We start from the raw sequence: 57,671 nt of genomic DNA, 5'->3' as shown, positions 1-57,671 counted from the left end.
TCCTTTTCTTCTTTTCTTTTTGAAAACGATAACTTTATCTCCTTTTAAGTGTTGTAACACTTTAGCTTCTACTGAAGCACCTTCTATAGCTGGGGCGCCTAAAGTTACATTTCCGTTATCATCTAATAAAAGAACTTTGTCAAAAGAAACTTTTGAACCTTCTTCGTTAGTCAAACGGTTAACATAAACCTTTAAGTCTTTGCTTACTTTAAATTGTTGCCCTGCTATCTCTACGATTGCATACATACCAAATTGATTTATTGATTTTTAAGGTTGCAAATATACAATTAATAATTTACTGTGCAATCTCTTATTTCAAAAATATTTTTTTCTGTTTAAAGTCTGTTTTTCAAGGTATTTAAACTCTTTTAAAAAGAGATTTAGATGTAAAAGATTGTTAAAGTATCATGAAAATAAATAAGGAAACTTTAATTGATAATTAAAAAAAGTTATTTTTGATGTAACTATAATCAACTCTTGGCTACCTACTGTAATTAGGTAAATAAAAATTATTAATCTTTATGAAAAATTCAATAATGATGTTAAGTGCTGCATTAATGCTCGGCGGAGTGGCTCATGCTCAAAAAGTAGCTTTTGAAGAATACAATTTAGATAACGGCATGCACGTTATTTTGCACAACGACCCTTCTGCCCCTGTTGTCATTACATCTGTAATGTATCACGTAGGGTCTAAAGACGAACGCCCGGACAGGACAGGTTTCGCACATTTCTTTGAACATTTATTATTTGAAGGAACTGAGAACATAAAAAGAGGTGAATGGATGAAAATTGTTACTGCAAATGGCGGTGTCAACAACGCCAATACCTCAGACGACAGAACCTATTATTACGAAGTTTTCCCTTCTAACAGCTTAGAACTTGGCTTGTGGATGGAATCTGAAAGACTAATGCATCCAATTATCAATAAAATTGGAGTTGATACACAAAATGAAGTCGTAAAAGAAGAAAAAAGAATGCGTTACGACAATCAGCCTTACGGAAACATTTTGCCGGTTGTAAAAGAAAACATGTTCAAAAACCATCCGTATCGCTGGACTACAATTGGTTCCATGAAAGATCTGGATGCTGCAACTCTTGAAGAATTCCAAGCTTTTAATAAAAAATTCTATACTCCGAATAACTCCGTTTTAGTTGTTGCCGGTGATTTTGATAAAGCCAAAACCAAAGAATGGATTCAGAAATACTTTGGCCCAATTCCAAAAGGAGAAGAAATAAAAAAACAAACTTTTACCGAAGAGCCTATTACTCAAACTATAAAAGCAACTTACGAAGATCCTAATATCCAAATTCCGATGGTGGTAGCTTCGTATAGAACTCCATCAATGAAATCAAGAGATGCGAGAGTTTTAGATTTAATCTCTTCTTATTTAAGTGATGGAAAAAGTTCAAAATTGTACAAAAAAATAGTTGACGATAAAAAAATGGCGCTTCAAATTGGGGCTGTAGGATTTAGTCAGGAAGACTACGGAATGTACATTTTATATGGTCTGCCGATGGGTAATTTCACTATGACTGACATTTTAAAAGAAATGGATGAGGAAATTGTAAAAATTCAAACAGATTTGATTTCTGAAAAAGATTATGAAAAATTGCAGAATAAATTTGACAACAACTTCGTAAACGCAAATTCTACAGTTGAAGGAATTGCTGAAAATTTAGCTTCCTATTATTTACTTTACGGAGATATAAACCTGATCAATACTGAAATTGACCTTTATCATTCTATTACGAGAGAAGAAATCAGAGAAGTTGCCAAAAAGTATCTAAACCCTAATCAACGTCTGATTTTAGAGTACGTTCCTTCAAAAAAAGCTCAAAACTAAGCCCTGAATCATGAAAAATATACATACATTTTTAATCTTTTTATTCCTAACCGGAATTATGCAAGCACAAAATCGTCCACAACCAAAACCCGGTAATTCACCAGTAGTCAACATAAAAAAACCACAAACTTTTGTCATGGAAAATGGCATGAAGGTTTTGGTAGTTGAAAATCATAAATTACCAAGAGTAAGTTTCAATCTTACTTTAGACAACGCTCCTTTTACGGAAGGCAATAAAAAAGGTGTTGACGAATTAACCAGTAGTTTAATCGGAAACGGTTCTAAAAAAACAACCAAAGAAGCTTTTAACGAAGAAATTGATTTTTACGGAGCAAATATTAACTTTTCATCACAAGGTGCATCAGCAAGTTCTCTGTCAAAATATTCAGGACGTGTTTTAGAACTTTTGGCCGAAGGTGCTTTACAGCCAAATTTCACACAATCAGAATTTGACAAAGAAAAAGCAAAATTACTTGAAGGTCTTAAAGCTGATGAAAAGAGTGTCCCTGCAATTGCCGGCCGTGTAGTGGATGTTTTAGCTTTTGGAAGAAACCATCCTTCGGGAGAATACATCTCTGAAGAAACATTAAAAAATGTTACATTAGAAGATGTTCAAACCAATTACAGTACTTACTTTGTACCTGAAAATGCTTATTTAGTTATAATCGGAGATATAAAATTTAAAGACACAAAGAAGGCTGTAGAAAAACTTTTTGGCGCATGGAAAAAACAAGCTGCCCCAAAAAATACGTATCCAAATCCGGAAAATGTCTCTAAACTTCAAATTGATTTTGTTGATGTCCCAAATGCGGTTCAATCTGAAATTTCATTGGTAAATACTGTTAATTTAAAAATGAGCGATCCTGATTTTTTCCCTGCAGTAATCGCAAATCAAATTTTAGGAGGAGATTTCAATAGTTACCTGAATATGAATTTAAGAGAGCAGCACGCCTGGACTTACGGAGCAAGTTCTAATATTGGAAGCGGAAAATACGTAACCAAATTCAAGGCTTCGTCTGCAGTTCGAAATAGTGTTACTGATAGCGCTGTTGTTGAATTTGTAAAAGAAATCAAAAGAATCCGAACTGAAAAAGTTTCTGAAGATGTATTAAAAAATGTAAAAGCCGGTTATATCGGAAGATTTGTAATGCAGGTTGAAAAACCTCAAACTGTTGCCCGCTACGCATTGAATATTGAAACAGAAAAACTTCCGGCTGATTTCTATGAAAAATACATTCAAACCATAAATAATGTTTCTGCTGACGATATTTATCGCGTAGCAAACAAATATTTCCTAATTGATAATTTACGAATTGTAATTGCCGGAAAAGGCTCTGAAGTAATTGCCGGTTTAGAAAAACTTAAAATTCCTATTTTCTATTTTGATAAATACGGAAATCCTACTGAAAAACCGAGTTCGAAAAAAGAAGCACCTGCGGGAATTACAGCCAAAACTGTTTTTGACAATTATATTAAAGCAATTGGCGGAGAAAAAGCAGTTTCTGCCGTAAAAACGCTTGTCATGAATGGTACTACAACAATTCCGCAAGCTCCAACTTCTCTAAGTTTTACTTCAAAATTAGATTCAAAAGGAAAAATGATGGTTTCACTTTCCATGGGAAGTATGGCTTTAATGAAACAAGTAGTCAATGATAAAGGTGCCTATATTGAACAACAGGGACAACGTAAAGATCTGAAAGGTGATGATTTAGCCGAAATGAAGGCAAGCGCAACTCCTTTTGAGGAATTAAGACTGAGCAAGAGATCAGATCTGAAAGTAGAAGGAATAGAATCTATAAATGGCAATGATGCCTATTTGATAAAAGACGGTAAAACCGTTTACTATTATGATGTAAAATCAGGTTTAAAAGTTGCCAAATTAAAAGTAAAAGAACAAAGCGGACAATCAACAACACTGACAACTTACTTTAATGATTATAAAGAAGTAAAAGGCGTAAAAGTTCCTTTTAATATTGTTCAGAATGTAGGTTTTGAATTAGACATCAAAATGTCAGACATCAAAATTAACGAAGGAGTTTCTGAAGCGGATTTTCTTTAAAAAGGTTCTGATATTCTAAGATTATTTTTAAGAAGGCTGTCATAATTGACAGCCTTTCTTGTTTTAATGAAGCTTTTACCTTTATCAAAGCTTTTTACGTATTATTTTTGTTCGGTTGAGCGAAGTCGAAACCCAGCACAGAAAGCCCTTCGACTTCGCTCAGGGTGACATCTCACAAAAAACTATTTCTTAGCAGATAAATAAACTCCAATCAAGATAACAAATGCTCCAAAAAACTGAATTGGTGTCAGCATTTCATTATCTAATAATCCCCAGAAAAATGCTACTATTGGAATTAAATATGTTACCGATGTTGCAAACACTGGCGAAGACATCTGTATTAGTTTAAAAAACAGAACATTTGCAATTCCGGTTCCCAGAACACCTAAAATCATTACAAACATAATAGAATGCTGTGTTTCTTCCAGATTTATTTTTTGTGTAAAATCAGTTGTACTTAAAATAATCAAAGCCGGCAAAAGTAAAACAGCAAAATTTCCTGTCGTAATACTTAATGAATTTAAATCGGATAAATATTTTTTGATCAGATTTACATTAATGGCATAACAAAGAGTTGCAATCACTACTAAAATCAAGTAATAATAATTTTGCCCGGAATGATTTGAAGCGCCATTTAAAACCAGCAATAAGCAACCAATTAATCCAATAAAAACACCTAAAACCTGACGTTTTTGAAACTGGATCCCAAAAGCAATTATTCCTAAAACTAATGTATTTAAAGGTGTAAGCGAATTTAAAATAGCCACAATAGAACTATCAACCTGAGTTTCGGCAATTGCAAAAAAGAAAGCAGGAATAAAGGTTCCGAAAACAGAAGTTAAAGCAATAAATTTCCATTGACGTCCTGAGATTTTCTTCAGACTTGAAAACCCAACAATAAGCAAAAATAAAGCTGCAAAAATAATTCGGAATGAGCCTACCTGAATAGCTGTTAAACCAACTAAGCCTCTTTTAATTAAAATAAAAGAACTTCCCCAAATTAGCGAAAGCAAGAATAAATAAAACCACTTTAATTGTTTAGCATCCATAAATCGTATTTTGTTACAAAATTGTACTATTTTTATGAATTGACCTTCTGTTTTTTATTAATTTTGCAAGGAAATTCAATAACAAACTTAAAATATATTTATAATGAAATTTACAAAAATCATTACATCTTTAGCGATAGCAGGTTTAGTATTAACGGGGTGCAAAAAAACTGAAACTGAAACTTTAACTGCAGCAACATCTGAAATAAAAGTACCTAAAGAACATGTTGCAATAGCTCCTGAAAATGTACAAACAGCAAGTTTCACTATCGAAGGAATGACATGTGCAGTTGGATGTGCAAAAACCATCGAACAGGAATTATCAGATCTTGACGGAGTAGAAAAAGCTACAGTTGATTTTGATAAAAAAACAGCTACTGTCACATTTGACAAAACGATTCAAAATCCTGAAAATTTAACTAAAACTGTTCAGGAAACCGGAGACGGAAAAACATATAAAGTTTCGAATATGAAATCATAATCGAAACTATTTTACATAAAAAAAGCGTTCAATTGAACGCTTTTTTTATGTCTTTTATTTCCACTTCAATGTTTCCATAAGCCGCTGCATATCATTTTTGATATAACTGGCCGCCGGCATAATTGAATCGAAGTTTGGTTTTGCATAAAAATAAACAGATCCTGTTATAAAATGTTTTGTACTATCGGTCACATAAAACTGTGAGTTGGTGGCCGCATTCCCATCAACCTGATAAAACATTCCATAAACCTTTTTTTGCGGGTTCAAATAGGGCTGCTCTAATATATCATCAGCTTTTATAACGTGCTCATAAGTTAATTTCTGGGCATCTTTTAATAACTTTTCGATATTATTATTTACTGGTTTATAAGTCAGATAAATGGTGGCTTTCATTTTTGGATACGTAATTGCAAATCCACAATCTTTCTCGCCTTTAATTACCGCTGCCTCATTCATTTCAAAAGAAAAAGGGCAGGTATTTTGAAAGTTTACATATTTTGCTTCAGGATAATCCAATCGCAAAAAACTTTCCGGCTTAGGCACGACATCATCTTTACAGCTCAAAACAGTTAATGTCAGTAATATGGTTACTATCGGAATTATTCTTTTTAACATTGTTATTCTATTGTTACTTTTATTTGTTTCACACGTTTTTTATCAACTGTTTCAATGGTAAAAACACAATTTTCAAAAACTATTTTCTGGTCTTTTTTAGGGAAATTTCCAAGAATTTCTAAAATAAAACCTGCTAATGTTTCGGCTTCCCCTTTGTGCGATTCAAAAATATCTTCATTGACATCAATAATCCTGTAAAAGTCTTTCATGTTTATTTTCCCTTCAAAAAGATAATTTTTATCATCAATTTGAGAGAAATTTAAATATTCATCATCAAACTCATCACTAATATCGCCAACGATTTCTTCTATTACATCTTCTAAGGAAACCAAACCTGATGTTCCTCCGTATTCATCAACCACAATCGCTAAATGACTTTTTAAATTCTGAAAATCTTTGAGCAAATTGTCTAATTTTTTATTCTCAGGAACAAAAAAAGCTTCCCTGATTAAAGTTGTCCAGTCAAATTCGACTTTGTCAATATGAGGCAGTAAATCCTTAACAAACAAAACGCCTTCTATCTGATCGATATTGTCCCTGTAAACCGGAATTCTTGAAAAACCTTTTTCGATTATTTTTGGATAAATAGCCTCAAAAGATTCAGATATTTCCAATGCAAAAATATCAATTCTTGGGCTCATTACCTGTTTAGTATCTGTATTTCCGAAAGAAACAATTCCTTCCAATATTTTTTGTTCCTCACTTGATGTTCCTTCAGAATCCGTAAGTTCTAATGCTTGTGATAACTGATCTACCGAAAAACTGGTTTTTTGTTTACCTAATTTATTATGCAAATATAAAGTAACAGCACGCATTGGCAAGCTTACAGGAGAAAGTAATTTGTCTAAAAAAGCAATTGGATACACAACCCTTTTTGCAAATTTTATATTATTACGGCTGGCATATACTTTAGGCAAAACTTCTCCAAAAAACAAAATCAGGAAAGTAACTGTAATAACTTCTAAAATAAACTTAAGCAACGGGGAGTCAATGTTAGTAAAAATGTTTCTGCTTAGAAAAGAGAATAAAATAACTACACCTATATTGATAAAATTATTAGCTACCAATAATGTAGCCAAAAGCTTTTTAGGTTTATCTAAAAGTTCCGAGATTATTTTCCCTTTGGAACTATTTTCCTGTAATGCATCTTCAATATCTTTTACGGATAAGGAAAAAAATGCTACTTCTGCTCCTGAGACAATTGCCGATAGAAAGAGTAAAATAAATATTGCGACAAAACCAATAATTAAATTGGTGTCTAATATTGTTAAGAAAAATAAACTGGGCTCCGGGTCCAAATCAAAAAGAATTAGTTAAACAATCAAAAAGGCAAATCATTTATGGGCAAGCCTTCATTAGGAGCTTCAAAGTTAGTGTTTTTTGGTGATTCTGAAGTATGCTGTTTATGGCTATCCGTTTCTTTTTTGGTTGTCAAAAAGGTAAACTCTGTTACCTGAATTTCGGTAGTATATTTTGTAGTTCCGTCTTCAGCCTGCCATTGTCTTGATTTTATACGGCCTTCAATATATATTTTATCCCCTTTTGATAAGTATTTTTCGCAAATCTCAGCAGCTTTATTACGTACTACTAAATTATGCCACTCTGTAGAAGTAATTTTTTCGTTTGTAGTTTTATTGATGTAAACTTCGTTTGTTGCCAATTGAAAACGACCGATGCAGTTTCCTCCATCAAAATAATGCATTTTAACATCATCGCCCAAATGGCCTATCAACATCACTTTATTTAATGTCCCGTTCATGATATAAACATTTGTAGTTATATCAAAGATACATTTTTCTTAACACTTATTTTCGTCCTTTTTGATAAAATTACTACCCATAATCTGAAAAGAAATATATTTTAAAAAGTATAAAACCTTCCTTTTAAAAAATAAAACAAAAAAACACTTAAAGTAAAGTCTTATAAAATTTTTGTTAATTTAAATAATAATGTATTTTTGATTTATGAAAAGAATAGAATTTGTTAGCTGCCATAAGCTACCTGAAAGATCATTTTTTTATAAAGGAAAACAATTTCCTGTATGTGCCCGATGTACAGGGATTTATGTTGGCTATTTTATTTTTATACCGCTTTTATCATTCATTAAAATAGATATTTACTGGGCACTATTATCTATTTTACCAACATTAATCGATGGTCTTACACAAGCTTATTACAATAGAGAAAGCAATAATTTCCTTCGCTTTTTTTCAGGGATTCTTGCAGGTTACGGTCTAGCAGGTTTATCTGATTTCATTGCTTATTGGATTGTATTTTCTTTCAAGTATATCTTTTTCAATTAATAACTAAAATTAAATATTATGTCAGAGGAAAACTCAAAATTTGATGAATTTGAAAACAAAAATAACAAATCTAATGAAGATTTAAGCACTGGGCTAAAAGTATTATCATTTTGCATTCCATTGGCTGGAGCTATCATTTATTTTGTAAAAAAGAATGAAGAACCTGTTGCTGCAAAATCAGCCTGTAATATGGCTTTAATTGGTTTTGCTGTAGGTGTAGTTGTCAGAATCATTCAATATGCTGCTCTTGGCTCATAAAACTAAAAAAGACTTCTAAAATAAAGAAGTCTTTTTTATAATTTTTCGATGAAATTGTAGATTACAATAGGAAATGGAAATGTTTTTAATGTCTTAAAATCCAATCCATTATCTATCACTTGGTTTGTTTTAATTTTCCAAAATTGAATATGCAAATGCTGATGTGAAAGTTTATGAATTACAGTTGCATAAGAACATTCCTCTATACCTATAACATTATAAGACGAAAAAAAGCCATCCTGAACTGTTTTTGAAATAAAATCAAAATCGACAATTTCACCCGTTTCAAGTAAAGGAAATTCATATAAATTATGCCAGATGCCTTTCGAAGTACGCTTTTGAATTAAAGTATTCCCCAGGACATCTTCTAAAATCAGATAATTAAAAAACCGATTTGTGACTTTTAACTTCTTAGATTTCACAGGCAAAACCGTCACTTTCTTTTTTTGCAAAGCCATACAGCTCTCATTAAATACACAAACAGAACAGTCAGGGTTTTTAGGCACACATTGCAAAGCACCAAATTCCATAATTGCCTGATTAAAAATTGCCGGATTATCTTTTGGCATCAATTCGTAAGCAAGTTCCGTAAATTCTTTTTTAGTAGCCGGCAAAGCTATATCTGATTCAATATCAAAATAACGTGAAAGCACCCTGAATACATTCCCATCAACTACCGGAACAGTTTCATTATAAGAGAAAGAAGCAATTGCCGCAGCCGTATATTCACCCACTCCTTTTAATTTTAACAGTTCCTTATAAGCAGGCGGAAAAACTCCATTTAGTTCATTTGCGACATATTGTGCTGTTTTATGTAAATTTCGTGCACGGGAATAATATCCTAATCCCTGCCAAAGTTTCAAAACTTTCTCTTCTTCGGCATTTGCCAAATCAAATACCGTAGGAAATTCCTTTGTAAAAGCAAAAAAATAAGGCATTCCCTGCGCTACCCGAGTCTGCTGTAACATAATTTCTGAAAGCCAAATCAGGTACGGATTAGTCGTATTCCTCCATGGCAAATCGCGTTTGTTTTGTAAATACCATTTTATCAATATGTTATGAAAATTCATTGTAAAATACTTAGAATACAAAAGTAAATGTTTATGTAATTAAAATTTAACGAATTAGCTTGATTAATTATTTTTTTAATTCCTATATTTGCAACCTCAAAAAAATAGTACATCATTTATAAAATAAAAATAGGAAAGAAAATGACGAAAGCAGATATCGTAGCGAAAATTTCAGAGAAACTAGGTCTTGAAAAAGGAGATGTTCAAGCAACAGTAGAAACTTTTATGGAAGAAGTGAAAACTTCTTTAGAAACCGGAGATAATGTTTATCTAAGAGGTTTTGGAAGTTTCATAGTAAAAACAAGAGCTGAAAAAACAGGAAGAAACATTTCTAAAAATACCACAATCAAAATTCCTGCACACAACATTCCTGCTTTTAAACCTGCAAAAGTTTTTGTAGAGGGGGTAAAAACAAATAACGAAGCAAAATAATACTATTAATTAATCATAAAATCGATACGATATGCCAAGTGGTAAAAAAAGAAAGAGACATAAGGTAGCTACTCACAAAAGAAAAAAAAGAGCGAGAGCTAACCGTCACAAAAAGAAAAAGTAGTTTTAAACTACTTTTTTCTTTTTAAACGTTCATTGAAATTGAGAATTAGTATTCAGTCATCAGTTTTTAGTGTTCAGTCAACTGATTACTTAAAACTGCAAACTGCCAGCTAATTTTCCCCGGGTTCAATACCTGTTAAAAATATTGTTTAATCCATCCCTACTAAAGTTGATGGTTGATAGTTGAGGGAGATTTCCAACAGCCAACAACCAACAACTCCATTGTTCGGATAAAAATTTACAAATGAATAAAGAATTAATCATTCGATCAAGTTCAGATTTCGTAGATTTTGCCTTATTAAAAGATGGAAAACTAATTGAATTACACAAAGAAGAAGAGAAAAGCAACTTTCAGGTTGGTGATATTTTTATTGCCAAAATACGAAAACCAGTTGCCGGACTTAATGCTGCTTTTGTAAATGTAGGCTTCGAAAAAGATGCTTTTTTACATTATCATGATTTAGGGCCAAACTTAGCTTCCCAACTGAAATTCATAAAACTTGTAAGCGCAGGTAAACTAAAAGATTTCTCCCTAAAAACCTTTCAGTTTGAAAAAGAGATTGACAAAGATGGCATCATTACTGATATTTTAAGTGCCAATCAATCTGTTTTAGTACAGGTCGTTAAAGAACCTATATCTACCAAAGGTCCAAGAATTAGCGCTGAGCTATCATTGGCAGGAAGATTTATTGTTCTCGTTCCGTTTTCTGACCGCGTTTCTATTTCACAGAAAATAGAAGACAAAAAGGAAAAGGATCGTCTAAAAAGACTTGTATTATCTATCAAACCAAAAGGATTTGGTGTTATTGTTCGCACAGTAGCCGAAGGCAAAAATACAGCCGAATTAGAAAAAGATTTGCAGAACCTGCTTGGCAGATGGACTGCAATGTGTAAAAAATTACCAACTGCTCATCATCCATCAAAAGTATTGGGAGAGCTCAACAGAGCTTCTTCAATATTAAGAGATGTATTTAATGATACCTTCAGCGGTATTCAGATAGATGATGAAGAGTTGTTCCATCAAACGAAGGATTATTTGCAAGAGATTGCACCTTCAAAACAATCAATTGTGAAGTTTTATCAATCAAATGACACACCGATTTTTGAGAAATACAATATAGAGAGACAAATCAAAACTTCTTTTGGAAGAACGGTTTCCATGAGTAAAGGCGCTTATCTTATTATAGAACACACTGAAGCTTTGCACGTTATAGACGTAAACAGCGGAAATCGTTCGAATAAAGCAACCAATCAGGAAGATACGGCCATGGAAGTTAATATGATTGCCGCCGCTGAAATTGCCAGACAACTTCGTTTGCGTGATATGGGCGGAATCATAGTAGTCGATTTTATCGATATGTCTAATCCTGAAAATCGCAAAGTCCTATTCGACTTCTTGAGAGAAGAAATGAGTGACGATAAAGCCAAACACAAAATCTTGCCTCCAAGTAAATTTGGGCTAGTCCAAATTACAAGACAAAGGGTAAGACCAGAAGTTAACATTAAGACCAGAGAAGAAGATCCAAACAATGAAAATGGCGAAATTGAAGCGCCTATTCAAATCATTGATAAAATCGCTCTGGATTTAGAAAGACTTTTAAAAACCCACAATAAAGTTGTGCTTAATACACATCCGTTTGTGGCTGCATACCTCAGTAAAGGTTTTCCATCATTGCGTTCAAAATGGTTTTTTGAACACAAAAAATGGGTGAAAATCATACCTCGTGACGCTTACACGTACTTAGAATATCATTTCTACGATAAAAAAGGAAATGTTATTTCAGAATAAAACAAAAACCGCCTCTCGAAAGATTGGCGGTTTTTTTATACGTTATTGTGAGGTAAATCTCGTCTTCAAAGTTTGGAATTTGGAATTTAGAATTGGAATTTGTTCTATTAGGAGCAATTTCCAGCTATCCACTTGTATCTTTTCCTTGCTAAAGGAGCCAGAAAAAGGATACCGCTCCTATCTGGGCTAGGCACTCATTTTCACAAGAAATTTTAAATGATTCTTATTTTATAACTCTGATGTCACCCTGAGCGGAGTCGAAGGCTTGAGTAATACAAAAGGGCTTCGACTCCGCTCAGCCTGACACAGTAGTTTACTCCTTCACAATCTCTATTTTTCTTCTAATTTCATTGCCAAATGCATCCACAACCGTGATATAATGAAATCCTGAAGCAGGCATGATTGGCAATTCATGAAACGTTTTTGTAGTCGCCTTATAAACATTATCAACATACCAAAATAGTTCTTTATCTCTTTCAGAATAAGCGACCTTCAGAATCACGGGCTGTACTTCACTATTGAAATTTTTAGTCAAATAAATTTTACTGTTTGTTTTAGGATAAATAAAATCCATTGTTGTTGTCTGTGTTCCTTGACAATCTTCTTTAAATGCTGGCAAAGGTAAATACTCAATATGCTGGCTTTTGTAATACCAGGCCATAACCGGAGGCAAAACAAACCAGTTTTTAAGTACCATATTATCAACGCTTTCACAACTGCTGTTTACCTGATATTTTTCGGTTATATCTAAATGAATCATTTTATGGTACGGACAAACCGCCGTTGATTTTCCTTTCAAGGGAATCCATTGTTTTATTTTCGGGCATCCTTCTTTAGCCAGATAACCGCTTAATTTACAAACACCTGCTTCTTCTAAATCTTTATATGGTGTATCAAACCATCTTTGTCTTGGCAATAAATTAAAAACATCAAACAAAATAGGTGCAGCACTTGTTACACCTGTCAATGACGGCCTTCCCTCGCCTGTGGCATTTCCAACCCAAATTCCCACTACATATTTTGAATTCGTTCCTATTGCCCATGCATCTCTGTTACCAAAACTAGTTCCCGTTTTCCAGGCTATTTTAAGCGAACTGTCGTAAAATTTCCAGGCTTCATCTCCTTCCGGCCTGTTCACTTGTTCCATCGCATTGTAGGTTAGCCAAATTGATCCGGCCCCTAATATGTTTTTCTGGTCACTTTCATCTCCAAAATCAACTTCAAAATCATTTTTATAATTTAATTCTGTAAATTCTTTGGTTCGATATTTTCCCTGATTTCGATTAAAATAATTCACCGTAGATGACATACCCGCATATGTTCTGCACAAATCCCACAAATTACTTTCGGCACCTCCTAAAATCAAGGATAGTCCGTAATGATCCGGAGTTTTATTGATATCTCTCAATTTGAATTTCTGTAATTCTTCATAAAACTTGTTTACACCAAACTCCTGCAACATCAAAACCGCAGGAATATTCAATGATCTTGACAAAGCTCTGTGTGCAGGAACAGCTCCGTCAAAAGTTAAATTGAAATTTTGCGGGGTATAACCTGCTATTTGAGTCGGTACATCGGCTACTAAAGTATTGGGTAATAACTCTCCATCGTCTAACATCGCTCCGTACAATAACGGCTTCAAAATACTTCCTGTACTTCTGGGTGCATCAATAATATCCACATCTTTTTGATGATCATTGTCTGTTGGAGAATTTCCCACGTAACTCATTACATTCCGATTTGAAACATCGATTACTAAAATCGCCAAATTATGTACTTCATTTTGTTTGTACTGGTTATAGTAATATTTCGCAATTTGATTTACCCTGTTTTGCAAAGCGTAATCAATTGTCGTTTTTACACGCGTACCTTCTTTCTCTTTCGCAGCCCGTTCTAGTAAATGAGGTGCGATCTGCGGTAAATCATATGGTTTTTGAGGCAGAGGTTCGTCGATTGAAAGCTCATAAGTCTGCTGATCAATAATTCTTTCTTCATACAATTTTAACAAAAGACGATTCCGCTTATTCAGTAATTTAATCTGATTTTTACCTGGATAAATCAAACTTGGTGCGTTTGGTAAAACAGCTAGTGTTGCGTTTTCTGCCCACGACAATTGATTCGATTGTACTCCAAAATAGCGCCACGAAGCCATTTCCAAGCCAACAACATTTCCTCCAAATGGAGCATGAGCAGCATACAATTCCAGAATTTCATCTTTAGAATAACCCAGTTCCAATCGTGTTGCTAAAATAACTTCAATTATTTTCTCAAAATAAGTTCTTCCTTTTCCTTTTCGGGACAATCTGATGACCTGTTGAGTCAATGTACTTCCACCCCTAACAACTTTTCCCGCTTTCCTGTTTTGTTTGATTGCATTTACCATTGCAACCGGATTAAAACCGGGATGTTTGTAAAAGTATTCATCTTCAAAATAAACAATGCATTTTTTAAATTTATCCGGTACACTATCCTGAGCAGGAAAACGCCATTGTCCGTCACTCGCAATTTTTGCACCCAACAATTCTCCTTCTTTACTTTCAATAACTGTTGAATAAGGTTCCTGAAACAAAGTTCCGGGCAATGAAAAATAATAAATCAGCAAAAGCAAAAATGCAACTGCTGATTTTATTTTATTCTTTTTAATCCAATTAAAAATGCGCTGTATAAACGCTTTCAGCTTATTTTTCAAAGTAATTTTTATATTTTTTTATCCTAACAGGTTTTAGAAACCTGTTAGGTATTCCCTTTAATTCTAACTAAAACGAATATTTATTTTGTCTCAAAAACATACCTAACAGGTTTTGGAAACCTGTTAGGATACTTCTTCTTCAGAGTTTACTTCACAACCTCAACCCAAAATCCTTTTGTTCTGGCCAGGAATGTATTATCGTACATTGCTTCACATTGCAATCCCGGCAAATAATAATTCCCTAAATAAGAAGCATTCAGCAGAATTCTGAAGACTTTTGTTTCTCCGGCTTTCATTCCGAAATAAAAATTAGTTCTGTCATCACGAATGTCAATGTAATCGGCAATATTGTTCGTTGCATCACCATAATCAGTAAAACGGGTATTCACAATTTCGAATCCGGAAGGTAAAATCTGAGACAAGGCTACATTTTCTACATGCTCATTTTTCTGATTTTTAATCGTAACCTCAGCGATAAATTCTGTTCCCTGATTAATTTTTGTGACGTTAAGAATACCACCTTTTCTGTTTTTGAAAACAATTGCTGCCGATACATTACTCTGAATGGTTTTTTCCTGACCTATCGGAAGTATTCCGGTATTAAGTATACGGACATAAATCGTATTCTTTTTATTATTCTTCAAAGTGATGCTATTGGCTCCGGTTTTAACCGATAAACTTCTGTCAGCAATGGTCTTCTGAGTATTGATAGCCTGACTTTTTCCGTCTTTAGAAAAACTAATATCTATTCCTTTCGGGCCATTATTTGTTGCAAATTTGGACATTGCATACAAACAGTAAGCAGTTGTCTGCGTACTCATCCATTGATTATTTGACATTTCTTTGGCTAATTTTGAAGCCATCACAAATGCTTTTTGTTTCTGTCCTAATAACAACATGGTTTCTAAAGCCATTGCTCTGTTTCTTTCACTTGAACCATAATAGTAATAATTATAATCACTCGATTCGTTTTCAATTTTACTATGCAATAACAAATTTAAACCCGCAGATTTTTGTCCGGCCAAAACATAAGCGGCAGCTAAACGTAACATGCTTTCGTTCGAAATACCTTTTGTTTCCCTCAATCTATTCATTGAAGACAAATCGGCGTTTCCTGCTAAAGCTAACGTGTATAATCGATAGGATTGCGCTAAATCATTTCCATATCTTGGTTCAAAACGCCACTGTTTTGATTCTTTTTGTTGATATGAAATCCATTTTGATTTGAAATTGATTGGTAAAACATACCCCTTTTTCTCAGCTTCAATCAAAAAGTGCCCTGCATATGAACTGCCCCAGTCATCAGCGATCGTATTTCCCTGCCAATACGAAAATCCGCCATTTGATAATTGAAAACTTCCCAGTCTGGTAATTCCTGCTGTGATATTTTTTTGAATAAGCTGTTTACGGGCTGCATCTAAATCTGCCACATCATTCAAAAACAACTGAGGAAAAACAGAAGAAGTCGTTTGTTCTACACACCCATGAGGGTATTGAATAAGGTATTGTAATCTTCCATTTAAATTAATTGTTGGTATTGACGAAACCTCTAATCCTGCCTTATTACTTCCTGAAACCCCAAACGTTTTCCATGAAATGGTTTTGGTGCTATTTGGCGTTAAAATAATATCTGTAAAAGTATTCGTAACCGGATTTGGATTAGTCATATCAATCTCAACATCATAAACCGATTTTTGATTACCCGATGTTGCGATAATCTGTACTTTACCAATTCCGGTAGCTGAACCAACTACCAGATTAAAATACGCCATTTTTTCATCAGGCTGAGCAAAAGTCAATCTTTGAGTTGTGCTGCCTATTACTTTTAATCCGTTATTGGTTTTAATTTGAATACTAACATTTTTGATGTTCTTTTCTGTTGCAAAAACAGTTACAGGAATCGTAACTTTTTCTGAAGGAGAAATTTTTCTCGGCAACGAAGCCAGCACCATCAAAGGACTGCGGACAGGTGTTGCTTTTTCTACACTTCCGTAAGCACTTGTTGCAGCATCACCTGCAACGACCATAGTCCGTACAGAACCAATATATTTTGGCAATTTTAACTGATGGGATTTCGTTTGTCCTTTTTCCAGTTTAAAAGGACCAAAATACAGTACAACCGGTTTAAAACGATTGGCTTTTTTAGCTTTTCCTCCGCCTAAATCCTGATCCCCGCCAATACTGAAAATCTGATTTATTTTTCCTCCATATGCTCCAATTACATCATCATAAATATCCCATGTTTTTACTCCTAAAGCTTCACGGACATAAAAACTATCCCAGGCATTTGGCGTTTTAAAACGGGTTAAATCCAACAAACCTTCATCTACGACGGCAATCGTATACGTCATTTCCTTTCCGGTTTTTTCTCCAACTTTCACTGTAAATGTTTGCTCTGGTTTTAAAATATCCGGCATTAAAAGTGTTGGAGCCAAAATAGTATTTTTATCTACAACTTCTATCGGAACGATTCCATACATACGAATTGGCGAATCATTTTTGGTTGATGCATGCGGCTGTAAAAGTGTGATGTTAAAATACACATTGGGCGCCATTGCAGCTGTAATTGGAATTTCAACTTTTGTTTCCCCCTTTTGGGTTTTTGCCCAAAGTGTCTGCACTACTTTTGAACCGTTTTCTATCGAAATAAAAGCGCGTCCCCCTTCACTTGACGGGAAAGAAACCTGAGCTTTTTCACCAACGGAATAATTTTTCTTATCTGTTGAAAAAACAAGCATATTAGCAGTCGAAGCATCTCTGTTTCGTGTTTTCCCTGACCAGATTGGCCAATCAATATTAACCGTTAATGCAGTTGCATGGCCACCGGTATTATCTGAAACCCGAATCAGGTAACGTCCCCATTCTTCATCGGTTAAAGAAAACTGAAGATTTCCTCTTCCGCTTGCATCTGTATTAATTCTGTATGTTTTATATGAAGTTGTAGCATTCGATGAATTATAATTCGACAAATTATCACTGGCAGCATCCCACCACCATCGCCATTCGATTTTATACACTTTTACTTCAAGGTCTTTTACTGCTTTTGGTCTTCCATTTTCATCGACTGTAACAATATCAAACCGGTTCATGGTTCTGGTCTCAAGCATACCATATTTGTTAGGTTCAGGCGATTTTATACCCACATAGGTTTTATAAGGTGAATAGGTAGCCGAAATAACATCGGCACTAAAATCACCACCTTCTTCAAATACTTTGGTCATAAAAGAAGCGCGAAGCATTCCCGGAGCCTGTCCTTGCAATTCAGGTTTAATATTGACAGAGGCTTTTCCGTTTGCATCTAATTTCCCTGAATAAACATTAATTTCTTCTGTGCTGAACTGACGCACTGCATCATCAAAAGTAAATTTTTCATACCCTTTAAACGTAGTTGTCTGCTGCGAAAACTTAGCCTGCATTTCTACATTCAGATTTTTCGCAATAGCACCATGCAGCCAGGTAACTTCCAGATTACAGATATTTGGATAAGATGAGGAAAGAATGGCTTTATTGAAACTGTTTTTTATTTTTAAACGATTTGGTTTAATTGTTTCAATCTTAATGCTTTTATAAAATTTAGCACCACCAACACTTACCATTGCTTCCCAATTTCCCGTGGGCGCATCTGCACTGGTAGGAACTGTAAAAGCGTAATGATTTAGTTCATTTATTTTTTGAATGGTTTGATATGTAATTTTACCATTCGGATCTGTCAATCTAAATTTTATCGGATGTGCATTGGGTAATTTATTCGCAGCATCATTTAAAATAAAAGACAAATACAGATTATCTCCCGGACGCCAAACACCGCGTTCTCCATACAAAAATCCTTTTAATCCTTTTTGCAGTGTTTCTCCGGCAACATCAAAATTACTGACAGAAAGAGAAGTTCCGTCATCTAATTTTACATATGTAGATTGCGTGCCTAAAGTAACAATTGCAAAATAGGCAAATTTATCTAATTGAAAAGAAGCTATCCCTTCACTGCTTGTTGTACCTGTTGTTATTTTTTGCTGTTGAAAAGTATACAAATCTACTCTTGCATTTGAAACCGGTTCTGTGGTCACAATATTATTTACAGCAAATATGTACGATTTATTTCCTCCTCTTTTAGCAATTACGCCTAGATCCGTAGCCAGGATATTTGTTGCTATTCTGGCATTATAAAAATAAGAACCTGAACATGGGTCCTGACTTTCTCTCCATTCATAGTTATCATAATAGTAATCGTCATATGAATTCTCACTGTAATTCACATCATTTTCATTTATTTCTTCCTCCTCTTCCGATTCTTCTTCTTCTGATTTTTCACATTTATATAATGAATATGCTTTTTTATAAGACATCTCAACTCTATAAATCGCGCCCGGTTCCGGATTTATTATTTTAGATAAATCTAAAGCAAATGTGTTCCACTTACCAAGATTCAAAAGTGTGTTCTCTTTTAAATTAAGGGTCGTTTTAGCAACTGGCTGTCCTACCTTCTTAAGATTTTGAGTACCATTCAGTTCATTATACTGAAGAAACTGAAGGATGTTATTCTTGTATATTTTATACACTTTTACATCAACAGAACTTAGGTTTACCGCTTCAAAATTTAGTTTTAAATTATTTGAACTTGGCAAAATAGTTCCATTTTTAATAAAACGAATACTTGGTTTTATTTCATCAAAAGAAATTTTCTGAGCAAAATTGTGTCCTAATTTTTGCCCATACTGGCTTTCAATTCCCTGAAAAATTTCCAATAGCAATTCACCACTCAAAATTTGCTCTGCAACAGGTTCTGCTTCCTGAACAGGAGCTGCGACATCAACAACTGCTGCACTATCAACTTCAACCGCCGAAGTATCAATGGCAACCCCAACAGTATCAACTGTCGAGACAACACTTTCTACCTCGGTAATAACAGGTTTGGAGGTTTGTTTTTCATTACTGAAATAAACCTTCAGTACATTTCCCTGAGTCGAAAATTTTAAATTATTTGCATTTTGAAGAGAAACAAGGCCTTTAAAATCCTGTCCTTTTTCTAATGGTTCCGAAAAATTTACCGAAATTGATTGATTGTCCTCTTTTGAAACTTCAACTTGTATAATTTTAAATTCATTGATACTGGTAACAGGATAAATAATTTTTCCTTTCTGATCAATGTCAAAATCGTCTCCATCATATGCTATCTCAACACTTGATGGCTCTGAAAATCGCTGGATGCTATCAATCTTAAAATTAAATTCTTTGGCGGAACCTGAAGTTTTTTCAAATTTAATCTTTAGATTATTTCCTTTTTGGTTCGCTAAAATCAATTTTTTAGCCGTCTCAACATCAATATTATCAGCAGTTTTTAGAACACAGTTCAAATATTGGTATTCTTTATTGTAGGATTGAATGTCTGCAGTATTTATAATAAAATCCTGCTTAATGGTTTTTGCAGTAAAATTGAATTTTGATAATTCTTTTTCCTTTTCTTTAGGTAATGTGATGAGCTTGTCCAGATTTAAAGTCACCTGATATTCTGTACCTGCTTTTAACTTTTCTTCAGGAATAAAAGCAATTGTATTACTTGAAAGCGCAACCACTTTACCATCAACACTTGGCGAAATATCAAATAAATCACTGTCTAAAATCTGGTTTACTTTCCACTCTTTTTTATCGAAAGCCAAAACCACCCGAATATCGGATTCCGAAGAGATTATCCCTCCCGTGAAACTGACTATATACTCTTTAAATAATGAAAAATCAGAATTGAAATCTGCGGATGACTTCTTATTACACGCCTGAAAAATAAAAAACATACAAAACACGAGAACCAATCCTTTTGCTTTCACTTTTATTTAGAGTTTATGGGTTACGAATTCAAATAATAGACAGAACATTTAACATTTCACAGTTAAGAGCATAACTAATGAAGCATCAATTATATTGTAGTAAAAGTATACTATTTTTTAAAATATTTTAAGAGGAAAATTCGTGTGCTGTAAAATTATTTTTTGGAGCATTTTTCTATGTACTTATTTTCTTTTCGAAGCAAAAAAACGCTTCATTAAATCGGCAGCTTCACTGGCCATGACTCCGGAAACAACGTTAGTTTTGGGATGTAATTTTGTTCCCATAGTTATAAAACCCCGCTGCTCATCACGGGCTCCAAAAACAATTTTAGAAATCTGGCTCCAATACAAAGCACCTGCACACATCTGACAAGGTTCGAGCGTAACATACAATGTGCATCCTGTTAAATATTTTCCACCCAAGAAATTGGCAGCGGCTGTTATGGTCTGCATCTCGGCATGAGCCGTAACATCATTTAATAATTCGGTTAAATTATGACTTCTTGCTATAACTTTATCGGCAACGACGATTATAGCTCCAACAGGTATTTCGCCTTTTTCAAAAGCCATTTCAGCTTCCTGCAAAGCTTTCTTCATAAAATATTCGTCGGTGAAAGGATTTATCATAAAACAAAAGTACATTTTTACTTATTATTTTTATTACATTTATTTTTTGATATTCTAAATTATGGACAAAAAACACAAAGTCTCTATTCCGGAACCCTGCCATGAAAATTGGAACAAAATGACTCCAAAAGACAATGGGAGATTTTGTTTAAGCTGTACTAAAACTGTGGTTGATTTTACAAAAATGTCAACGGATGAAATTCAGAACTATTTTATTTCAAACCAAAATAATAAAATTTGCGGAAGATTTAGAAAATCACAATTAGATTCTGTTACAATTCAAATTCCTAGTCGGGTTTTATATACGCAAACTAATTATTACAAAATGTTTTTGTTAGCATTATTTGTGGCTATGGGAACAACTTTATTTAGCTGTCAGAGCAAAGAAGGAAAGAAACAGAAAATTGACAAAGTCGAAGTTGTAACAGATACTATTACAAAAGAACGAATTATGGTTGGAGACGTTCCAATTAATCCAAATGACTCTGTTCAAAACCATTTGCCACCACCACCGCCGCCAAAAGTTGATCAGGTTAAATTTGTAAAACCAAAAGGAAATGATAATCTAAAATCTGAGAAAACAAACAATAGCTCTGCAAAAGCAGCAATTAACGCTACTGCTTCTGGCGAAGTTGTATCTGAAACCAATGCAGAATTTCCGGGCGGAATCGAACAGTTCTATAATTATTTTGCAAAGGAATTTAAAAAACCTGAAAATATAAATACCAAAAACCTCAAGCTCAATCTCTCATTTGCAGTAGAAAAAAACGGATCTGTATCGTATCTACAATGCATCCCTGCAATTGATAATGCAATAGAACAAGAAATTATTAGAGTTTTAAGTGCATGCCCTAAATGGCAGCCGGGAGAAATTAATGGTAAAAAAATAAAGAAACAATATTCTTTACCAATTGTATTGCAATAGATCTCACTTATAAAATTAAATTTAAAACCGTAAATTTGCTTTTTACTTTACAATGAAAAGCAATTTACTCTCAAACATAAAAAATCCAGCCGATTTACGTTTACTCGACGAAACTCAATTACCGCAATTGGCAAAGGAATTGCGTGACTTTATTATCGATATTGTTTCGGTAAAAGAAGGACATTTAGGCGCCAGTTTAGGAGTTGTAGAACTTACAATTGCCCTACATTATGTTTTTAATACCCCTGAAGATTTATTGGTTTGGGACGTTGGACATCAGGCTTACGGACACAAAATCCTAACCGAAAGAAGAGAAAATTTTGATACCAACAGACAACTTGGCGGTATTTCCGGTTTCCCCAGAAGAAGTGAAAGCGTTTATGATACTTTTGGCGTAGGCCATTCGTCTACATCAATTTCTGCTGCACTTGGAATGGCGATTGCCTCTCAGTTAAAAGGTGAAATCAACAAACAACATATAGCAGTTATTGGCGATGCTTCAATTGCTTCAGGAATGGCTTTTGAAGGTTTAAATCATGCCGGCGTAACAGATGCTAATTTATTGGTAATCTTAAATGATAATGCTATCGGAATTGACCCCAGTGTTGGCGCTCTCAAAAAATATCTTACAGCCGTTAAGGAAGGAAAAAACCCGAAGAAAAATAACATGATCAAATCTTTGAATTTCGATTATTCGGGCCCGGTTGATGGTCATGATTTAATTGGTTTGATAAAAGAATTAAACAGATTAAAAAATATAAAAGGCCCAAAATTCCTTCACATTGTAACTACAAAAGGAAAAGGCCTTCAACAAGCCGAAGAGAACCAGGTAAAATATCATGCTCCCGGAAAATTTGATGCTTCGACAGGGGAAATTCATTTAAAATCTGAAGAAAATTTACCTCCTAAATATCAGGATGTTTTTGGTCTGACTATTTTGGATTTGGCCAAAAAGAACGAAAAAATCATCGGAATTACTCCTGCTATGCCATCAGGAAGTTCCTTAAAATTTATGATGGATGAAATTCCGGAACGCGCTTTCGATGTTGGAATTGCAGAGCAGCATGCAGTAACCCTTTCCGCAGGAATGGCAACTCAGGGTATGATTGTCTATTGCAATATTTACTCTACATTTTTACAGCGTGCTTACGATCAGCTAATTCATGATGTGGCACTGCAAAATTTACCGGTTATTTTTTGTTTAGACAGGGCCGGTTTGGTTGGTGAAGATGGTGCAACACATCACGGAGTTTTTGATATTGCATATTTGAGAGCTATTCCAAACATGATAATTTATGCTCCAATTAATGAAATTGCATTGCAAAACATTTTATATACTGCCCAATTAGGCTTAAAAAATCCAATTGCGATTCGATATCCAAGAGGGCGGGGTGTTATATCCAACTGGCAGGTAAAAAATTTCGGACATTATGAAACTATTGAAATTGGAAAGGCAAATTGTTTAAAAAAGGGAATTAAAACTGCAGTTATTTCAACAGGAGCTATTGGAAATAATGTGATTGAAGCTTTTAACGAATGCACTAATGCCGAAACTATTGCACATTATGACTTTCCATTTATAAAACCATTAGACTACAACACTTTACATCATGTTTTATCTAATTTCAACAGTATAATTACTATTGAAGACGGGACCATAAAAGGTGGTTTTGGGAGTGCTGTTTTGGAATTTGCTGCAGCAAATAATTTCACAAACAGAATAGAAATATTAGGTATCCCGGATATATTTATTGAGCATGGAACTGTAAACGAATTACAACAATTGTGTAAAATTGACGTTAAAAGTTTAGTAAATCTTTTTTCAAACCGTTGAAAATAATTATTTTGCACAACCAAAAAAAATCAAAAATCACCATAATGAAATTATTACGATCGACATTTTTATTATTTCTTTTTTTATTTACCTCAACCATTTTTGCCCAGAGTATAATTCAAACTACTTTGGATCCAAATCAACTGCCTCCACCACCTTCAAATTGGGCTAAAAAGAATAAACTTGGTTTTGACATCTCAGAAGTTGCTTTCGTAAATTGGAGTGCCGGGGGAACCAGCTCAGTTTCAGGATTATTTAGAGGTGAATTTCTAAGAACATATACCAAAGAAAATCATAAATGGGTAAATGAACTTATTGTAAAATATGGTTTAAATAAACAAGATGGTACTGAAGTGAGAAAAACTGATGACGCAATCCAGTTTAACTCTACATATGGATTTAGAAAAGACACACTTTCAAATTGGTATTATTCAGCTAAATTTAATTTCAATACACAATTCACAAACGGATATAATTATCCAAACAGGGATATTGCCATTTCTAAGCCATTTGCACCAGCTTATATCTTTTTAGGAGCAGGAGCTGAGAACTCAAATAAGCAAAAAAACAGAACTTTCTATTTCTCTCCTATCACTTTAAAAACTACTTTGGTATTAGATCAATATTTAGCAAATCAGGGATCTTTTGGTGTTAAAAAAGCTGTTTACGCACCTGACCCTCTTGATCCGAATAATCAGATTTTAATTGAAGAAGGACAAAAAGTAAAAGCCGAATTCGGTATTTTATTTACCGGATACATGAAAAGTGAGATTTATAAAAACGTTTTTTACGAAAACAGGTTAAGTTTATATACCGATTATTTAAACAGATTCGGAAACGTCGATGTTGATTATGACACCCGTTTAGATCTTGTTGTTAATGCTTATGTAAAAGCAAATATTGGTGTACACCTGGTTTATGACGATGATATTAAAACTAAAAAAGATGTTGTTGACCCAACAACAGGAACAACATCTCAGGTCAATGACGGACCAAGAACTCAGTTAAGACAAGTTCTCGGCGTTGGACTTGTATACGCTTTTTAGTAATTAATTATTTTTTCTTCCATTAATAGTTTCGAATAACTCCAGGGCATTCCCATCGGTTAAAAGAGATACATAATGACAAATATGAAGCAAACGTTCATATAAATTAGTTTTCTCCAAATGATGTTTTTCAGGAAGCATCTTCAGAAGTAATTTATCATAATTGGATGCTTTTCCTTCATATTTGTTATTAAAAGCGGTAATGAATTTATCCAGCAAGGTTTGAATAATCTGATACCCAACAATTTCTTTTTCGATAACTTCACGGCTTTGGTAGATTTTTTCAACACTTAGCTTGATAATATCATCCATTTGGGCTTTATATTTACTTTTATCTGTTAAAGCAAAAGGAAATTTACCTGCCAGAATAGCTTCTTCATTTTCAATAAAAACATCTACAGCATCGTTAATTAGGGCGCCAATTGCAAGTGCGCGCAAATAACTAATTCGGTCTTCTTTGGTTTCTAACAATTTATATTTAGAAACTCCAATATTATCTTTCACCAATTTAATTAAATATTCCAATGCATAATCTTCAGAAACTAAACCTAAATTTATTCCATCTTCAAAATCGATAATTGTGTAGCAAATATCATCTGCCGCTTCAACCAAATAGGCTAATGGATGTCTTTCAAAACCAATATTATCTCCTGATTTATTAGCAATCATCCCCATATCTTTGGCAACTTCTTCAAAAAATGGTTTATCGGTCTGGAAGAAACCATATTTTTTATCGGCAATATCCTGAGTTGGTTTTTTAGGTAAACTTTCTTTCGGATATTTCATAAAAGCACCCAAAGTAGCATATGAAATCCTGAGTCCGCCCTCAATTCCGGGACGGCTTGCTGTAAGAACTGAAAAACCATTTGCATTCCCTTCAAAATCAATCAAATCCTGCCATTGCTTATCAGTCAGTTGTTCTTTATATTTTTTTCCGTTTCCTATCGAAAAATATTCACCAATCGCTTTTTCCCCGGAATGCCCAAAAGGCGGATTTCCGATATCGTGAGCCAATGATGCTGCAGCTACAATTGCGCCAAAATCATTCATATGATAGCCATGAACTTCTTTTAAGTATGGATATTTTTCGATAATTTTTTTTCCAACCAAACGGCCCAGAGAGCGGCCAACAACCGAAACTTCCAAACTATGTGTAAGCCTTGTATGTACGAAATCTGTTTTTGAAAGCGGAATTACCTGAGTTTTGTCCTGCAATGATCTAAATGCTGCCGAAAAAATAATTCGGTCATAATCAACCTCAAATCCTAATCGGGTATCATCTTGTTCTACACGTAATCTTTTGCTTGTGTCGCCTTGACGTTTTAGTGATAAAAGTTGTTCCCAGTTCATTTTAATATTAGATTGTAGATTAGTGATTTTAGATTGATGATTTAGAAGAATCAAAAATACATTTTATTTTTAGGCTTTTTTTAAAGTTATTAACTCCAAGTGTTCTTTCTTTAGCTTTTCGAGTTTATATTTTACAACAACAAAAGTTTTAGAATTTTTATCATGCAAACCCAAATCACGTCCTTTTAAAAAACTAAATGGTTCAAAGGGAAGAATACGTAATAAAGTACGAGCCAATATGGTCATTACGGTAGGTTTTGAACCATCTTCCATCACAACAATTGTTTTAGTGAAATATTTGGCTGGGGACTGAGCAAGAAATAATTCTGTTGTTCCATAATACACAAAACTAATAACACTCCAAAACAAGTAACGCTCAATCATATCTAAAGAATTTATTTCTTTGGCAATCTCCGAAATATCTAAAAAAGTTATTGTCAACCTAACGATAATTAGCTTTATTATACCATCAATAATAAAGTTTAAAAATCGCTTTTGTTTTGATGCCAATAAATAATTTGAGATTTCAAAACCTTCATTTTTCATTTTATTTCTGATTAAAAACCAAAAATACATTTTTATTTATGACTTTATAATGATTAAAATTCTAATGCCGTACTGTGTTTTATCTCTCCCATTACAAAAATACTATTCGTGTTACCAATATTTTCAATTGTAGACAATTTATTCATTACAAAATCCTGATAACTGGACATATCCTGAACCAAAATCTTCAGCATAAAATCATAATCCCCTGCAATATTATAACATTCTATAATTTCCGGAAGCGCCACAATATCTTTCACAAAATTACTCCCCACATTCTTTGCATGTTCTTTTAACCGGACATTACAAAAAACAGTCATCCCGCGATTCATTTTTTTCTTGTCCAGTAAAGCCACATATTTCGTAATGTATCCTTCACGTTCTAACTTTTTTATACGCTCATAAACTGGCGTAACCGTCAGAAATAATTTACTCGCAAGGTCTTTTGTATTGATATTTGAGTTTTCCTGAAGGTGTTTCAGTATCAATAAATCGGTTTTGTCTAAATTTTCCATAGTATTTTTTACGGCTAAAGAGCGTTTTAAAAGTTTTTATCAGTAATATAATCTTTAAAAAAGTCTTTTTAAAACACTATTCACTTAAATAAAAGCCAAATATAAGTATTATAATCTAATACAATAAATTTGTACAGTAAAAAATACTGAAATACAAATGAAAACAAATAATTTAGGTTATCCAAGAATTGGCAGTAACAGAGAATTAAAAAAAGCCAGCGAATTGTATTGGGCAGGAAAAATTTCGGTCGATGAACTTATTGATGCCGGAAAAGAAATCCGTATTAAAAACTGGAAATTACAATTCGAAGCCGGAGTTGATCTGATTCCGTCCAACGATTTTTCCTTTTATGATCAGGTACTTGATTTGACTCTGGCTGTAGGTGCAATTCCGGAACGTTATAATGATTTTGCAAAATCAAATTCTTCTATCGATTTGTACTTTGCAATGGCAAGAGGTGCACAAAAAAACGGACAGGATGTTGTGGCTATGGAAATGACAAAATGGTTCGATACAAACTATCATTATATTGTTCCTGAATTTACAAAAAACCAAAAATTCGCTTTGTTTTCAGAAAAAATAATTACTGAATTTAAAGAGGCAAATGACTTGGGAATTGCAACAAAGCCGGTTTTAATTGGGCCAATTTCTTATTTGCTTTTAGGAAAAGAAAAAGAAGAAGGTTTTCACCGAATTGATCTTATCGATGCATTACTTCCTGTTTATTTTGAAATTTTCGAAAAACTACAATCAGAAAATGTTGAATATATCCAGTTAGACGAGCCGTTTTTAGCTTTAAATTTAACTGATAAAGAAAGAAATACTTATACAAAAGTATATAACGAAATCAACAAAAAATTCCCAAATATTAAAATCATTCTTGCTAATTATTTTGATTGTTTTGGAGAAAATTTAGCGACGGCATTGGCTTTACCTGTTGATACTTTTCACTTAGATTTAGTACGTTGTCCTTCGCAATTAGATGACATTTTAGATTCCGGAAAATTATCGCCGAATGTAAATCTTTCTTTGGGAGTTGTTGACGGAAGGAATATCTGGAAAAATGACTTTAAAAATTCATTAAATCTTATCCAAAAAGCAACAGCTGCTTTGGGTGAAAACAGAGTTTTGGTTAGCCCATCCTGTTCTTTAATTCACAGCCCTTGTGATTTGGATTTAGAAACAAATGATACAACCCTTACACCGGAAATTAAACAATGGCTGGCTTTCGCAAAACAAAAAATCAACGAAATTGTATTATTGAAACAATTTGCATCTAATGAAGTGAATGTGAATAATTCAATTGCATTTGAACAAAATACTGTTGCCAATGAAAACCGAAAAACTTCAAAATTAATTCATAATAACGAAGTTAAAACACGTGTTGCTAGCATTACAGTTTCTGATGACAAGCGTAAAAGTACTTTTGCAACAAGAAGAAAAAGCCAGATTGACGCTTTAAACCTTCCTTTATTTCCAACTACAACAATTGGTTCTTTCCCACAGACTGCTGAGGTAAGAAGCTGGAGAGCAAAGTTCAAAAAAGGAGAATTAACGGCTGAACAATATAACGATTTAATCGAAAAAGAAACCGAAGCTACGATTCGTTTTCAGGAAGAAACCGGCATTGATGTCTTAGTTCATGGTGAGTTTGAACGCAACGATATGGTGGAATATTTTGGAGAACAATTGGCCGGATTTACGTTTACAAAAAATGGCTGGGTACAAAGTTACGGCAGTCGTTGCGTAAAGCCTCCGGTTATTTATGGTGATGTTTCGAGACCAATCCCAATGACGGTTAAATGGTCTAAATATGCACAATCCCTGACTCCAAAATGGGTAAAAGGAATGCTTACAGGTCCTGTAACTATTTTGCAATGGTCGTTTGTTCGTAACGATCAGCCACGTTCTGAAACATGTACTCAGATCGCTTTGGCAATTCGTGATGAGGTGACAGATTTAGAAAAAGCGGGAATCAAAATCATTCAGATTGATGAACCTGCAATTCGCGAAGGATTGCCTTTAAGAAAAGAAGAATGGGCTGCTTATTTGGATTGGGCTGTAAAAGCGTTCCGTATTTCTGCAAGTGGTGTAAATGATGACACACAAATTCACACGCACATGTGTTACAGCGAGTTTAACGATATCATTCAGAATATTGCCGATATGGATGCTGATGTTATTACAATTGAATGTTCCCGTTCGCAAATGGAGCTTTTAGATGCTTTTGCAGATTTTAAATATCCAAACGAAATTGGACCGGGAGTTTATGATATTCACTCCCCTCGCGTGCCTTCAAGCGAAGAAATGGTGAAATTATTAGAAAAAGCTTCAGCAGTTATTCCAGTTGATCAATTATGGGTAAATCCTGATTGTGGTTTAAAAACACGTCACTGGGACGAAACAAAAAAAGCTTTAATTGAGATGGTAGCTGCTGCTCAGGAAATGAGAGCTGCCGTTGAAAACACTGTGAGTTTTTAAGTTTTAATTAGATAATTTTGTTTTTTTATTGTCAACGAGTGGAGTCGAAAATCTTGTAGTTATGATTTATTTCGACTTCACTTAAGTTGGCATTATTTTTTTAAAACATCTCTATTTCAGCTAAAATTTTATTTCTCAAAATACAAAAAAGCACCCAAATATGAGTGCTTTTCCGAAATTGAAATATATTTCAGATTAGAAATTCTTTGAAATTCCTACAGAAAATGCTTGTCCAAAAGAGATATCAAATCTTTTTACATTGTCTCCGTTTCCGTTATTCCCATCATAATTTAAAGTGTTGTACCCTAAACCTCCAATGTTGAAGTTTAAACCAAAACCTTTATTAACATTGATAAAAATTGCCGGAGTTACACGAGCATAAAATCCGTCACCTTCATTAATATTTCTACCCACATTATTTGTGAAAGTATCTTTTTGATTTTGGAAACCAACTCCTAAATCAGCGTAAGCAGAAAAAGTTTGATTTAATGGCTTAGAGTATCTCAAAAAACCACCTAAAGAGAAGTTATTACTTTTATACTCATTATTAACATTTTCTTGTTTTGAGTTTGAAACTCCAGCTTCAATACCAGCTGTCCAGTTTTGGTGAAATTGGTAACCTACTTTTGGTGAAAAACCAAAATTATTATTTTTGGTTTCTGAACCAGAATTTGATACGTTTTCAGATTGGTAATTAAAACTTCCCATAACTAAAATTGAACCTTTTTTTTGAGCATTTGCAAAACTAAACATCGCTAATGCAGCGATAACAAGCATTTTTTTCATTTTATAATATTTTAAATTTAATACTCCCTTAGCAACAACGATGCCGTCATTACTCCTAATTTTATATTTAATTTAAGTTCTTTAAAAGATAAAATTTAGCAATCAACAGTATTTCTGTTTACTTTTGTAGCAAATAAAAAGTCTATGTCGATAGAAGTAAACAGCATATCAAAAAGTTACGGAGAGCAAAAAGCTTTAGATGCTATTTCGTTCTCTATTCAAAAAGGAGAAATCGTTGGATTTCTTGGTCCAAACGGAGCAGGAAAATCTACTTTAATGAAAATTTTGACCACTTATTTACTTGCCGATAGCGGCTCAGCCCTTGTAAATGGTCATGATGTCATGACAGATACAAAAGCAGTACAGCATTCTATTGGTTATTTACCAGAGCATAATCCGTTGTATCTGGATTTGTATGTTCGTGAGTATTTGGCTTTTAATGCCGATGTTTATCATGTTGCAAAATCAAGAATTGAAGAGGTAATTCAACTGACAGGACTGTCATCTGAAAGTCATAAAAAAATAGGACAATTATCTAAAGGATATCGTCAGCGTGTGGGACTTGCCAATGCTTTATTGCACAATCCGGATGTTTTGATTCTGGATGAGCCAACTACCGGACTGGATCCTAATCAATTAATGGAAATACGAAATGTGATTAAAAATGTCGGGAAAGATAAAACTGTTTTTTTATCGACTCACATTATGCAGGAAGTTGAAGCAATTTGCGACAGAGTAATTATTATTGACAAAGGGAAAATTGTTGCCGATAAAAAACTGGATAATTTAATATCTGCAGATAAGGAACAAGTCATCGAAGTTGAATTTGATTATAAAATTGAAGAACAAGTAATTGCTACAATTCCTCATTTAAAATCATTTAAGAATATCCATGATTGTTTATGGGAATTAACTTTTTTATCAGACAAAGACATGCGGCCTGCTGTTTTTGATTTTGCCCACGATAATGGATTGAAAACATTACAACTCAATCAGAAAAATAAAAATCTGGAAGCTGTTTTTAGAGAGATTACGAAGTAAATTTCAGTCGCAGTTTTCAATTTACAGATAAAGAAGCGAGCTTAATTATTTAAGCTCGCTTCTTTTTTTATTTCATTAAAGTCTTTAAATATATTGTAAATAATAATGACAATACAATTGCCGAAAGCCGAAGTATATTTTTTAGAATAGAACTTCTAAAGTTTGGTGAAGGCAAATTCGATTTTGTTTTCAGAAAAAAAGCTATAAGCCTGTCATAATCCAACAATATCAAAAATAAAACACCAATAGTTAACAGCACTGATTGCATTAAAGCACCGGCATTCATTTGATAAAAAATATTAATCAAAGTCAGATTAAGAAGTAAGGAAAACAAAATTATTGCACCAATTAGCAATGTCTTTCGAAACAATAACAAATATCCTCCCACGATTTGTATTACTGCAATTATGATTCCGAAAGCATGAGAATATCCAAAATAGAACCAGGTTAACCATTCTCCTGTTTGTTGATTCATTGGCATACTTGAAATCTCTGTTGGCACTATAAACTGAAGTCCATAAAATTTCTTCCAGCCAAAAGCAATAATATTAAAAGCGATGCAATATCGAATCCCGCCATATAGAAAACCATATGTTTTTGTTGAATTATTTTTTTGCTTACGTTCTGAATAATGCCATAAAAAAGGAAACAACAGACCACTTGACAAGGAAAATCCAACTAAAGAAAAAACTAACACTGGAGGCAACCACGAAATATTTCCTCCATTGCCAAGTAGTAATAATAAAGCGGAAAGCTCAAGCCCAAAAATTAAACATGCACTGATTTTTTTTCCAATTGAATTTGAAATCTCTGAATTTAATTGTTCTAACATCATATTTTTATTTGAATTAATATTCGACAAATTTGAATATTAATCAAACAATGAACGTTCCGATGTATGCATCCGAACGTAATTAAAATCCTTTTTCTTCAATAATTTTATGCCGTTTCACAAACTCGGTTGGAGAATAACCGGTGTGTTTTTTGAAAGTAGTATTAAAAGTGGTTTTGGAATTAAATCCGGATTCGTAAGCAATTCCCAGAATATTTAATTGATTATATTTTTCCGACAACAACAGATTCTTAGCTTCCTCAATTCGATATTTATTTATAAAATTATAGAAATTATCCCCATACAATTCATTAATCACAAATGAAGTTTCATTACAGCTTGAATTCAGGTGTTTTGCCAGTTTTGGCAAACTCAGATCGTTATCCAAATACAATTTTTCAGAATTCATGAGTAACTTTAATTTCTCATCTATCTCAATTAATCTGGTATCAGAAACTCTTTTCGGGCTTTCTTTTTTATATTCTTTAATAGCTGATAAATCATTTAATTCGCTTTTGCTGAAATCAAAAATTTCTTTTTGCTGCAAAGAAAAATAGGCCAGAAAAAAGATACTCAGCAAATATATGAAAGGTGTACATTCAATTAAATCAGTTAAATTAAAAAAGATAAGATTAAACCACGCTATCACAATAAATAACAAAACCAATAAAAAATATTTTAACCAGAAAAGATTAATTTCTTCAGTTGAAGATGAAAATTCACGGATGTTTTTCAAATGATTTTGCAATCTTCTAAATGATAAATACCAATAAATGATAGCCTGAAGCGGCAATGCTGTTTTCAGAATAAAAAACACAACCCTGCCTGTTTCATAACTAAATTCAATATTTTTCCCTGTAATAAAAAAAGGAAATCTGAAAATCAAAAAAATAAGAAAGGGTAAAAAATGCCATAAATTTTTCTTTTCAATTTTTTTGTGGAATGATGTAAAATATAAAATGCTGATATAAAGAAATGGAGCTGTCAGGAATCTTATCAATCCTATCATTTCAAACAAATTTGGATGTTTTAAATGATAGGATTGATAAAACAAAGGTATTTCAAGCATTGCCAATCCAAGTGTAATAACAAATAAGCCTAAGTATATGTTGGCAATTAAATTTACCTTTCGAGAATGGGCAAGAAGTAAAAACCCCAGCAAAAATGCAGCACCTGAAGTAATACCCATTATCATTGGAAAATTCATCATCTAAAAATATCGGTTTATGTTATTGCAGAACAAATGGGTCAATTTTATTTTTTTTATATATCCAATTCTAAAACGACAGTTTTCATTTCCTCTATCACAATTCTGATATCGTTTTCAGTTGTTCGCCAATTTACAAATGATGCCCTGATTCCTTTACGGTTTTGATACACTGTTGGTGTCATAAAAACTTTTCCTGTATCGTTCAGGTGAGTCAGAAACTGAGATACTTTTTCCTGATTGTGATCTCCTTTTAAAGTAAAGCAGACATTATTCAGACGAATTGGGGCAAGAAGTTCAAAATTGCCTGTTTCTGTAAGTTGTTCACCAAAACTCAAAGCCAGTACTACACTATTTTCTACAATATCCCGGAAACCATTTTTACCGTATGCCAATAAAGAAAACCAAACCGGTAAAGCTCTTAAACGTCTTGAATTTTCAGGCAAAACATTTAGATAATTGAAATTCTCCAATGGATTTCCTAAATAAGGTGCGTTTGAGTTTTGAAAAGTTTCAATTTGTAAAGCTGTGTGCTGTTCTTTTATCAAATAAAAAGCACTTTCGTAAGGTACATTCAACCATTTATGACAATCGATTGTAATACTATCAGCTCCTTCCCAGCCTTTTACAAAATGCTTATTTTTCTCCGAAACGGCTGCAAAACCACCAAAAGCTGCATCAATATGCCACCAAAAACTATATTTCTCTCTAAGTTTTGAAATGGCTTCAAAATCATCAAAATCAGCTGTATTGACGGTTCCTGCGCTTGAAATTAAAATAAAAGGTTTTCCGCTTAAACTTCTGATATTTTTTTCCAGATCATCTATATCAATTGCTTCACGGTTTCCTTCAATGGTTTTAATAACCGTATAATTTTGACTCCCAATCCCTAACATTGCTAATGTTTTTATTGAAGAAGAATGTGGTGTTGCTGCTAAGACAGGAATTGTTTCTGAAATTCCATTTTTGGCAAAATCCTTTCCAAGCTGACTTCCGAACCATTGTCTGGCAACTCCCAAACAGGTAAAATTTGACATGGTAGCACCCGTTACAAAGCCACCTAAAAATGTTTTTGGAAGTTCCAACAACTGCAATAACAAGTTAATAGTTTCAAATTCAATCAATGCCGAAACTCCGCCTTGTGCTTTTACTGCCTGTGTATTCTGATCGTAAACAGAAGCCAGCCAGTCTCCAACAATAGAAGCCGGAGTTGATCCTCCTGTTACAAATCCCCAATATCTAGGCCCCGGTGAAGCAACCATCAAGGGTGCCAGTCTTTCATTAAATTCGTTTAACACTTCTAAAGATCCTAAACCTAATTCGTTTAAATGACAGTTTGTGTCGATTGATTCTTTATTTGAAGTTGGAATATTTTCGAGATTATTCAAAAAACCTATTCCTTGTTGTTTTGCTTTTTCAAGTATATTTTCAATATCGTTTAAATCATGCTGAAGAACTGAATTCATATTTCTTAAATTAAAATGATTTTTCATCGAATTTAAGGAATTACAATTGTTTGGCTTACAAAACCCAAAAGAATATTTTATCTTTTCATTGCAAAATGCCCTTTATAAACTTTACCGTTTGCTCTGGTTACAACAAACCAATAATCTGTTGCGGGCAATTCATGACTATTAAAAGTTCCATCCCAGGCAGATGTCGCATTTAACTCTTTAATAAATTTTCCGTATCTGTCGAAAATTTTGGTGTTTATAGTAGGTTCGGTTTCTGAAAACGTTACTTTCCACGTATCATTATACCCATCTCCGTTTGGTGTAAAAAACTTGGGATAATTTAATAGAAAAACTTCCTGATGCACGGTTCCACATCCGTTTTTATCACGTACATAAATAACATAATCACCCGTTTCCAATCCCGAAAAAGTATTGCTGTCCTGATACGCGATTCCGTCTATTGAATACTCATAATTCCCTAAACTGCTGTCGGTTAGTTCTACAACAATTACATTCTCGGTGTCTGACCAATCCTGAGTATCTATTTTTAAAATAGTGGCACTATTAGATAATTTAACCTGAAAATTTTTGGTTGATGAACAAATCGTATTTCCATGATTTTGAGTTACTGTAACCGAGTAGGAACCTGCATCAGACACCATTATGGATTCTGAATTTGCTCCTGTAGACCACAAATAACTGTCAAAACCTGAACCTGCATTTATAGTAACATCTTCATTTTGACATAATGAAACGGTATCTGCAATAGAAATTACGGGTTCACCAACTAACGTCAGACTCAACTGAATTACCTGGTAACATTTATCATTAGATTCAATTCTAACATAAATTATCGTTGTTCCCTGAGACAAATTATAACTGGCCGCCGTAGAAATTTGTTCGGATGTGGTTTGATTTTCTGCTCCCGCCAATGTTGTAAAATAAGTAAAAACACAACTGCCACAGGTCGTTATTTTAGAATTATAACTTGTTAAATCGATTACTTCTGCACCATCGTTCGATGCATCACAAATAATGTCAGAAACATCATTTACGGCTAAACTTGGTGATACTACAGAAACCAGAACCGGGAACCGGGAAACACTTTCACAACCGTTTAGGGTTTGCGAAGCATAATAAGTCACTCCGTTTGCAAGAGCTGTTGTAGTTGGCAAAACGTTTCCGTTTGTTGCATTATCATACCAAATAACATTGGTTCCCGTAATTGTTAAACTGGCAATAGTTGCCTTTTGCGTCGTACAAAAATCCTGTTGAGAAGTCCCGGTCGGAGCAGCCGTATTTTGAATGGTTATCGTTACGGGGATTCTTAAACTTTCGCAAATAGTAACTGTCTGAGAAGCATAATACGTTTGACTTTGTAAAATAGCTGAACCTGTTAAAAGATTTCCGTTTACAGCAGCATCGTACCATTTAATGTTTGTTCCGGTTATGGCAATGTTATTGAGAGTTGCATTTTGCTGAACACAAAAAGTCTGGGGAGTTATTGCTGTAGGAAGCGGTTCTGTATTGATGTATGCCTTTATTTCGACCTCATTTGCAACAAGAGAAACACAGCCTAATGTGTTTTTTATAAGTATTTGATAGGTAGCCGGAGTTAAATTATTTTTCGAATTTGAGGTTATCCAGGATAGCCCATTATCAAAACTATAAGATGCTGCATTGTCTGAGACTGTTATCGTTCCTGTCGCTATTAAGCAATCCGGCTGCGTAACCGAAACCGTTGGCGTTGGCGGATAACCGGGTGGAACCTCTATGGTTACAGAAACCGCTGTCGTTTCACAATTCGAACTGTTTCGTGTTTTAATCAGATAATCTCCTGCAATGAGTCCCGATTTAGAATTACTGGTTGACCAGGAAACCCCATTATCAAAACTATATTCATAATCTAAGCTTGTAATCATAATAGTTCCATAAGGGTTTGTACATATTACTGGCTGGATAACCGAAAATGCTGGTGTAGCATTAGATGTAGCCACACTATTAATATGTGCTGTTATCGGATTAGAAGCACAACCCGTGTTCAATTTTGCAGTAACGTTGTAATCTCCGCCTGCCAAACCCGAAAAAATACCTGATACCTGATAATTGGTTCCATCAATACTATATGTCGTATTAGCGGAGACAGTAATATTTATAGTTCCGGTTGGCACATCGCATGTAGGCTGCACTGTCGTGAAAGTTGGAGCAACGGTACTTTCATTTACTTTAAAACTTATATTATTTGATACAACCCTACAAGAAGCCGAAGAAATATTAGTGCTTTGTGCCACCGCCATGCGATATAAATAGGTGCCAACTGTTGAACTTGGAAGAAAAGTATACGTAATTGCATTTGCTCCCGGAATATCAGACCAGGTTGTTCCGTTATCTGAACTTAACTGCCATTGATATGCCGGATTTGAATATCCGGAAGAAACTGTTCCTGTCAGTGTATAACTTTTAGTATCGTTCTGACAAATTTCTAAATTAGTATTGGTATCATTTTGAATAGTTGAAGTAACCGTTGGACCACAAGCCCTGAAAGTGATATCGTCTAAAGCAATATCATTACCGGGAGCTGCACCAGCTTTGTTATTCCGCATCCTGATCACAACAGTCGAAACACCTGTTGGAGTTGTAAAAAACAAACCATATTGTTTCCAGACTGCACTTGAATTTAAGGCAATGTCACCCGTATTGTAGGTTCCTAAAATGGTTCCGGTTGTTGATTCGATGGTAAACGTAATATTGGGTGGGCTGGTATCATTTGACCTTAACAAATTCATAATCCAGGCAGCAAACTCATAAGTCGTTTCCGGGCAAAGTCCTGTGACCGTATTTTTATAAAAATAATCGGTGGTAGAAAGACTGGCGTTCACTACCATCATATAACCTCCGCCTGTATGATCAGTGGTTGTCCACCAGACATTTGCTGAATTTGTTCTGCTTTCAACTGTATAAGAACCATCCCCAGGAAAATCTGCTGTGGTCCAGTTATAACTTGTAATACCTGTTCCTAAAGCACTTCCGTGTGTAGCAGTACCCGAACCAAAATCAATTTTTACCACAGGATCTCCCAAACTGCCGGTACATAACTGAGCCTGTAATTTTGATACAAAAAAAAGTATACTTACTACTAAATAAAAGATGATACGATTCAAAATAAGGTCATTTTATTTCAGTAAAACTACTTGATAATAAAATCAATTGTTAAACTTTTAGACCAATTCATATAAATCATCGATGAATCTTAAACTCCTGTCTATTACTGCTTTATTCTTTGTTTAAATTATTAATAAAGACTCCGAAAGAACTGACATAACTTACTGATAATTATTGTTTTTTTACCATTTTGTCTTCTCGGAAAACCGTGAAATCATCATTGAACAAATTAAATCTCCATTGACATTTAATAAAGTAGCTATTGGGTCAACAAGAGTTCCCAAAATCATGGCCACTGGTAAAGCCTGCTCCATTGGGAAACCGTAAACGGTAATGGCCAGCACTTCTCCAATATAACCTCCATTTGGAATTCCGCCTTCGACAATAGAAACAATTACAGTAATTCCTAATGCTAAAAGTATTGTTGAAGGTTCTGTAAAATCTTTTCCAAACATGGCAAAAAGAACCGTTATTTTTAAAATTGATGACATACTTGAGCCATCTTTATGTAATGGCGCTCCAAGCGGGATAACCAGATTTTTGACATGATTTGGAATATTCATTTTTTCTGCCGCTTCGAGATTTGCCGGAATTGTCGCAATGCTGCTGCAGGTTCCTACCGCTGTTAAAGCTGGTGTAATATTGTGGCTCCAGAACACTCCAAAAGCTCTTTTCCCTCCGGCAATGAAAGCATACAAACTAAAAAACACAAAGAAATAAAAAATACAGGCTCCATAATAAATTCCCAAAGGTTTGGCATAAACACCAAATAATTGTGGCCCGAAAACGCCAACCTGATAGGCAAAATATGCTCCTAAACCAATTGGTGCCATTTTCATAATTATGGTCAAAAGCTGTTTCATAACTTCGTTACCCGAATCCAGAAAACTTCTAAAACTGCTTCCCTTTTCTCCGGATTGTAAACTGGCAAAACCTATTAAAAAAGAAAAAATAATAAGTGCCAGCATACTTTTTCGGGATAATAATTCGAAGAAATCATTAACCGTAAGCAATTGTGCGATTTGATCTCCGATACTCCCGGATTGAATATTTTCGATTGGAATTTTAGAAATTATAATATCCTGATGAATTGGAAAAATATAAACTGCCAAAATCATTACAATAGCTGATATTAGAACTGTTGCCAAAAAAACAACAATCATAATAATGAAAAGCTTTCCTAATTTTTCTGTTCTTTCTAAATTAGCAATGGAAGAAGCAATTGTGAAGAAAATAAGCGGAATGATTGCAGTAAAAAGTAAGTTCAGAAATATATCTCCAAGTGGTTTTATAATTTCAACATCTTTACCAAAAAACAATCCTAAAATACTGCCAAGCGTGATTCCGCCCAAAAGCAAAAGAATACTACTGTAACTTTTGAGAAAATTGATTTTTTTAATCTCCATAATTTTAAAAAGCATTTAGGATTCGTAAACAAAACATCGATAAAAATCAATTAAATTACTCAAAAAAAGAGTTCAAAAACCAAAATTCTAACTTTTTGTTACTTTTCTAAAACTAAAGTGGTAAAAGTTCTGTCAATCAATTCTCCTGTTTTGCTTTTTATTTTCTCCTTTAATGTCTCTGAATATTTTATCTTAAAAAGTGTTTTTTCAATTAATCTCTCTGCTTTTTCGGTAGTATAGAGTTCAAATTCATATTTTGTAAAAGGAAGCTGTTTCATAAAACTTTCCTGTGCAAATGTTATGCACAAGATTCCTTTTTTATTAAGCACCCTGTAGATTTCCAAAATCATTTTTTCCGGATTTTGCCAAAAATATATTGTGTTTACTGTAAAAACTTTATCAAAAAAACAGTCTTGGAACGGAATTTCATTTCCGTCGTAAAGCGAGAAATGAGCCTTTTTTTTAACTACAAAATGGTGATTCGTTTGTTGTGCTTCCTGAAACATAAGTTCAGACATTTCGAGACCGTAATAATTTAAGTTAGTTCCTTTTTTGAGAAGGTATTCTAAATGCCCTGCGTTTCCATGACCAAGTTCCAGTATCTTGTTTCCTTCAGTAATATTGAGATTTTGAATAGCATTTCGGGTCATATTGATGTTAGTCTCATGCATCATATTTGCCATTTCTATTCCTTTTTCTCCGGATGGGTGTTTTAGCTGAGAGGCAATTGCCTGTAACTCTTCTTTTTCCATAATGTTTAAATTTATCACAAATTGAAATTAGAATTCCTAATGCCCTAGCCCGGATGGAAGCGGCATCCTTTTGTGGCGGGGTTCGCCATAAAAGATATAGTGGACAGCTGGAAATAGCTGCTTAAAATTAACGAAAACTCACATTATTCGCAAAGTTTTGTCATTTCAACGAAAGGAGAAATCACATCCAATACTCACCAATAGTGCGTTCTCAGCTTGTGTGATTTCTCCTTTCGTTGAAATGACAAAAATATAAACCTTTTAAAAAATCTGGCTCGCTATTTGGCGGATATTTTCAGATTTTCCCATTGAATAATAATGCAAAAACGGTACTCCGGCAGCTTTAAGTTCAAGTGATTGCTGAATTGCCCACTCAATTCCAACTTGTCTGATTTCTGCATTGTTCTTGCATTTATCAACTGCGTGAATCAAATCTTCAGGTAAATCGATACGGAAAATCTGCGGTAAAATCTGCATGTGTTTTTGAACTGCAATTGGCTTAATTCCCGGAATAATTGGTACCGTAATACCCATTTCTCTAGCTTTGGCAACGAATTCAAAATATTTTGTATTATCAAAAAACATTTGCGTAACGACATAATCTGCGCCGGCATCTACCTTTTCTTTTAATCTTCTTAAGTCAGATTGTAACGATGGTGATTCTAAATGTTTTTCCGGGTAACCGGCAACACCAATACAAAAATCGGCTTTATTGTCAACATCCATTACTTCGTGTAAATATTTCCCACAATTTAATTGATTGATTTGCTTTACCAAATCGATGGCAAAATTATTTCCCCCAACTTTAGGCACGAAAGATTGTTCATCTTTCATGGCGTCACCGCGAAGTGCCATTACGTTGTTGATTCCCAGATAGTGACAATCTACCAGCATGTACTCTGTTTCTTCCTGTGTAAAACCTCCACAAAGCAGGTGTGGCACAGTGTCAACATTATATTTGTGTTTTATGGAAGCACAAATTCCAAGCGTTCCCGGACGCATACGAGTTAGTTTTTTGTCTAATAGCCCATTGCCTTTATCAATATAAATGTATTCTTCGCGTGAAGTCGTTACATCAATAAATGGCGGTTTAAATTCCATTAACGGATCGATATTGTCGTATAATTCCTGAATACTTTTCCCTTTTTGAGGCGGAATAATTTCAAATGAGAATAATGTTTTTCCTTTGGCGTTTTCTATATGTTCTGTTACTTTCATTTTTATTTTTGTTTCAAGTTTTTTAAGTTTCAGATTTCAAGTTCTGTGCGAACCTGAAACCTGAAACTTGAAACTTTTTTTAGTCTGCTATATTAGGATTCAACCATTTCATGGCATAATCGGTTGGTACATTTCTACGTTTGGCATAATCTACCACCTGGTCTTCTTTTATTTTTCCCAGTCCGAAATATTTACTTTCCGGATTTCCGAAATAGTATCCCGAAACAGATGAAGCCGGCCACATTGCCATACTTTCCGTCAGGGTAACTCCGATTTCTTTTTCTACATTTAAAAGCTTCCAGATTGTTGGTTTTTCCAAATGGTCAGGACAAGCCGGATAACCCGGGGCCGGACGAATTCCTTTGTAATCTTCAGAAATCATTTCTTCGGTGCTTAGGTTTTCATCTGATGAATAACCCCAGATTTCCTTACGCACTTTTTCGTGTAAATATTCGGCGAAAGCCTCAGCAAAACGATCTGCTAATGCTTTAACCATAATCGAATTGTAATCGTCAAGATCTTTCTCAAATTCAGCAGCCCATTCATCAACACCAAAACCTGTTGTTACGCAAAATGCACCCATATAATCGATTTTACCGCTTTCTTTTGGTGCGATAAAATCAGCTAATGCGATATTTGGTGCTCCTTTTGTCTTTTGTGATTGTTGGCGAAGCGTTAGAAATATCTGCAAAGGTTTTCCATTTTCATCCGTCAATTCAATATCGTCATCGTTGATTTGATTCGCAGGGAAAATACCGTAAATTCCTTTTGCTTGTAATTTCTTTTCTGCCAAAATTACTTTCAACATCTCCTGAGCATCTGCAAAAACAGAAGTTGCCTGTTCCCCAACAACCTCATCGGTTAAGATTGCCGGATATTTTCCGAACAATTCCCAAGTTCTGAAAAACGGTGTCCAGTCGATATACGGAACCAAAACATCCAAATCAACTTCGATAACCTGTTCTCCAATTATATTTGGTTTCACCGGAGTAAAATTCTCCCAATCCAATTGCAGCTTATTTTTACGTGCCTGCTCAATCGTCAGGAAGTTTTTATCTCGCGAACGATTTAAAAACGTTTCCCTAAACGCATCGTATTCTGCACGAATATCGCTTGCATATATTTTTCGGTTATGATCTAATAAATTTCCTGCAACGGTAACGGCGCGCGAAGCATCGTTTACGTGAATTACAGTTTCTCTGTATTGTGGAGCGATTTTCACGGCAGTATGTGCACGCGAAGTAGTGGCTCCACCAATCATAATCGGAATTTTAATTCCTTGTTTGTCTAATTCTTTAGCCAGATACACCATTTCGTCAAGCGAAGGTGTGATCAATCCGCTTAAACCGATGATGTCAACATTATGTTCAATGGCTGCCGCAATAATTTTTTCCGGAGGCACCATTACACCAAGATCTACAATCTCGTAATTGTTACAGGCTAAAACCACCGAAACGATGTTTTTACCAATATCGTGTACGTCACCTTTTACAGTTGCCATCAATATTTTTCCGTTTCCTTGTTTGTCTCCGGCTTGTTTACTTGCTTCAATAAAAGGTAACAAATACGCAACCGCTTTTTTCATTACACGTGCCGATTTTACAACCTGAGGCAGGAACATTTTTCCGCTTCCGAATAAATCTCCAACTACGTTCATTCCCGTCATCAAATTGATTTCGATAACTTCAATTGGTTTTGTCGCTGCTAAACGTGCTTCTTCAACATCTATTTCTATAAAAGCATCAACCCCTTTTACCAATGAATGTGTAATACGTTCCTGAACGGTTCCTAAACGCCATTCCTGGATTGCTTTTTCATCTGATTTTACTTCGCCTTTTACGTTTTCAGCAAAATCTAGAAGTCGTTCTGTCGCATCGTCTCGTCTGTTAAGAATTACGTCTTCAACATGTTCTAATAAATCTTTTGGAATATCATCATAAATCGAAAGCATTTCCGGATTCACGATTCCCATTGTCATTCCGTTCTGGATAGCGTGGTATAAAAACACCGAGTGCATCGCTTCACGAACATGATCGTTGCCTCTAAAAGAAAACGAAACGTTACTCACTCCTCCGCTGATATGTGCATGAGGCAGGTTTTCGCGAACCCATTTAGTCCCCCTAAAAAAGTCCAAAGCATTTAAGCGATGTTCTTCCATTCCGGTTGCAACGGGGAAAATATTCAAATCGAAAATAATATCCTGTGGAGGAAAACCAACTTTATTAACCAAAATATCATACGAACGCTGACAGATTTCCACTCTTCGGTCAAAATTATCAGCCTGACCTACTTCGTCAAAAGCCATGATAATTGCTGCAGCTCCGTAACGTTTAATTAATTTGGCGTGATGAATAAAGGCTTCCTCACCTTCTTTCAACGAAATTGAGTTTACAACGCTTTTTCCTTGTACTACTTTAAGCCCCGCTTCGATGATTTCCCATTTCGAGCTGTCGATCATAATCGGCACTCTCGAAATATCCGGTTCTGATGCAATTAAGTTCAAAAACTTAGTCATTGCCTGAACACCATCAAGCATTCCTTCATCCATATTAATATCGATGATCTGCGCTCCACCTTCAACTTGTTGTCTTGCAATATCAAGCGCCTCGTCATATTTCTCTTCCTTGATTAAACGCAGGAATTTTCTAGAACCTGTTACATTCGTACGCTCGCCAATGTTTACAAAAACACTTTCGGGCGTAATAATTAACGGTTCTAATCCTGCTAATACAAGGTCTCTTCTTTTTTCTGCCATTTCTTTTTTCAATTTTCAACGGAATAAATTCCGTTGCTACAATATGTTTTGTTCCTCTGGAACTTTTATTTCAACGTTTTGCTTGTCTTTGCGAGGAACGAAGCAATCTCATTCTAATATTTCAAATCCTAAAAGTTTTTCAAGATTTCCTTTGGGCGTGTCCCAAGGGCCGGGCTATCCGCTATTAGTCCTCGCTCTTCCTTCGTCAGGCTGTGGGCTAGCCGCTTCTATCCCTCACGCGGCACTCGGTTTCATAAGATATTTTATGTTTCCGAGATTTCAATTTTATTTTTGACGAAATAAATTCTTTAAATTATATGTGTCGTTCCTACGGAACTCTTGCCGTGAATCATTTCCATCATCAACGGAATAAATTCCGTTGCTATAAAATATCTCGTCCCTACGGAACTTTCTTTTTTTGCTGGTGCGAGCGTCACGCTCGTGCACATTCCAATTGTAAATTTTAAAATCTTATAATAATCTTTCTTTGCGGGCACGAGCTAGAAGCTCGCGTTAGCAGGGGGCAACCACAAAACCAAAATGGTAATATTAACTAACTTCTCTAATGTTAAAAGCAATTAGTGCTAACAATACAGTTATATCCCCAAAAATTAACTTGACTTTGAACTTCTGCTAATTCCGAAACATCACAACAAATAGAGGTAAGCTTAGGGTTGTTTCCAAAATAGTAATTATTCAAATTACTTGCGTTTTTTAACACCATCGTTTGTAAATTACTCATATTATATACTGTTAAATATTCCAGAATCGGACAATAACGAATATCTAAACTAGTTAAAAGGTTATTCGATATATCTAAATTTTGTAATGCTGTCAAACCATTTAAATCGATTGTAACTAATTTATTACTATAGCATCTTAAAGCATTTAACTTACCACAATTACTTAATTTTAAATCCGTTAAAAGGTTGTTATCACAAGATATATCCATTAAATTAATGCAATTTGAAGTATTCAAAGAGGTCATATTATTATTTGAACAATTCAATGTGGTTAAATTCTGTAGATCTTTAACATCTAGAGAAGTCAATAAATTATTATCTATATATAATTGATTCAAATTCTTTAAATGACTTACTGATATACTAGTCAATTTGTTATAATAGCCTCGTATAGCAGTAATGTTTTTTGAATTACTGATATTCAAAGTGCTAATTTTATTATTTTCAAAAAACAAAGATTCTAATAAAGGTGAAGAACTTAAATCAAGTATTGTTAATTGATTTTGATAGCACCAAAGTATTTTTAGTTTGCTTAAACCTTTTATATTCAAATTCGTAAGATTATTATTATCACAGTATATGGAGTGTAGTTGTTTAAAACTCGAAAGATCTAATGTGCTAATTTTATTTCCTCTACAAGAAATACTTCTAAGATTACGAAAGGAAAGTAAGCCATCCAATGAAGAGATATTTGAGTTATCAACAATTAACTCTGTAATGTTTTCGGCTTCACAAACTTGAATAATTCCATCTCCATTAGTATCAATTTTAGTCACAAAACCTTCCAAATTTACAGCGACAACATTATTAAGTGAAGCTGTTGAAGATAATAATTTAGCGTTAAAATTGGCATCTGGAATATTTACATTCTGTGTGCAATTCTTATCAGTTTTAATGATAGCAAAACCATTATCAGAACTATCATCAGAATTAGAACAACTCAAAAAAAGCAAACTTAAACAAGTTAAAAATCCAATAAAAACAACTTTAATATGCATAATATTTTTTATTTTTTTTACACCATTTAATACACAGGAAATCAAACTACCTTATCACTCGAAAGCACTTATTTAATACAGTTACAAATCCTTTAATTTATATCACTGCACTCGGAACTCTAGGCTTATAATCCTTCGCAACTTCAGCAATTAATCGAATATGATCCGGCGTTGTTCCACAACAACCACCTATTATATTGATTAAATTATCATCTAAATATTCTTTGATGAATGCCTGAGTCTGCTCCGGTGTTTCATCGTATTGTCCGAATGCGTTTGGCAAACCTGCATTGGGGTGTGCCGAAACATTAAAACTTGTATGTTGTGCTAATGTTTTTAAATACGGTTTCAGCAAATCGGCTCCTAAAGCGCAATTGAATCCTACACTTAATAACGGAATATGTGATACTGAAATCAAAAACGCTTCAACCGTTTGTCCAGAAAGCGTTCTTCCTGAAGCATCGGTAATTGTTCCTGAAACCATAATTGGAATATCCAGATTACGTTCGTCTTTTACTTCTTCAATGGCAAAAAGTGCCGCTTTCGCATTTAAAGTATCAAAAATAGTTTCTACCAAAAGCAAATCGCAACCTCCGTCCATTAAAGCTTCAACTTGTTGTTTGTACGCAATTCTTAAATCATCAAAAGTTACGGCTCTGTAACCCGGATCATTTACGTCCGGCGACATACTTGCAGTTCTGTTTGTCGGTCCGATGGAACCGGCTACAAAACGTGGTTTGTCCGGATTTTTGGCTGTAAACTCATCGGCTACTTCACGGGCAATTTTAGCCGATTCGTAGTTTAATTCGTAAACCAGATCCTCCAGGAAATAATCGGCCATACCGATTGTGGTTCCTGAAAAGGTGTTGGTTTCTACAATGTCTGCACCGGCTTCATAATAAGCGGCATGCACATCGCGGATTGCTTTTGGCTGTGTTAACGATAGTAAATCGTTGTTTCCTTTTAACGGATGCGGAAAATCTTTGAAACGCTCTCCGCGAAAATCTTCTTCAGAGAAATTGTAGCGCTGCAGCATGGTTCCCATTGCTCCATCAAGGATTAGGATATTTTTTTTGATTGCTTCCTGAATTGTTATTGACATATTTTTCCTTTCTCGCAAAGACGCTAAAGGCGCCAAGCTTTATTTAATTATTATGTATTATCCTGAAGATAATTACATTTTTTTACATTAATTCCAAAATTCACTATTGATGGCTAACTAGCCCCGATTGAAGTGGAAATCCTTTTGCTTTTTCTTTAAAAAGCAAAAGATTGCAACAAAAAGCGGGAACCCATGACTGCAAAAAATGCGTCAATGATTCGCTCATGATACTGAAATTAATTCAGTAAAATTATATTGTAATGTTGTCAGGAAAAGTTTGAGAAATACTTTGTGTATTTGTGTTATCTATCTTAAATACTGTGTTGGTATTAAGTAGAATGTAGCACCTTCTTTATAGTAAAGGGTTGCTAAGGTTTCATTGGGTCTTTCCCTCCGCCTTTCGTGATAACTGACAATAAAAATAGGAACGGCGCAAAGTTATGAAATAGCCTTACCACTTGCAAGTGTTTTTTTAAGTTTCTGAGGTTATAAGTCACTAAGATTCTAACTTTATTTTTTATTATTGTAGTGATTAGTGATTCTAATGAATTATTTTTTCTTACTTGCTTTTGCTATCGGATTAAAATCTAAACAAAGCTGTAGCCAAAACTCTAAATCCTTATTTCTTTGCCAGCCATTTTCGGTGACAAAAATATAGTTTTTGATTGGTCTTTCGGAACTTGACATTGGTATCACATCGTCTCTTTCTAATGAATTCAGATATGCATTATCGCCAATTCTGCAAAGCAAAAGATTTTCTCCAATTTGTTTGTCAAGCCGGGTTCCGCAGCACATTTTGTTGTCTACCATAAAAACGAGACCTCCAAACATTTTTTTTTCGAAAAAATCAGCTTCTTTATGTTGGAGAAAAGTCCTAATTCTTTGTGCATTATCTTCGTCAAAAGCCATTTTTTTTAGATTCTAAGGTTCTGAATTTCTAAGATTTTAAGACCGGATTATTTAGTAATTTTAATATTTTGGCTTTTGCTTCGTACCTCTAAAATTAATAATTTCGATAATTTCAGATGGTTTATTTATTCTGTAAACCAAATAATTGTTTTTATCAACAATTGCTTTATGCAGATTTTGTATTCTTTTTGATTTTGGAAATTGTTCAGGATTAAGGCTTATTTGATTTATTACTTGTTGAATTTTAGTTTCCAGATTTAGAATTTCCTTGGTTATCCATTTTGCTTCCAAATAATCAACAACTTCATCAAAACCTTTTATCGCCTGTGATGTCCATTCAAACTTTAATGCCATTTTGAAAATCTTTTCATAACATCTTCATGGCTTGTTAATTCACCTTTATCAGCCTGCTCAAGTCCAATTTGAATTTCAGCTTGTTCTGAAGTTGATAATTCATCAAACCAATCATTTTGATTAGCTTTCAAAACCAATTCCAGTTTCTCTAAAATGCTCACATCTTCAACTTTAACCAACTCCTGAATAAATTGATATTTTCTAGTTTCTAAATTCATGATAATCAAAATTTATATAACACAAAGATACGAATAAAAAAAGCTCAAACTATATTACAAGTTTGAGCTTTACTATTTAAAAATCTAAGATACTCAGAATCTTAGAAACTTAGCATCTTTAAATTATACAATTGCCTTAACAACCGCTTTCGGAGCTTCTTTACGAGTTCCGTCAAAACCGTCAACACCTGAAACGGTGGTATATTTTAAAACGTATTTTTTACCAGGATTGATGATTTGGTAGGCCGCCTGGCACATCAAAGTCGCTTCGTGGAATCCGCAAAGGATTAATTTTAATTTCCCCGGGTATGTATTAACGTCTCCGATAGCGAAGATTCCCGGAATATTGGTTTGGTAGTCCAATGCGTTGTTTACTTTAATTGCGTTTTTCTCAATATCAAGTCCCCAGTCTGCGATTGGTCCTAATTTTGGAGTTAATCCGAAAAGTGGAATAAAGAAATCTGTTTCGATTTTACGGTGTGCTCCGTTTTCTTCGATATCCAAAGATTCTACGTGCTCTGCTCCGTTGATTCCTATAACTTCTGCCGGTGTGATTAATTTAATTTTTCCTGCAGTTTTTAATTCCTGTACTTTTTCTACAGAATCCAATGCTCCTCTAAATTCGTTTCTTCGGTGAATCAAAGTTACCTCTGAGGCCACATTAGAAAGGAAAATACTCCAGTCTAAAGCTGAATCTCCTCCTCCTGCAATTACAACTCTTTTATCCCTGAATTTTTCAGGATTTTTGATAAAGTATTTTACTCCTTTATCTTCATAAAACTCGATATCTTCTATAAGTGGTTTACGAGGCTCAAAACTTCCTAATCCCCCTGCGATAGCAATAACCGGCGCATGAAATCTGGTTCCTTTATTTGAAGTAACAATAAAGCTTCCGTCTTCTTGTTTTTCGATGGTTTCAGCACGCTCTCCTAATGTATAACCCGGCTCAAATTGTTTAATTTGTTCCTGTAAGTTATCAATTAAATCTCCTGCTAAAACTTCCGGAAAACCAGGAATGTCATAAATAGGTTTCTTTGGATACAATTCTGAAAGTTGTCCTCCTGCTTGTGGTAAAGCATCTAAAATATGGCATTTTAATTTTAATAATCCTGCCTCGAATACGGCAAATAAACCTGTTGGTCCTGCTCCAATTATAAGTATATCTGTTTTAATCATTATGTTGTTGTTTATAATCATTCTTAATAATACAAAGAAACGAATAATTTATTCTTATTTCAATGATTTTTATCATTCATTACTTTGCGAAACTTTTTACTCTTTGTTTTTTAACGAAGCGGTAATTTCGTTCATCTTTTTAACCTTATCTTCAAAATCACCTTTTAAAGTTTTCCTGTATTCATTAAGGTTTTCAACCATTTTATTGATGTCCTCCGGAATTACTTCTTCAAAAAACTCCCGCAGTCTTTTGGCGGTTGTTGGTGATTTTCCGTTGGTCGAAATGGCAATTTTTACATTTCCTTTCGTTACGATTCCACCTAAATAATAATCACACAAATCCGGCGTATCGGCAATATTGCAAATCAAATAACGCTTTCGTGATAAATCGTACACTTTTTTATTTATTTCTAAATCATCCGTACAAGCGATAACCATATGGCGTTTTTTGAGCATTTTTTTCTTAAACTTCGATTGCGTCAATTTAAGTGTAGGATGTTTTTCTGCTAAGACTTTAATCTCAAGATGAAAATCTTTTGCTACAACCTCTACATTTGCATTTGGACTTGATTTCAGTAAAAAAGAAAGCTTTTCTAATCCTACATTTCCTCCACCCACAATCAGCACATTCAGATTGTGAAGTTTTAAGAATATTGGATATAATTCGTTTTGTTCCATTTTAATTTATTTTCATCCAGCCAAAATTAGATGATTTATATTTTATCGGGCAATTTCTTTTGAAAGAAACTCTTCGTAAAATCCTTTTAATTTATTGCTTTCGCTTTCATCGGATTAAAATCCGACGCTACAAAACAGGTCACTCCTAAGGAGTTTTTAGCTATTGAATCATTTCTTTTGACAGAAATTCTTCGTAAAACCCTTTTAATTTATTGCTCTCGCTTTCATCGGATTAAAATCCGACGCTACAAAACAGGCCACTCCTACGGAGTTTTTAGCTATTGAATCATTTCCTTTGACAGAAACTCTTCGTAAAACCCCTTTTATTGCTCTCGCGAACAACTTCTCCGAGAACAATAATCGCCGGTGAACTTAAAACTTCTTCTTTTACAATATTTAAAATCGAATCTACTGTTCCAACGCCTATTTTTTCTTCGGTTGTTGTTCCGTTTTGAATAATCGCAACTGGTAAATCTCCTTTATCTTCTTTTTGAAACAAATCGATAATCTGAGGCAACTTGTGCATTCCCATTACAATCACAACTGTTGCTGATGATTGCGCGGCCAAAGCTACATCCGAAGACAATCTTCTGTCGGAAGTTGTACCCGTAATAGCCCAAAAACTCTCAGAAACTCCTCTTTTAGTAATTGAAATTCCCTGACTCGCCGGAACTGCAACTACTGAAGATATCCCTGGAATAACAGCAGTTTCAATTCCGAAACTCTCAGCAAATTCGATTTCTTCACTTCCACGCCCAAAAATAAACGAATCACCGCCTTTTAATCGAACTACATTTCCGTAGGTCAAAGCATTATCAACAATCAACTGATTAATCTGATCCTGCGTGTAAGCGTGATTTCCAATTTGTTTACCAACAAAAATTTTGATGGCGTTTTTAGGAGCATATGCCAATATTTCTTCATTTGCCAATGCATCATACAAAACCACATTCGCTTCAGCCAATGCTTTTACACCTTTCAGCGTAAGCAATTCCGGATCGCCGGGACCTGCACCGACTAAAGTTACTTTTGGTTTGATATTAAGCATTAGCTAATTCTTGTGCTCTGTATTTTTCAATTATATCAAAAAACGCAATTCCTTCCTGAATATATTTTTTTGCAAACGCTTCAGAAGGTTCTGTTTTATTGATTTGATATACCAATTCCTTAAAGCTTGTTGATAATTCTATTTTAGAAGTTGCAATGAAAACAGTATCAAACAAATCAACAATTCCTGCATGATTATTTGTTTTTTCGTTTTCAGAAAGCAATAATGCTTTTGCACCATTAACAAATCCTGCATACGCATGATAAATTGCATCAGACCATTTTCCTTCGTCGAATGATTCCTGTGCGAACGTTAATTTGTCTTTTGCTTCTAATAATAAAGTAGCAACCAAATCAATTACAACACCGGCACATTCTCCAACTCCAACTGCTTTTACGTAGTTATCAGCATTACCCCAGTCAATAAAATCAGCTTCAGTTAAATTGGTTACATCTGCGAAAGGTTTTAAGATTTCATAGAAATATTTTTCTCCTTTTGCATCATAATAGTTTAGGAATTTCTGACCCTTTCCATTCGCATCATAATCATTTAAGATTGTACGCAAAGCATCTGGTCCTCTGCGGCTTGGGATTTTGATTACTTTATCTGCAAAACGTCCTTCTCCATTTCCTAATCTTCCTCCACCCAATAAAACCTGCAATGCCGGAGCTACTAATTTTCCGGAATTGATTGACATTCCCTGAAAACCAATTGCCGACATATTGTGTTGTCCGCAAGCATTCATACAACCACTGATTTTGATTTCAATTTCAGTATTGTTGCTGTATTGTGGATATTCTGCTTTGATTACTTTTTCTAATTCATCTGCAATTCCGGTACTGCTCGCAATTCCTAAATTACAAGTATCGGTTCCAGGACAAGCCGTAATATCGCCAATGGTATTGTAACCTAAAGCTACCATATCCAATTTGGCTAATTCCTGATAAAAGAAAGGTAAATTTTCTTCTTTTATGTGACGAATTACAATATTTTGACGCAATGAAAAACGAAGTTCATTTGCTCCATAATTTTTAATCAAATCTGCTAATAATCTGGCTTTATCAGTATAAAAATCACCTAATAAAACTTTGATTCCAATAGCAAAATATCCTGCTTGTTTCTGTGCAATAACATTTGATTTTTTCCATGCTTCATAAGCTGCAGTATCATCAATAGTTACTTGTGGCACTTCCAATAAAGGCTCTGGAATAGCACCTTCAAAAGCAGTTGTGTCAATTTCGTATGTTTCAAAAGCGATTGCTTTTTTCTCTTTTTCAACCAAATCAAGGAAAACATCTTTACCAATTTCTTTGATTAAGAATTTCATACGTGCTTTCATTCTTTTGGCACGCTCACCATATCTGTCAAAAATACGGATGATTCCTTCTGCTGTTGGAATGATTTGGTTAACCGGAATAAATTCTGAAAGCAATTCAGCATGGGCTGGCTGTGAACCCAAACCTCCACCAAAAACTACTTTAAATCCACGTTGACCATCTACAATTTTTGGAATAAATCCTAAATCGTGCAAATAGCTCAAAGCAGTGTCTTCGTCAGATGAAGAGAACGAAATTTTGAATTTACGTCCCATTTCCTGACAGATTGGGTTTCTCAACAAATATTGAAACATCCCGTGTGCGTAAGGCGTAACATCAAATGGTTCGTTTACATCTACACCTGCTAATTCACTTCCTGTAATATTCCTTACAGTATTACCGCAAGCTTCACGTAACGTAATATCATCTTTCGCCAGATTGGCCCAAAGTTCAGGAGTCCTGTCTAAACTTACGTAATGAATCTGGATATCCTGACGCGTTGTAATGTGCAAACGTCCTGTAGAATATTCATCAGAAACCTTAGTGATACGCACCAATTGCTCGCTGGTAACTTTACCATAAGGCAATTTGATACGAATCATCTGAACACCTTCCTGACGTTGTCCGTAAATTCCACGTGCTAAACGAAGACTACGAAAACGCTCATCATCAATTTTTCCTCCACGGAATAAATGAATCTTTTTTTCCAAATCGATAATCTCTTTCTGAACTATCGGATTTTCTATTTCTGTTCTAAAACTTTCCATATTTTTCTTTCGCTTTAGGCTTTAAGCTGTATGCTCTAGGCTTTTTTAACTTTGTATTTTTTTTGCTCAAAGCCTATAGCTTAAAGCTTATAGCAGAATATTATTTTATGAATCCAACTCCTGCTGTTGTATTTGTTGCTGCATCAATTAAGATAAAAGCTCCGTTTGATTTATTTTCGTTATAAGAATCAAAGTATAAAGCCTTGCTTAATTTGATGCTTACTTCTCCAATTTCATTAATTGCTAATTGTGAAGCCGGAGTTGTTCCGGAATAATCAGTAGCAATTGTATTTTTAACGCTTTCTATTTTTGCTAAAACTCTGTTTGTATTGTGTTGTACAAAATATTTAGTTCCTGGAACCAATTTTTTGCTGTCCATCCAACAAATAGTAGTCTCAATATCTTTTTCAATTTTTGGAAGCTCTGACGATTTTACAATCATATCACCTCTTGTAACATTGATATCATTTTCTAATTCGATTGTAATTGAAGAGCCTGCAACAGCTTCATCATATTCCTTATCGAAAAAGTGAATGTTTGTAACTTTTGATTCGGTTAAAGAAGGCAAAACAGTTACGGCATCCCCAACTTTAATTGAGTTTCCGTATAATTTCCCTGCGTAACCTCTAAAATCATGATATTCTTCAGTTTTTGGACGAATAACCGTCTGAACCGGGAAACGGGCTTTCCCTGTTTCAAAAACATCAGAAGAATGCAATGCTTCTAAATGTTCTAAAACAGTTTGTCCATCATACCATTTCATGTTTTCAGATTTGTCCACTACGTTTCCACCATTGATTGCACTTAACGGAATATAACTTACGTTTTGCTCTTTGAAAGTGCTTTTAGCATTTAAAGCCTGAAAATCAGCTTTAATTTTATTGTATACTTCCTCAGAATAATCTACTAAATCCATTTTGTTGATCGCAACGATTACCTCTTTTACTCTCAGTAAATTATTGATGAAAAAGTGACGGTACGTTTGCTCGATAACGCCTTTTCTGGCATCAATTAAAATGATTGAAACCTGAGAAGTCGAAGCTCCGGTAACCATGTTTCTTGTATATTCTACGTGACCCGGAGTATCTGCAATAATGTAACTTTTCTTTGCAGTCGAAAAATAAATATGCGCTACGTCAATCGTAATTCCTTGTTCTCTTTCTGCTACCAAACCATCAGTTGCCAATGAGAAATCAAGATAATCGTATCCTTTTTGCTTACTGCTTTTTTCGATTGCTTCAATTTTATCTGTAGTCAATGATTTTGTATCATACAATAATCTTCCGATCAAAGTACTTTTTCCGTCATCTACACTTCCTGCTGTTGCTATTTTTAAAACTTCCATTCTGTATATTTTGTTTCAGGTTTAAAGTTTCAGGTTTTTCTTTGAAACTTATAAATCTGTATGTTTTTTTGACTTTTACTTTTTAATTAATAATTGATAATTAACAATTGTCAATTAGAAATATCCTTGTTGTTTTCTTTTCTCCATTGCGGCTTCAGAACGTTTGTCGTCAATTCTGGCACCTCTTTCGGAAATTGTAGAAGATCTGATTTCGCCAACCACTTCCTGAATAGTTGCTGCATAAGAATCAACTGCTGCTGTACAGCTCATATCCCCTACGGTTCTGAAACGAACAATTCTTTCTTCAATTTGTTCATCTTCTTCCTGATATACAAAAGGAGAATGTGACCAAATCATACCATCTCTCAAGAAAACTTTACGTTTGTGAGAAAAATAAATTGATGGAATTTCGATGTGTTCTTTTTCGATATAACTCCAAACATCTAATTCTGTCCAGTTTGAAATTGGGAAAACACGAACGTTTTGACCATTTTCAATTTTACCATTCAAAATATCAAATAATTCAGGACGTTGGTTTTTTTCATCCCATTGACCAAAATCATCACGAACTGAAAAAATACGCTCTTTAGCTCTTGCTTTTTCCTCATCACGACGCGCTCCGCCAATACAAGCATCAAATTTGAATTCTTCGATTGCATCTAAAAGCGTAATCGTCTGCAAGCTGTTTCTACTGGAATATTTACCAGTTTCTTCCACTACTTTTCCTTCATCAATAGCATCCTGAACATTACGAACAATTAACTCTAATCCTAATTCTTCAACTAATTTGTCTCTGAAAGCAATTGTTTCAGGAAAATTATGTCCCGTATCAACGTGTAATAATGGAAAAGGAATTTTTGCAGGGAAAAATGCCTTTTGTGCCAAACGCACTAATGTTATAGAATCTTTTCCTCCGGAGAAAAGCAATACTGGCTTGTCAAATTGAGAAACAACTTCTCTAAAGATATATATCGCTTCGCTTTCTAAAGCATTTGTTTTTAATACTGAACTCATTTTTGATATTTTATTTGATATTTTATTCAATGTCTGTTTTTTAGAAACAGCTTAACCTAACTTTATTCAAACGGATTAAAATCCGTTGCTACAATATAAATTTCTCATACTCCATCGGTTGAAACCCGACGCTACTTTAAATCTATATTCTTTATTCTATTCTCTCTATTCTTTGTTCTATTCTCTCTACTCTTTCTTCGCGCTATGCAAACCACATTCTTTATGACTCGACTCCCACCACCATCTTCCGGCTCTTATATCTTCTCCCGGAAAAATTGCTCTTGTACAAGGCGCACATCCAATACTTACAAAACCTTTTTTATGCAATACATTTTGTGGCACATTATACTCTTTTAAATAATCTTCAACTTCTTCTAAAGTCCATTTTAATAATGGATTGAATTTTATAATGTCAAAACCGCCATCGTATTCAAACAATTGTAAATCGTTTCTGTTCTCTGATTGTTCTGCTCTTAAACCCGTAATCCAAACTGCATTTCCTGCCAAAGCTTTTCTTAATGGAACTACTTTTCGAATAAAACAACATTCTTTTCTGTTCTCAACCGAATCATAAAAGCTATTTGGTCCTTTTTCTTTCAGTAAATTTTCAACCGCTGTTGCTTCCGGAAAATATACCTCAATCTGTTTTTTATATTTTTTTAATGTCTTATGAAAAACATCATACGTTTCCTGGAATAACCTTCCGGTATCTAAAGTAAACACCTTAATTGCAATATCATTCTTAAAAATAAAATCAGTAATTACCTGATCTTCCTGTCCAAATGATGTAGAAAAAATCACTTTGTCCTGATATTCATTAGCTAAAAATGAAAGTGTTTCTTCAAGAGAAAGATCTTTTGTTTTATCTAATAAAGTATTTATAATTGTTGCACTCATATTTCCTGTCTCTAAATAATATTATAATAATTTAGATAATGTTTTTAAACTCAAAATGATAATTAATATCCCTACCGCGATCATCATTGGCTTTCTTTTTATTTTATTAACCAAAAATGCAGCCAACGGAGCAGCCATAACGCCTCCTAAAATCAATCCGATAATGATTTGCCATCCGGCAATTCCTCCAAAAAGCATAAACGTAATTCCACTTGCGAATGAAACTGCAAACTCTGCTGCATTTACAGAACCAATAGTATAACGAGGGTTTCTGCCACGGCCTAATAATGTTGAAGTTACAATTGGCCCCCAGCCTCCACCTCCTACAGCATCCATAAAACCTCCAAAAGTTGCCAGAACTCCTAACTTTTTGGTTTTCTTTTTAACGATGTTTTTTGCCAATGCTTTTTTAATAATAATACATGCCAAAACGATCATGTAAACTGCAATAAATGGTTTTATAACATCTCCATTAATAACATCCGACAACAAATAAGCTCCTATTACAGAACCTAAAACACCTGGTATTAATAAGTTTCTAACTAATTTTTTATTTATATTCCCAAACTTATGATGTGAGATTGCCGATGCTCCTGTTGTAAACATTTCAGCTACGTGAACTCCGGTACTACTAATT

The 57,671-nt window shown here is 34.2% G+C and carries 46 protein-coding genes and 1 riboswitch (2 of these 47 running past the window's edge); of the genes, 12 read left to right on the top strand and 34 right to left on the bottom strand.

Going from position 1 to position 57,671, the window contains the following annotated elements:
- Positions 1-246 carry the 5' portion of a 50S ribosomal protein L21 gene (gene rplU / locus PMI10_RS04620; protein WP_007805049.1) on the bottom strand. Its footprint begins 192 nt before the window's first position, so the window shows 246 of its 438 coding nt (coding positions 1-246); the start codon lies at positions 244-246; its stop codon lies off the left edge, out of view.
- A gap of 275 nt (positions 247-521) precedes the next feature.
- On the opposite strand from rplU, the gene PMI10_RS04615 reads away from it, so the two are divergent.
- Positions 522-1,844, top strand: coding sequence for a M16 family metallopeptidase (locus PMI10_RS04615; RefSeq protein ID WP_007805047.1), 1,323 nt, complete (start codon positions 522-524; stop codon positions 1,842-1,844).
- Between the two features lie 10 nt (positions 1,845-1,854).
- Positions 1,855-3,903, top strand: a complete 2,049-nt coding sequence (locus PMI10_RS04610; RefSeq protein WP_193361681.1) for an insulinase family protein — start codon at positions 1,855-1,857, stop codon at positions 3,901-3,903.
- 182 nt (positions 3,904-4,085) lie between these two features.
- On the opposite strand, the gene PMI10_RS04605 is transcribed toward PMI10_RS04610, so the two are convergent.
- Positions 4,086-4,952: a DMT family transporter gene (locus tag PMI10_RS04605; protein WP_007805042.1), complete on the bottom strand. Its 867-nt coding sequence runs from the start codon at positions 4,950-4,952 to the stop codon at positions 4,086-4,088.
- A 103-nt stretch (positions 4,953-5,055) separates the two neighbouring features.
- On the opposite strand from PMI10_RS04605, the gene PMI10_RS04600 reads away from it, so the two are divergent.
- Complete coding sequence (locus tag PMI10_RS04600) at positions 5,056-5,433, top strand: heavy-metal-associated domain-containing protein (RefSeq protein WP_007805041.1); 378 nt, start codon at positions 5,056-5,058, stop codon at positions 5,431-5,433.
- Positions 5,434-5,487: 54 nt separating this feature from the next.
- On the opposite strand, the gene gldD is transcribed toward PMI10_RS04600, so the two are convergent.
- From gldD to PMI10_RS04585, 3 genes are read right to left on the bottom strand one after another with little or no spacing between them, the layout of a single operon-like run.
- A complete protein-coding gene (gene gldD / locus PMI10_RS04595) occupies positions 5,488-6,048 on the bottom strand; it encodes a gliding motility lipoprotein GldD (protein ID WP_007805038.1) in 561 nt (186 codons plus the stop codon).
- 2 nt (positions 6,049-6,050) lie between these two features.
- Complete coding sequence (locus PMI10_RS04590; RefSeq protein WP_007805036.1) at positions 6,051-7,346, bottom strand: gliding motility-associated protein GldE; 1,296 nt, start codon at positions 7,344-7,346, stop codon at positions 6,051-6,053.
- Positions 7,347-7,369: 23 nt separating this feature from the next.
- The gene (locus PMI10_RS04585; RefSeq protein ID WP_007805034.1) at positions 7,370-7,807 is read right to left on the bottom strand and encodes a single-stranded DNA-binding protein; all 438 of its coding nucleotides are present in this window, start codon (positions 7,805-7,807) and stop codon (positions 7,370-7,372) included.
- A 205-nt stretch (positions 7,808-8,012) separates the two neighbouring features.
- Between PMI10_RS04585 and PMI10_RS04580 the strand changes: the two genes are divergently transcribed.
- Both PMI10_RS04580 and PMI10_RS04575 read left to right on the top strand, forming a co-directional pair.
- Positions 8,013-8,351, top strand: a complete 339-nt coding sequence (locus PMI10_RS04580; protein ID WP_007805032.1) for a DUF2085 domain-containing protein — start codon at positions 8,013-8,015, stop codon at positions 8,349-8,351.
- 18 nt (positions 8,352-8,369) lie between these two features.
- Positions 8,370-8,609, top strand: a complete 240-nt coding sequence (locus tag PMI10_RS04575; protein ID WP_007805030.1) for a hypothetical protein — start codon at positions 8,370-8,372, stop codon at positions 8,607-8,609.
- Positions 8,610-8,644: 35 nt separating this feature from the next.
- On the opposite strand, the gene mutY is transcribed toward PMI10_RS04575, so the two are convergent.
- On the bottom strand, positions 8,645-9,679 hold the full coding sequence (gene mutY / locus PMI10_RS04570; protein ID WP_035631348.1) for an A/G-specific adenine glycosylase: 1,035 nt from the start codon (positions 9,677-9,679) through the stop codon (positions 8,645-8,647).
- 129 nt (positions 9,680-9,808) lie between these two features.
- On the opposite strand from mutY, the gene PMI10_RS04565 reads away from it, so the two are divergent.
- Entirely contained in the window at positions 9,809-10,111 is a 303-nt protein-coding gene (locus PMI10_RS04565; protein WP_255347995.1) for an HU family DNA-binding protein, read from the top strand.
- 367 nt (positions 10,112-10,478) lie between these two features.
- Positions 10,479-12,023, top strand: a complete 1,545-nt coding sequence (locus tag PMI10_RS04560; RefSeq protein ID WP_007805005.1) for an Rne/Rng family ribonuclease — start codon at positions 10,479-10,481, stop codon at positions 12,021-12,023.
- Between the two features lie 313 nt (positions 12,024-12,336).
- Here the strand turns inward: PMI10_RS04560 and pbpC are convergent, their stop codons facing one another.
- From pbpC to PMI10_RS04545, 3 genes are all read right to left on the bottom strand, one after another.
- Positions 12,337-14,712: a penicillin-binding protein 1C gene (pbpC, locus tag PMI10_RS04555; protein WP_007805002.1), complete on the bottom strand. Its 2,376-nt coding sequence runs from the start codon at positions 14,710-14,712 to the stop codon at positions 12,337-12,339.
- A 146-nt stretch (positions 14,713-14,858) separates the two neighbouring features.
- Complete coding sequence (locus PMI10_RS04550; RefSeq protein ID WP_007805000.1) at positions 14,859-20,531, bottom strand: alpha-2-macroglobulin family protein; 5,673 nt, start codon at positions 20,529-20,531, stop codon at positions 14,859-14,861.
- 183 nt (positions 20,532-20,714) lie between these two features.
- Positions 20,715-21,158 (bottom strand): nucleoside deaminase, encoded by a 444-nt coding sequence (locus PMI10_RS04545; RefSeq protein ID WP_035631347.1) that lies wholly within the window; start codon positions 21,156-21,158, stop codon positions 20,715-20,717.
- Positions 21,159-21,219: 61 nt separating this feature from the next.
- Between PMI10_RS04545 and PMI10_RS04540 the strand changes: the two genes are divergently transcribed.
- From PMI10_RS04540 to PMI10_RS04530, 3 genes are read left to right on the top strand one after another with little or no spacing between them, the layout of a single operon-like run.
- Positions 21,220-22,083: a hypothetical protein gene (locus PMI10_RS04540; RefSeq protein WP_007804996.1), complete on the top strand. Its 864-nt coding sequence runs from the start codon at positions 21,220-21,222 to the stop codon at positions 22,081-22,083.
- A gap of 52 nt (positions 22,084-22,135) precedes the next feature.
- Complete coding sequence (locus tag PMI10_RS04535) at positions 22,136-23,917, top strand: 1-deoxy-D-xylulose-5-phosphate synthase (RefSeq protein WP_007804995.1); 1,782 nt, start codon at positions 22,136-22,138, stop codon at positions 23,915-23,917.
- 44 nt (positions 23,918-23,961) lie between these two features.
- On the top strand, positions 23,962-24,963 hold the full coding sequence (locus PMI10_RS04530; RefSeq protein ID WP_007804994.1) for a DUF3078 domain-containing protein: 1,002 nt from the start codon (positions 23,962-23,964) through the stop codon (positions 24,961-24,963).
- A 3-nt stretch (positions 24,964-24,966) separates the two neighbouring features.
- On the opposite strand, the gene PMI10_RS04525 is transcribed toward PMI10_RS04530, so the two are convergent.
- From PMI10_RS04525 to PMI10_RS04515, 3 genes are all read right to left on the bottom strand, one after another.
- Entirely contained in the window at positions 24,967-26,313 is a 1,347-nt protein-coding gene (locus PMI10_RS04525; RefSeq protein WP_035631345.1) for a deoxyguanosinetriphosphate triphosphohydrolase, read from the bottom strand.
- Positions 26,314-26,382: 69 nt separating this feature from the next.
- On the bottom strand, positions 26,383-26,859 hold the full coding sequence (locus PMI10_RS04520; RefSeq protein WP_157489710.1) for an RDD family protein: 477 nt from the start codon (positions 26,857-26,859) through the stop codon (positions 26,383-26,385).
- A 53-nt stretch (positions 26,860-26,912) separates the two neighbouring features.
- The gene (locus PMI10_RS04515) at positions 26,913-27,374 is read right to left on the bottom strand and encodes an Lrp/AsnC family transcriptional regulator (protein WP_007804988.1); all 462 of its coding nucleotides are present in this window, start codon (positions 27,372-27,374) and stop codon (positions 26,913-26,915) included.
- A gap of 157 nt (positions 27,375-27,531) precedes the next feature.
- Between PMI10_RS04515 and metE the strand changes: the two genes are divergently transcribed.
- Positions 27,532-29,856, top strand: coding sequence for a 5-methyltetrahydropteroyltriglutamate--homocysteine S-methyltransferase (gene metE, locus PMI10_RS04510; RefSeq protein ID WP_007804986.1), 2,325 nt, complete (start codon positions 27,532-27,534; stop codon positions 29,854-29,856).
- A 195-nt stretch (positions 29,857-30,051) separates the two neighbouring features.
- Here metE and PMI10_RS04505 read toward each other — a convergent pair whose 3' ends face one another.
- Positions 30,052-30,642 carry an outer membrane beta-barrel protein gene (locus PMI10_RS04505; protein ID WP_035631344.1) on the bottom strand — a complete coding sequence of 197 codons (591 nt, stop codon included), beginning with the start codon at positions 30,640-30,642 and terminating at the stop codon, positions 30,052-30,054.
- 144 nt (positions 30,643-30,786) lie between these two features.
- Between PMI10_RS04505 and gldA the strand changes: the two genes are divergently transcribed.
- On the top strand, positions 30,787-31,683 hold the full coding sequence (gene gldA / locus PMI10_RS04500; RefSeq protein ID WP_007804982.1) for a gliding motility-associated ABC transporter ATP-binding subunit GldA: 897 nt from the start codon (positions 30,787-30,789) through the stop codon (positions 31,681-31,683).
- 67 nt (positions 31,684-31,750) lie between these two features.
- On the opposite strand, the gene PMI10_RS21540 is transcribed toward gldA, so the two are convergent.
- From PMI10_RS21540 to PMI10_RS04395, 21 genes are all read right to left on the bottom strand, one after another.
- Positions 31,751-32,518, bottom strand: coding sequence for a hypothetical protein (locus tag PMI10_RS21540; RefSeq protein ID WP_157489708.1), 768 nt, complete (start codon positions 32,516-32,518; stop codon positions 31,751-31,753).
- Positions 32,519-32,597: 79 nt separating this feature from the next.
- Positions 32,598-33,725 carry a helix-turn-helix domain-containing protein gene (locus PMI10_RS04490; protein ID WP_007804978.1) on the bottom strand — a complete coding sequence of 376 codons (1,128 nt, stop codon included), beginning with the start codon at positions 33,723-33,725 and terminating at the stop codon, positions 32,598-32,600.
- 53 nt (positions 33,726-33,778) lie between these two features.
- A complete protein-coding gene (locus PMI10_RS04485; RefSeq protein WP_007804977.1) occupies positions 33,779-35,188 on the bottom strand; it encodes a pyridoxal phosphate-dependent decarboxylase family protein in 1,410 nt (469 codons plus the stop codon).
- 77 nt (positions 35,189-35,265) lie between these two features.
- Entirely contained in the window at positions 35,266-38,337 is a 3,072-nt protein-coding gene (locus tag PMI10_RS21535; RefSeq protein WP_007804975.1) for a T9SS type B sorting domain-containing protein, read from the bottom strand.
- Between the two features lie 183 nt (positions 38,338-38,520).
- Positions 38,521-39,744 carry a dicarboxylate/amino acid:cation symporter gene (locus PMI10_RS04475; RefSeq protein ID WP_007804973.1) on the bottom strand — a complete coding sequence of 408 codons (1,224 nt, stop codon included), beginning with the start codon at positions 39,742-39,744 and terminating at the stop codon, positions 38,521-38,523.
- A gap of 98 nt (positions 39,745-39,842) precedes the next feature.
- Positions 39,843-40,496 (bottom strand): class I SAM-dependent methyltransferase, encoded by a 654-nt coding sequence (locus tag PMI10_RS04470; RefSeq protein ID WP_007804972.1) that lies wholly within the window; start codon positions 40,494-40,496, stop codon positions 39,843-39,845.
- Positions 40,497-40,757: 261 nt separating this feature from the next.
- Positions 40,758-41,714, bottom strand: a complete 957-nt coding sequence (gene metF / locus PMI10_RS04465) for a methylenetetrahydrofolate reductase [NAD(P)H] (protein ID WP_007804970.1) — start codon at positions 41,712-41,714, stop codon at positions 40,758-40,760.
- Between the two features lie 79 nt (positions 41,715-41,793).
- Positions 41,794-44,469, bottom strand: coding sequence for a methionine synthase (metH, locus tag PMI10_RS04460; RefSeq protein ID WP_007804968.1), 2,676 nt, complete (start codon positions 44,467-44,469; stop codon positions 41,794-41,796).
- Between the two features lie 568 nt (positions 44,470-45,037).
- The gene (locus tag PMI10_RS04455) at positions 45,038-46,210 is read right to left on the bottom strand and encodes a leucine-rich repeat domain-containing protein (protein ID WP_007804967.1); all 1,173 of its coding nucleotides are present in this window, start codon (positions 46,208-46,210) and stop codon (positions 45,038-45,040) included.
- A 97-nt stretch (positions 46,211-46,307) separates the two neighbouring features.
- Positions 46,308-47,312 carry a homocysteine S-methyltransferase family protein gene (locus tag PMI10_RS04450; RefSeq protein WP_035631342.1) on the bottom strand — a complete coding sequence of 335 codons (1,005 nt, stop codon included), beginning with the start codon at positions 47,310-47,312 and terminating at the stop codon, positions 46,308-46,310.
- 299 nt (positions 47,313-47,611) lie between these two features.
- A riboswitch (SAM riboswitch) is annotated at positions 47,612-47,724 on the bottom strand.
- Between the two features lie 137 nt (positions 47,725-47,861).
- On the bottom strand, positions 47,862-48,221 hold the full coding sequence (locus PMI10_RS04445) for a TfoX/Sxy family protein (RefSeq protein WP_007804963.1): 360 nt from the start codon (positions 48,219-48,221) through the stop codon (positions 47,862-47,864).
- Positions 48,222-48,281: 60 nt separating this feature from the next.
- Positions 48,282-48,575: a type II toxin-antitoxin system RelE/ParE family toxin gene (locus tag PMI10_RS04440; RefSeq protein ID WP_007804960.1), complete on the bottom strand. Its 294-nt coding sequence runs from the start codon at positions 48,573-48,575 to the stop codon at positions 48,282-48,284.
- A complete protein-coding gene (locus tag PMI10_RS04435; RefSeq protein ID WP_007804958.1) occupies positions 48,566-48,793 on the bottom strand; it encodes a hypothetical protein in 228 nt (75 codons plus the stop codon). The genes PMI10_RS04440 and PMI10_RS04435 overlap by 10 nt, the downstream gene beginning before the upstream one ends.
- Before the next feature lie 123 nt (positions 48,794-48,916).
- Positions 48,917-49,969 carry an NAD(P)/FAD-dependent oxidoreductase gene (locus tag PMI10_RS04430; RefSeq protein WP_007804956.1) on the bottom strand — a complete coding sequence of 351 codons (1,053 nt, stop codon included), beginning with the start codon at positions 49,967-49,969 and terminating at the stop codon, positions 48,917-48,919.
- Positions 49,970-50,065: 96 nt separating this feature from the next.
- The gene (locus PMI10_RS04425; protein WP_007804955.1) at positions 50,066-50,647 is read right to left on the bottom strand and encodes a precorrin-2 dehydrogenase/sirohydrochlorin ferrochelatase family protein; all 582 of its coding nucleotides are present in this window, start codon (positions 50,645-50,647) and stop codon (positions 50,066-50,068) included.
- Positions 50,648-50,933: 286 nt separating this feature from the next.
- On the bottom strand, positions 50,934-51,695 hold the full coding sequence (cobA, locus tag PMI10_RS04420; protein WP_007804953.1) for a uroporphyrinogen-III C-methyltransferase: 762 nt from the start codon (positions 51,693-51,695) through the stop codon (positions 50,934-50,936).
- A complete protein-coding gene (locus PMI10_RS04415) occupies positions 51,688-53,778 on the bottom strand; it encodes a HEPN domain-containing protein (RefSeq protein WP_007804951.1) in 2,091 nt (696 codons plus the stop codon). The genes cobA and PMI10_RS04415 overlap by 8 nt, the downstream gene beginning before the upstream one ends.
- A gap of 100 nt (positions 53,779-53,878) precedes the next feature.
- A complete protein-coding gene (locus PMI10_RS04410; RefSeq protein WP_007804950.1) occupies positions 53,879-55,123 on the bottom strand; it encodes a sulfate adenylyltransferase subunit 1 in 1,245 nt (414 codons plus the stop codon).
- Positions 55,124-55,237: 114 nt separating this feature from the next.
- Positions 55,238-56,137 (bottom strand): sulfate adenylyltransferase subunit CysD, encoded by a 900-nt coding sequence (gene cysD, locus PMI10_RS04405; RefSeq protein ID WP_007804947.1) that lies wholly within the window; start codon positions 56,135-56,137, stop codon positions 55,238-55,240.
- Between the two features lie 186 nt (positions 56,138-56,323).
- Positions 56,324-57,034, bottom strand: coding sequence for a phosphoadenylyl-sulfate reductase (locus PMI10_RS04400; protein WP_007804943.1), 711 nt, complete (start codon positions 57,032-57,034; stop codon positions 56,324-56,326).
- A 21-nt stretch (positions 57,035-57,055) separates the two neighbouring features.
- A protein-coding gene (locus PMI10_RS04395; protein ID WP_007804942.1) for a sulfite exporter TauE/SafE family protein crosses the window boundary here: on the bottom strand, positions 57,056-57,671 show its 3' portion. It continues 287 nt past the right edge of the window; 616 of the gene's 903 nt are visible here — the last part of the coding sequence; its start codon lies beyond the right edge, outside the window; the stop codon is at positions 57,056-57,058.

The organism is Flavobacterium sp. CF136 (assembly GCF_000282055.1).
Lineage (GTDB): Bacteria > Bacteroidota > Bacteroidia > Flavobacteriales > Flavobacteriaceae > Flavobacterium.
The sequence above is the reverse complement of the archived record's forward strand: the minus strand, read 5'-3'. Positions and strand labels throughout refer to the sequence as shown.

Bases quoted from the DNA above. Each gene is read 5' to 3' on its own strand.
- PMI10_RS04485 (WP_007804977.1), bottom strand. From the start codon at position 35,188: ATGAATTCAGTTCTTCAGCATGATTTAAACGATATTGAAAATATACTT.
- PMI10_RS04450 (WP_035631342.1), bottom strand. From the start codon at position 47,312: ATGTCAATAACAATTCAGGAAGCAATCAAAAAAAATATCCTAATCCTT.
- cobA (WP_007804953.1), bottom strand. From the start codon at position 51,695: ATGCTTAATATCAAACCAAAAGTAACTTTAGTCGGTGCAGGTCCCGGC.
- PMI10_RS04415 (WP_007804951.1), bottom strand. From the start codon at position 53,778: ATGGAAAGTTTTAGAACAGAAATAGAAAATCCGATAGTTCAGAAAGAG.
- PMI10_RS04445 (WP_007804963.1), bottom strand. From the start codon at position 48,221: ATGGCTTTTGACGAAGATAATGCACAAAGAATTAGGACTTTTCTCCAA.
- PMI10_RS04440 (WP_007804960.1), bottom strand. From the start codon at position 48,575: ATGGCATTAAAGTTTGAATGGACATCACAGGCGATAAAAGGTTTTGAT.
- metF (WP_007804970.1), bottom strand. From the start codon at position 41,714: ATGAAAGTAACAGAACATATAGAAAACGCCAAAGGAAAAACATTATTC.
- metE (WP_007804986.1), top strand. From the start codon at position 27,532: ATGAAAACAAATAATTTAGGTTATCCAAGAATTGGCAGTAACAGAGAA.
- cysD (WP_007804947.1), bottom strand. From the start codon at position 56,137: ATGAGTTCAGTATTAAAAACAAATGCTTTAGAAAGCGAAGCGATATAT.
- PMI10_RS04515 (WP_007804988.1), bottom strand. From the start codon at position 27,374: ATGGAAAATTTAGACAAAACCGATTTATTGATACTGAAACACCTTCAG.
- PMI10_RS04425 (WP_007804955.1), bottom strand. From the start codon at position 50,647: ATGGAACAAAACGAATTATATCCAATATTCTTAAAACTTCACAATCTG.
- PMI10_RS04520 (WP_157489710.1), bottom strand. From the start codon at position 26,859: ATGAAAAATGAAGGTTTTGAAATCTCAAATTATTTATTGGCATCAAAA.
- PMI10_RS04615 (WP_007805047.1), top strand. From the start codon at position 522: ATGAAAAATTCAATAATGATGTTAAGTGCTGCATTAATGCTCGGCGGA.
- mutY (WP_035631348.1), bottom strand. From the start codon at position 9,679: ATGAATTTTCATAACATATTGATAAAATGGTATTTACAAAACAAACGC.
- PMI10_RS04475 (WP_007804973.1), bottom strand. From the start codon at position 39,744: ATGGAGATTAAAAAAATCAATTTTCTCAAAAGTTACAGTAGTATTCTT.
- PMI10_RS04530 (WP_007804994.1), top strand. From the start codon at position 23,962: ATGAAATTATTACGATCGACATTTTTATTATTTCTTTTTTTATTTACC.
- PMI10_RS04470 (WP_007804972.1), bottom strand. From the start codon at position 40,496: ATGGAAAAAGAAGAGTTACAGGCAATTGCCTCTCAGCTAAAACACCCA.
- PMI10_RS04560 (WP_007805005.1), top strand. From the start codon at position 10,479: ATGAATAAAGAATTAATCATTCGATCAAGTTCAGATTTCGTAGATTTT.
- PMI10_RS04610 (WP_193361681.1), top strand. From the start codon at position 1,855: ATGAAAAATATACATACATTTTTAATCTTTTTATTCCTAACCGGAATT.
- PMI10_RS04430 (WP_007804956.1), bottom strand. From the start codon at position 49,969: ATGATTAAAACAGATATACTTATAATTGGAGCAGGACCAACAGGTTTA.
- PMI10_RS04545 (WP_035631347.1), bottom strand. From the start codon at position 21,158: ATGATAAATCCTTTCACCGACGAATATTTTATGAAGAAAGCTTTGCAG.
- gldD (WP_007805038.1), bottom strand. From the start codon at position 6,048: ATGTTAAAAAGAATAATTCCGATAGTAACCATATTACTGACATTAACT.
- PMI10_RS04435 (WP_007804958.1), bottom strand. From the start codon at position 48,793: ATGAATTTAGAAACTAGAAAATATCAATTTATTCAGGAGTTGGTTAAA.
- PMI10_RS21540 (WP_157489708.1), bottom strand. From the start codon at position 32,518: ATGATGTTAGAACAATTAAATTCAGAGATTTCAAATTCAATTGGAAAA.
- gldA (WP_007804982.1), top strand. From the start codon at position 30,787: ATGTCGATAGAAGTAAACAGCATATCAAAAAGTTACGGAGAGCAAAAA.
- PMI10_RS04605 (WP_007805042.1), bottom strand. From the start codon at position 4,952: ATGGATGCTAAACAATTAAAGTGGTTTTATTTATTCTTGCTTTCGCTA.
- PMI10_RS04400 (WP_007804943.1), bottom strand. From the start codon at position 57,034: ATGAGTGCAACAATTATAAATACTTTATTAGATAAAACAAAAGATCTT.
- metH (WP_007804968.1), bottom strand. From the start codon at position 44,469: ATGGCAGAAAAAAGAAGAGACCTTGTATTAGCAGGATTAGAACCGTTA.
- PMI10_RS04490 (WP_007804978.1), bottom strand. From the start codon at position 33,725: ATGATGAATTTTCCAATGATAATGGGTATTACTTCAGGTGCTGCATTT.
- PMI10_RS04525 (WP_035631345.1), bottom strand. From the start codon at position 26,313: ATGAACTGGGAACAACTTTTATCACTAAAACGTCAAGGCGACACAAGC.
- PMI10_RS04505 (WP_035631344.1), bottom strand. From the start codon at position 30,642: ATGAAAAAAATGCTTGTTATCGCTGCATTAGCGATGTTTAGTTTTGCA.
- PMI10_RS04580 (WP_007805032.1), top strand. From the start codon at position 8,013: ATGAAAAGAATAGAATTTGTTAGCTGCCATAAGCTACCTGAAAGATCA.
- PMI10_RS04535 (WP_007804995.1), top strand. From the start codon at position 22,136: ATGAAAAGCAATTTACTCTCAAACATAAAAAATCCAGCCGATTTACGT.
- PMI10_RS04540 (WP_007804996.1), top strand. From the start codon at position 21,220: ATGGACAAAAAACACAAAGTCTCTATTCCGGAACCCTGCCATGAAAAT.
- PMI10_RS04455 (WP_007804967.1), bottom strand. From the start codon at position 46,210: ATGCATATTAAAGTTGTTTTTATTGGATTTTTAACTTGTTTAAGTTTG.
- PMI10_RS04585 (WP_007805034.1), bottom strand. From the start codon at position 7,807: ATGAACGGGACATTAAATAAAGTGATGTTGATAGGCCATTTGGGCGAT.
- PMI10_RS04575 (WP_007805030.1), top strand. From the start codon at position 8,370: ATGTCAGAGGAAAACTCAAAATTTGATGAATTTGAAAACAAAAATAAC.
- PMI10_RS04410 (WP_007804950.1), bottom strand. From the start codon at position 55,123: ATGGAAGTTTTAAAAATAGCAACAGCAGGAAGTGTAGATGACGGAAAA.
- PMI10_RS04600 (WP_007805041.1), top strand. From the start codon at position 5,056: ATGAAATTTACAAAAATCATTACATCTTTAGCGATAGCAGGTTTAGTA.